General features: G+C 56.8%; 52 protein-coding genes and 2 pseudogenes (1 of these 54 running past the window's edge). 19 read left to right on the top strand and 35 right to left on the bottom strand.

From position 1 onward, the window contains the following. On the bottom strand, positions 1-720 hold the 5' portion of the coding sequence (locus tag ACFFSY_RS17290) for a copper amine oxidase N-terminal domain-containing protein (RefSeq protein WP_377496247.1). The gene continues 660 nt to the left of window position 1, outside the view; 720 of the gene's 1,380 nt are visible here — the first part of the coding sequence; the start codon lies at positions 718-720; its stop codon lies beyond the left edge, outside the window. A gap of 662 nt (positions 721-1,382) precedes the next feature. On the opposite strand from ACFFSY_RS17290, the gene ACFFSY_RS17285 reads away from it, so the two are divergent. Continuing rightward, the gene (locus ACFFSY_RS17285) at positions 1,383-1,667 is read left to right on the top strand and encodes a hypothetical protein (protein ID WP_377496245.1); all 285 of its coding nucleotides are present in this window, start codon (positions 1,383-1,385) and stop codon (positions 1,665-1,667) included. A gap of 152 nt (positions 1,668-1,819) precedes the next feature. Here ACFFSY_RS17285 and cysC read toward each other — a convergent pair whose 3' ends face one another. After that, a complete protein-coding gene (gene cysC / locus ACFFSY_RS17280) occupies positions 1,820-2,461 on the bottom strand; it encodes an adenylyl-sulfate kinase (protein ID WP_377496243.1) in 642 nt (213 codons plus the stop codon). A 115-nt stretch (positions 2,462-2,576) separates the two neighbouring features. Next, on the bottom strand, positions 2,577-4,313 hold the full coding sequence (locus ACFFSY_RS17275; RefSeq protein WP_377496241.1) for an ABC transporter ATP-binding protein: 1,737 nt from the start codon (positions 4,311-4,313) through the stop codon (positions 2,577-2,579). A 222-nt stretch (positions 4,314-4,535) separates the two neighbouring features. Between ACFFSY_RS17275 and ACFFSY_RS17270 the strand changes: the two genes are divergently transcribed. The 4 genes from ACFFSY_RS17270 (at position 4,536) to ACFFSY_RS17255 (ending at position 9,987) form a co-directional block, all read left to right on the top strand. Further along, positions 4,536-5,981: an ABC transporter permease gene (locus ACFFSY_RS17270; protein WP_446686136.1), complete on the top strand. Its 1,446-nt coding sequence runs from the start codon at positions 4,536-4,538 to the stop codon at positions 5,979-5,981. 15 nt (positions 5,982-5,996) lie between these two features. Then, on the top strand, positions 5,997-7,502 hold the full coding sequence (locus ACFFSY_RS17265; RefSeq protein ID WP_377496237.1) for an ABC transporter permease: 1,506 nt from the start codon (positions 5,997-5,999) through the stop codon (positions 7,500-7,502). A 140-nt stretch (positions 7,503-7,642) separates the two neighbouring features. Further along, positions 7,643-9,493: an ABC transporter substrate-binding protein gene (locus ACFFSY_RS17260; protein WP_377496235.1), complete on the top strand. Its 1,851-nt coding sequence runs from the start codon at positions 7,643-7,645 to the stop codon at positions 9,491-9,493. A gap of 20 nt (positions 9,494-9,513) precedes the next feature. Next, positions 9,514-9,987: a hypothetical protein gene (locus ACFFSY_RS17255; RefSeq protein WP_377496233.1), complete on the top strand. Its 474-nt coding sequence runs from the start codon at positions 9,514-9,516 to the stop codon at positions 9,985-9,987. 88 nt (positions 9,988-10,075) lie between these two features. On the opposite strand, the gene ACFFSY_RS17250 is transcribed toward ACFFSY_RS17255, so the two are convergent. Then, entirely contained in the window at positions 10,076-10,603 is a 528-nt protein-coding gene (locus ACFFSY_RS17250) for a DUF5381 family protein (protein ID WP_377496231.1), read from the bottom strand. Positions 10,604-10,882: 279 nt separating this feature from the next. Further along, on the bottom strand, positions 10,883-11,809 hold the full coding sequence (locus ACFFSY_RS17245) for a hypothetical protein (protein ID WP_377496229.1): 927 nt from the start codon (positions 11,807-11,809) through the stop codon (positions 10,883-10,885). Between the two features lie 296 nt (positions 11,810-12,105). Here ACFFSY_RS17245 and ACFFSY_RS17240 point away from each other — a divergent pair, with 296 nt between their 5' ends. The 4 genes from ACFFSY_RS17240 (at position 12,106) to ric (ending at position 14,846) form a co-directional block, all read left to right on the top strand. Beyond that, complete coding sequence (locus ACFFSY_RS17240; RefSeq protein ID WP_377496227.1) at positions 12,106-12,447, top strand: PadR family transcriptional regulator; 342 nt, start codon at positions 12,106-12,108, stop codon at positions 12,445-12,447. Next, positions 12,444-13,379 carry a permease prefix domain 1-containing protein gene (locus ACFFSY_RS17235; protein WP_377496225.1) on the top strand — a complete coding sequence of 312 codons (936 nt, stop codon included), beginning with the start codon at positions 12,444-12,446 and terminating at the stop codon, positions 13,377-13,379. The genes ACFFSY_RS17240 and ACFFSY_RS17235 overlap by 4 nt, the downstream gene beginning before the upstream one ends. A 169-nt stretch (positions 13,380-13,548) precedes the next feature. Beyond that, positions 13,549-14,130, top strand: a complete 582-nt coding sequence (locus tag ACFFSY_RS17230) for a hemerythrin domain-containing protein (RefSeq protein WP_377496223.1) — start codon at positions 13,549-13,551, stop codon at positions 14,128-14,130. Continuing rightward, complete coding sequence (gene ric, locus ACFFSY_RS17225) at positions 14,127-14,846, top strand: iron-sulfur cluster repair di-iron protein (protein ID WP_377496220.1); 720 nt, start codon at positions 14,127-14,129, stop codon at positions 14,844-14,846. Before ACFFSY_RS17230 ends, ric begins: the two co-directional genes overlap by 4 nt. Before the next feature lie 58 nt (positions 14,847-14,904). Here the strand turns inward: ric and ACFFSY_RS17220 are convergent. From ACFFSY_RS17220 to ACFFSY_RS17205, 4 genes and pseudogenes are all read right to left on the bottom strand, one after another. Then, positions 14,905-17,263, bottom strand: a pseudogene (locus tag ACFFSY_RS17220) (ABC transporter permease). After that, positions 17,257-17,961, bottom strand: a complete 705-nt coding sequence (locus ACFFSY_RS17215) for an ABC transporter ATP-binding protein (RefSeq protein WP_377496218.1) — start codon at positions 17,959-17,961, stop codon at positions 17,257-17,259. The pseudogene ACFFSY_RS17220 and the gene ACFFSY_RS17215 overlap by 7 nt, the downstream one beginning before the upstream one ends. 318 nt (positions 17,962-18,279) lie before the next feature. Then, positions 18,280-19,788, bottom strand: coding sequence for an alpha-glucosidase/alpha-galactosidase (locus ACFFSY_RS17210; RefSeq protein ID WP_377496216.1), 1,509 nt, complete (start codon positions 19,786-19,788; stop codon positions 18,280-18,282). A gap of 127 nt (positions 19,789-19,915) precedes the next feature. After that, the gene (locus ACFFSY_RS17205; RefSeq protein ID WP_377496214.1) at positions 19,916-20,803 is read right to left on the bottom strand and encodes an AraC family transcriptional regulator; all 888 of its coding nucleotides are present in this window, start codon (positions 20,801-20,803) and stop codon (positions 19,916-19,918) included. Between the two features lie 146 nt (positions 20,804-20,949). Between ACFFSY_RS17205 and ACFFSY_RS17200 the strand changes: the two genes are divergently transcribed. Then, entirely contained in the window at positions 20,950-21,162 is a 213-nt protein-coding gene (locus ACFFSY_RS17200; protein WP_377496212.1) for an alpha/beta-type small acid-soluble spore protein, read from the top strand. Between the two features lie 240 nt (positions 21,163-21,402). Here the strand turns inward: ACFFSY_RS17200 and ACFFSY_RS17195 are convergent, their stop codons facing one another. Beyond that, positions 21,403-24,135 (bottom strand): glycoside hydrolase family 3 N-terminal domain-containing protein, encoded by a 2,733-nt coding sequence (locus ACFFSY_RS17195; RefSeq protein ID WP_377496293.1) that lies wholly within the window; start codon positions 24,133-24,135, stop codon positions 21,403-21,405. On the opposite strand from ACFFSY_RS17195, the pseudogene ACFFSY_RS17190 reads away from it, so the two are divergent. The 4 genes and pseudogenes from ACFFSY_RS17190 to ACFFSY_RS17175 form a co-directional block, all read left to right on the top strand. Further along, positions 24,129-24,347, top strand: a pseudogene (locus tag ACFFSY_RS17190) (helix-turn-helix transcriptional regulator); the annotation flags it as partial. The gene ACFFSY_RS17195 and the pseudogene ACFFSY_RS17190 overlap by 7 nt on opposite strands. Positions 24,348-24,392: 45 nt before the next feature. Continuing rightward, positions 24,393-25,907 (top strand): ABC transporter substrate-binding protein, encoded by a 1,515-nt coding sequence (locus ACFFSY_RS17185; RefSeq protein WP_377496210.1) that lies wholly within the window; start codon positions 24,393-24,395, stop codon positions 25,905-25,907. Between the two features lie 102 nt (positions 25,908-26,009). Further along, entirely contained in the window at positions 26,010-26,471 is a 462-nt protein-coding gene (gene lspA / locus ACFFSY_RS17180; protein WP_377496208.1) for a signal peptidase II, read from the top strand. A gap of 112 nt (positions 26,472-26,583) precedes the next feature. Continuing rightward, positions 26,584-26,946 (top strand): DUF1304 domain-containing protein, encoded by a 363-nt coding sequence (locus tag ACFFSY_RS17175; protein ID WP_377496206.1) that lies wholly within the window; start codon positions 26,584-26,586, stop codon positions 26,944-26,946. Between the two features lie 76 nt (positions 26,947-27,022). On the opposite strand, the gene ACFFSY_RS17170 is transcribed toward ACFFSY_RS17175, so the two are convergent. Beyond that, complete coding sequence (locus ACFFSY_RS17170) at positions 27,023-27,994, bottom strand: aldo/keto reductase family protein (protein WP_377496204.1); 972 nt, start codon at positions 27,992-27,994, stop codon at positions 27,023-27,025. A gap of 322 nt (positions 27,995-28,316) precedes the next feature. Between ACFFSY_RS17170 and ACFFSY_RS17165 the strand changes: the two genes are divergently transcribed. After that, complete coding sequence (locus ACFFSY_RS17165) at positions 28,317-28,691, top strand: MerR family transcriptional regulator (protein WP_377496202.1); 375 nt, start codon at positions 28,317-28,319, stop codon at positions 28,689-28,691. A 231-nt stretch (positions 28,692-28,922) separates the two neighbouring features. Here the strand turns inward: ACFFSY_RS17165 and ACFFSY_RS17160 are convergent, their stop codons facing one another. Beyond that, complete coding sequence (locus ACFFSY_RS17160) at positions 28,923-29,846, bottom strand: DMT family transporter (RefSeq protein ID WP_377496200.1); 924 nt, start codon at positions 29,844-29,846, stop codon at positions 28,923-28,925. 377 nt (positions 29,847-30,223) lie between these two features. After that, a complete protein-coding gene (locus ACFFSY_RS17155; RefSeq protein WP_377496198.1) occupies positions 30,224-31,594 on the bottom strand; it encodes a cytochrome P450 in 1,371 nt (456 codons plus the stop codon). Positions 31,595-31,895: 301 nt separating this feature from the next. On the opposite strand from ACFFSY_RS17155, the gene ACFFSY_RS17150 reads away from it, so the two are divergent. Continuing rightward, positions 31,896-32,078 (top strand): hypothetical protein, encoded by a 183-nt coding sequence (locus tag ACFFSY_RS17150; RefSeq protein ID WP_377496195.1) that lies wholly within the window; start codon positions 31,896-31,898, stop codon positions 32,076-32,078. A 60-nt stretch (positions 32,079-32,138) separates the two neighbouring features. On the opposite strand, the gene ACFFSY_RS17145 is transcribed toward ACFFSY_RS17150, so the two are convergent. The 4 genes from ACFFSY_RS17145 to ACFFSY_RS17130 all read right to left on the bottom strand — a co-directional run bounded on the left by ACFFSY_RS17145 (position 32,139) and on the right by ACFFSY_RS17130 (position 37,695). After that, positions 32,139-34,199: an AAA family ATPase gene (locus tag ACFFSY_RS17145; RefSeq protein WP_377496193.1), complete on the bottom strand. Its 2,061-nt coding sequence runs from the start codon at positions 34,197-34,199 to the stop codon at positions 32,139-32,141. Positions 34,200-34,371: 172 nt separating this feature from the next. Then, the gene (locus ACFFSY_RS17140; RefSeq protein ID WP_377496191.1) at positions 34,372-35,865 is read right to left on the bottom strand and encodes a glycoside hydrolase family 43 protein; all 1,494 of its coding nucleotides are present in this window, start codon (positions 35,863-35,865) and stop codon (positions 34,372-34,374) included. A 220-nt stretch (positions 35,866-36,085) separates the two neighbouring features. After that, entirely contained in the window at positions 36,086-36,907 is an 822-nt protein-coding gene (locus ACFFSY_RS17135) for an MbnB/TglH/ChrH family RiPP precursor modification enzyme (RefSeq protein ID WP_377496189.1), read from the bottom strand. Beyond that, the gene (locus ACFFSY_RS17130; RefSeq protein ID WP_377496187.1) at positions 36,907-37,695 is read right to left on the bottom strand and encodes a hypothetical protein; all 789 of its coding nucleotides are present in this window, start codon (positions 37,693-37,695) and stop codon (positions 36,907-36,909) included. The genes ACFFSY_RS17135 and ACFFSY_RS17130 overlap by 1 nt, the downstream gene beginning before the upstream one ends. A 143-nt stretch (positions 37,696-37,838) precedes the next feature. On the opposite strand from ACFFSY_RS17130, the gene ACFFSY_RS17125 reads away from it, so the two are divergent. Further along, positions 37,839-37,967 (top strand): hypothetical protein, encoded by a 129-nt coding sequence (locus tag ACFFSY_RS17125; protein ID WP_377496185.1) that lies wholly within the window; start codon positions 37,839-37,841, stop codon positions 37,965-37,967. 113 nt (positions 37,968-38,080) lie between these two features. Here the strand turns inward: ACFFSY_RS17125 and ACFFSY_RS17120 are convergent, their stop codons facing one another. From ACFFSY_RS17120 to ACFFSY_RS17045, 16 genes are all read right to left on the bottom strand, one after another. After that, positions 38,081-38,659: a response regulator gene (locus ACFFSY_RS17120; protein ID WP_377496183.1), complete on the bottom strand. Its 579-nt coding sequence runs from the start codon at positions 38,657-38,659 to the stop codon at positions 38,081-38,083. A gap of 235 nt (positions 38,660-38,894) precedes the next feature. Beyond that, positions 38,895-39,455, bottom strand: a complete 561-nt coding sequence (locus ACFFSY_RS17115) for a hypothetical protein (RefSeq protein ID WP_377496181.1) — start codon at positions 39,453-39,455, stop codon at positions 38,895-38,897. 13 nt (positions 39,456-39,468) lie between these two features. After that, the gene (locus tag ACFFSY_RS17110) at positions 39,469-41,445 is read right to left on the bottom strand and encodes a sensor histidine kinase (RefSeq protein WP_377496179.1); all 1,977 of its coding nucleotides are present in this window, start codon (positions 41,443-41,445) and stop codon (positions 39,469-39,471) included. Positions 41,446-41,586: 141 nt separating this feature from the next. After that, a complete protein-coding gene (locus ACFFSY_RS17105) occupies positions 41,587-42,285 on the bottom strand; it encodes an ABC transporter permease (protein WP_377496177.1) in 699 nt (232 codons plus the stop codon). Between the two features lies 1 nt (position 42,286). After that, complete coding sequence (locus ACFFSY_RS17100; RefSeq protein ID WP_377496174.1) at positions 42,287-43,201, bottom strand: ABC transporter ATP-binding protein; 915 nt, start codon at positions 43,199-43,201, stop codon at positions 42,287-42,289. Positions 43,202-43,823: 622 nt separating this feature from the next. Next, the gene (locus ACFFSY_RS17095) at positions 43,824-44,759 is read right to left on the bottom strand and encodes a sensor histidine kinase (protein ID WP_377496172.1); all 936 of its coding nucleotides are present in this window, start codon (positions 44,757-44,759) and stop codon (positions 43,824-43,826) included. A 3-nt stretch (positions 44,760-44,762) separates the two neighbouring features. After that, a complete protein-coding gene (locus tag ACFFSY_RS17090; protein ID WP_377496170.1) occupies positions 44,763-45,461 on the bottom strand; it encodes a response regulator transcription factor in 699 nt (232 codons plus the stop codon). Positions 45,462-45,605: 144 nt separating this feature from the next. Continuing rightward, positions 45,606-46,016 carry a DUF6157 family protein gene (locus ACFFSY_RS17085; protein WP_377496168.1) on the bottom strand — a complete coding sequence of 137 codons (411 nt, stop codon included), beginning with the start codon at positions 46,014-46,016 and terminating at the stop codon, positions 45,606-45,608. A gap of 92 nt (positions 46,017-46,108) precedes the next feature. Beyond that, a complete protein-coding gene (locus ACFFSY_RS17080) occupies positions 46,109-46,726 on the bottom strand; it encodes an ABC transporter ATP-binding protein (RefSeq protein ID WP_377496166.1) in 618 nt (205 codons plus the stop codon). Next, positions 46,716-47,639, bottom strand: a complete 924-nt coding sequence (locus ACFFSY_RS17075; protein ID WP_377496164.1) for an ATP-binding cassette domain-containing protein — start codon at positions 47,637-47,639, stop codon at positions 46,716-46,718. The genes ACFFSY_RS17080 and ACFFSY_RS17075 overlap by 11 nt, the downstream gene beginning before the upstream one ends. A gap of 22 nt (positions 47,640-47,661) precedes the next feature. Next, positions 47,662-48,477 carry an ABC transporter permease gene (locus ACFFSY_RS17070; RefSeq protein WP_377496162.1) on the bottom strand — a complete coding sequence of 272 codons (816 nt, stop codon included), beginning with the start codon at positions 48,475-48,477 and terminating at the stop codon, positions 47,662-47,664. Further along, positions 48,474-49,469 carry an ABC transporter permease gene (locus tag ACFFSY_RS17065; RefSeq protein ID WP_377496160.1) on the bottom strand — a complete coding sequence of 332 codons (996 nt, stop codon included), beginning with the start codon at positions 49,467-49,469 and terminating at the stop codon, positions 48,474-48,476. The genes ACFFSY_RS17070 and ACFFSY_RS17065 overlap by 4 nt, the downstream gene beginning before the upstream one ends. Further along, the gene (locus ACFFSY_RS17060) at positions 49,469-51,091 is read right to left on the bottom strand and encodes an ABC transporter substrate-binding protein (RefSeq protein ID WP_377496158.1); all 1,623 of its coding nucleotides are present in this window, start codon (positions 51,089-51,091) and stop codon (positions 49,469-49,471) included. Before ACFFSY_RS17060 ends, ACFFSY_RS17065 begins: the two co-directional genes overlap by 1 nt. 78 nt (positions 51,092-51,169) lie before the next feature. After that, a complete protein-coding gene (gene nikR, locus ACFFSY_RS17055) occupies positions 51,170-51,649 on the bottom strand; it encodes a nickel-responsive transcriptional regulator NikR (RefSeq protein WP_377496156.1) in 480 nt (159 codons plus the stop codon). Between the two features lie 202 nt (positions 51,650-51,851). After that, complete coding sequence (gene ytxJ / locus ACFFSY_RS17050) at positions 51,852-52,190, bottom strand: bacillithiol system redox-active protein YtxJ (protein ID WP_377496154.1); 339 nt, start codon at positions 52,188-52,190, stop codon at positions 51,852-51,854. Positions 52,191-52,221: 31 nt separating this feature from the next. Continuing rightward, positions 52,222-53,616 carry an MFS transporter gene (locus ACFFSY_RS17045; protein WP_377496152.1) on the bottom strand — a complete coding sequence of 465 codons (1,395 nt, stop codon included), beginning with the start codon at positions 53,614-53,616 and terminating at the stop codon, positions 52,222-52,224. Positions 53,617-53,735: 119 nt separating this feature from the next. Between ACFFSY_RS17045 and ACFFSY_RS17040 the strand changes: the two genes are divergently transcribed. Next, the gene (locus ACFFSY_RS17040; protein WP_377496150.1) at positions 53,736-54,620 is read left to right on the top strand and encodes a LysR family transcriptional regulator; all 885 of its coding nucleotides are present in this window, start codon (positions 53,736-53,738) and stop codon (positions 54,618-54,620) included. Positions 54,621-54,722: 102 nt separating this feature from the next. Here ACFFSY_RS17040 and ACFFSY_RS17035 read toward each other — a convergent pair whose 3' ends face one another. Beyond that, positions 54,723-55,337: a DedA family protein gene (locus ACFFSY_RS17035; RefSeq protein WP_377496148.1), complete on the bottom strand. Its 615-nt coding sequence runs from the start codon at positions 55,335-55,337 to the stop codon at positions 54,723-54,725. Positions 55,338-55,508: 171 nt separating this feature from the next. Then, complete coding sequence (locus ACFFSY_RS17030; RefSeq protein ID WP_377496146.1) at positions 55,509-56,645, bottom strand: DUF2264 domain-containing protein; 1,137 nt, start codon at positions 56,643-56,645, stop codon at positions 55,509-55,511. A gap of 124 nt (positions 56,646-56,769) precedes the next feature. Between ACFFSY_RS17030 and ACFFSY_RS17025 the strand changes: the two genes are divergently transcribed. Then, a complete protein-coding gene (locus ACFFSY_RS17025) occupies positions 56,770-57,552 on the top strand; it encodes a helix-turn-helix domain-containing protein (protein ID WP_377496144.1) in 783 nt (260 codons plus the stop codon). Positions 57,553-57,671 lie beyond the last annotated feature (119 nt).

The raw sequence follows: 57,671 nt of genomic DNA, 5'->3' as shown, positions 1-57,671 counted from the left end.
TTCCTTGCCGTCCTTATCCGTCGCGCGAAGAATGACGGAGAGCACTTTCGTCTTCTGAGCGAACGCCAGCTTCAGCTTAAAGGTGCCGTCCTCGCTCCCGTCCTCGCCGAACTTGGCGATCGAGATTTGGTCCTCCGTCAGGCCGCTCCCGCTGAACTCGCGGATGATGACCGGCGCGTACGACGAAGCAGCATCGGTGAACGGCGTGATGTCCGACTTGACGACGCCCGAGCTCGTCGTAATCTCCAGGTAGTAATATTCGCCGTCCTTCATGCTGTTGTTGTCCGAGGCGTACAGCTCGAATTGATTGATGCCTTTGAATTGGCCAAGCGATTCCTTGAATGTGCTGTTGAGCGTCTTACCGTCCTGTTCCACGGCTAGCAAATATTTGCCGATGTCGTTCGGCTCCTTCCACGTCGTCCAGATGCCGTGACCGGTATCGGTGCCCTTGCCGTCCGCAGTCTTCATGACGATCGACTTGATTTCGATGCCTTCGCCGGCATCGAACAGCAGGCTCAGATGGCCGTCGCGCGTCCCGTCGGGATCGCCCGTCTTCACCAGCGAGATTCGGTCCAGCTCTTTGTCGAGATACCGGAACTCCTTGACCTGCAGCGGCGATGCGACGATTTCGGCCCCGAATGCGGCCCCTCCCATAACCAAGCTTTGGATCGCGATGGCGCCGATCGCGGCGGATTGGATGGTTTTGCGTAAACGTTTCATAGTTTGTCCTCCTTCGATTTGAACAGCTTCTCTATCTCATGCAACCCATCTTGGCTGGTTAATAGCCCGGATAACGATAAGGTTATAGCGGGTTTCGAATAAACGCGGCGTGGAAAACCACATGCGCGAACGCAAAATGGCCGCCGATGCAGATCTTGGTACGCCTAAGATGGGAGATAAGCAAAATGGTGAGGTGGTTAGCGGTGAATCGGGAAAGTAAGGTTGCGGGTTCAAAAAACGCGCGGAATTGCCGGTGTGGTCCGCCTTCATGCGGGACAATTAAAACGGGTAAGATCATGTGCGTGTGGGTGCATACGAAAAGCAGAAAGGGATTAAAAAGGGGCAATTCATCCGGTCTGAATGGCAGTAGAAAAAGAAATGGAAACAAGGAGCTGAAAATGGTGATTGTATACGGAGATTGAGCACGGAAATTGAAACGGGAATTTATTGAATAGCGGGAAATAGAACGGAAATTTAAAAGAATGGAAACTCGAGGCGGTACAAACATCTTACGGTGTTATACTTCGTGTTAGCGGACGAATCGAGGGCAGTCGGTTCATGCACGTCGTTCCAAGGAGGGCTGGTAACGATACCCATGAATACAATAGCGAGTTTGGGATTCGTTGTAAAGCTTTTTCTGCAAAAAAACGAAATATCGTGCGTTGACATGGACGAAACTTCCGCAAACAAGCGCGTTTATCTGGTCCTTGCTCCCTTTCTGGCACGATGCCTTCCGCGACATCCGTGCGGACCGGTTCGCCTTCGCTGTCCTGCTGGAGTTCGTCGTGTTCATACCCATGACTTGGCTGGCCGTCGGATGCGGGCAATATGTCATGATCACGGGCGCGAACACGGAGCTGCTGCATGTGCTGTATGTGCAAACGCATCGTGGACAGAGCCTCTATAGGCGGCGATACACGCCTTGCGTCGCAACCGCCCGCTCGTGACGCTCCCTTACTCGTGTCCGACGCATGATGGGTACCGGACTCATCGATTGGAGCACGATTTGTCTCGGCTTGCCATTCTGGCTGATACATCTTCCGCTTATTACGCTCGGACGCAAGCTTGCCCCGGAAGTTCTGCCTTTACGTTCTCCTTCTCAGCGCCTGATCCAGCCGTTCGCGGCCAAATACGCCACAATTCGCGCCGCCGCTTCTTCCGGGCTCTCTGTTTCCGTATCCACGGTAAGCTCGGGAGTTAGCGGCGGCTCATACGGCGCGCTAATGCCCGTGAACTCCGGTATGACGCCGGCGCGGGCTTTCTTGTAATGACCCTTGGGATCCCGCCGCTCGCATTCCGCTGCGGCGCATATCACGTAGATCTCGACGAAGGCGCCTTCATCGATGATCGCGCGCGCTTTCTCCCTCTCCTCCCGGTAAGGCGAGACGCATGCGGTAAGGACAATGAGCCCTGCTTCCACCATCAGCTTCGCGGTCTCTCCGAGCCGCCGTACATTCTCCCGGCGATCCTCCCGGGTGAACCCGAGGTCTCCGTTCAGTCCGTGGCGGACATTATCGCCATCCAGGAGATAAACTTGCACGCCACGGTCGAACAAGCTGCGTTCCACCGCGGCAGCCAGGGTCGACTTGCCCGATCCCGGAAGTCCCGTAAACCAGAGAATCCCCCCGCGGTGACCGGCGCGCCGCGCGCGCTCTTCCTTGGAGACGGACGATTCGTGTCTGACGATATTAGAGCCGTAGGCTGCTTGGCGATCCTGACCGTTCGATTCCGAAGGCATCATGCCCCCCTCCTCCTTGATGGCGTTGCGATCTCTCTCCTATTTTAGGGAACATCGAGACGAGAATCTAGTAGAGATGCCCGTTTCTCCGGGAGAGAAAATGAGCATCTTCGATTGGCTATTCGGCCGTGACGGCCACCCAATGCCCCGGGCGGGCTTCAACGAATCGGGCATGTTCCAGCCCGTAAGGATCCGGGTCGTCCGTCTCCGCCCGCACGGGTGGCTTCTTCCGGTACTCCACCGAAGGATCCGGAACCGGAATCGCCGATAAGAGCGACTTCGTGTACGCATGCATCGGATTGGCGTACAACTCTTCGCTTTCCGCCAGCTCCACGATTCGGCCTCTATACATCACGGCGACGCGATCGCTGATATGCTTGACCATGGACAAATCATGCGCAATGAACAGGTAGGTCAAGCCCAGTTGCCGTTGAAGATCCTCCAGCAGCGTGACGATTTGCGCTTGAATGGATACGTCCAGCGCGGATAACGGCTCGTCGCATACGATGAATTCGGGCGATACCGCGAGCGTCCGGGCGATGCCGATCCGTTGACGCTGGCCGCCGGAAAATTCATGGGGGTAGCGCTGCGCGTGAGAAGCTTGAAGTCCCACCATCTCCAACAGCTCCTCGACCCGTCTTTGCCGCTCCTTCTTGCCTTTGGCCAACCCGTGCACATCAAGCGCCTCTCCGATCAGATCCGCCACGCGAAGTCTGGGATTCAAGGACGCGTACGGGTCTTGGAAAATAATCCCCATATGCCGCCGCATCGTCTTCAACTCCGCCCGATTCAGCCCTTGAAGCGGAATGCCCCGGAACAACACCTCACCGCCCGTCGCTTCGTGAAGACGGAGAATCGCTCGTCCCGTCGTCGACTTGCCGCTGCCCGATTCGCCGACGACGCCAAGCGTTTCGCCCGCGTCGATATGGAAGCTGATATCGTTGACCGCCTTGACCACCTGTCCTTTGCCCAGATCAAAATGCTGACGCAGCGAGCGCACTTGAAGCAGCGGCACATCATCGGCGGGATGGATGCGAGTTGACGCAGGCTTCGGCTTCTTCGGCGCATCCAGCCTTGGCAGCGCTTGAAGCAGCTTCCGCGTATAAGGATGCTGCGGATCGGCGAAAATTTGCCCGGTCGTACCGCTCTCCACGATCTCGCCATCCTTCATGACCGCGACGCGATCGCACATGCCCGCCACCACGCCCAAATCATGCGTAATCAGAATGACCGCGGTGCCGAGCTGCCGCTGAATCATCTTTAGTTCATGGAGAATTTGCGCTTGAATCGTTACGTCCAGCGAGGTGGTCGGTTCATCGGCAATGAGCAGCGACGGCCGGCAGGCGAGCGCGATGGCAATCATGACCCGCTGCCGCATGCCGCCCGAGAATTCGTGCGGGTATTGCCCGTAACGCGCCTCGCTATCCGGAATGCCGACCATGTCCAGCAGCGAGATAGCCTCCTCTCTCGCTTCGCGCCGGCTTAACCGCCGATGCTTGACCAGGCTCTCTTCGATCTGCGCGCCGATGCGCATCGTCGGATTGAGCGAAGACATTGGATCTTGGAAAATCATCCCGATCTCGCTTCCGCGTATGCGCTCCATCTCCGCATCCGTCTTCTCGGCCAAATCCTCCCCCTGAAACAGCACTTCGCCGTTCTTGACCATCGAAGGCGGGGACGGCAGAAGACGCATGATGGTACGGGCGGTTACACTCTTCCCGCTCCCGGATTCTCCCACGATGCCGAGCGTCTCGCCCCGGGCAACCTCGAAGCTGACGTTACGAACCGCCTCCACTTCCTGCCCGTGCGCATAGAACGAAACCGATAGATTGTTGACCTGCAATAGTTGGCTCATTATGTCACCTACACCTTTTTATAATTACCATTTTCTAGCACTAATTCTCTAATTAATCATGCTGAATTCAATTTTTTAGCCGTTATGATATAGGAATAATAACGAGTTCATTGCTAGTTCAAGCGCGGAAATCAAAAAATAAGAAAATATTGACTTTCTATTAATCTAAAATATACTATATCTATCGGAATAGTTCAAATTAAAGTCTGTGAAAGGGAGCGAATGCCCTTGATTGAGTATGTGACGGCAGCAAGCACCGGGATTTCCCGGCCGTTGACCGCCGTTCTTCGCAAGATGATGCGGCACCCGGTCTATCGGTATCTGCTGTTCCTCTCGGGCGCGCCGATTACACTCCTCGTTTTTGTCCGCTATCAAATTCGCCAATTCAAGCTCGGCTATCGGAAGATTGCCGCCGAGACCGCGAAGGAGCTTCGTCAAGAAGGCGTCTATGATGCCTTGGCTGCGGAAGTTCGCGACCAGCAGCTGCGCAAGCATCGTTTCTTCGGCAGAACCCCGGAAGCCGGACAACTCGAGAGAAACGTACGGCGTATTGCCGAGCAGCGGTTCCAAGCGCGCGTGAAGGAACGGCTGGAGCAGCGGCTGACGGAAAACGGCGGAGGAGCGTCGTTCGAGGAGACGTACCGCGAATGGATCGAAAATCCCGTCTTGTTCCTGCTCTCGCTCGTGCTCGGGTTCCCGATGTACGTGCTGTTGGGCATCTATGCCAATCCTTATTTGAAAACCATCGCGGAGCGGCTCGTCATGGCGGTCTTCGTCATCTTCGGGGTCGCCTTCCTAGTCTTCACGCTGCTCTACCTGTCGCCGATGAATCCGGCGGCCAACTTGCTTGGGGAGACGGCGACGAACGAGCAAATCGCGGCTTTCAATCGGCTGTACGGACTGGACCAGCCTTATTTAGCGCAGCTGTGGGATACCCTTCGTGGCATTTTGACCTTCGACCTGGGCAAATCGTTCAGCGGCAACGAGCAAGTTACCGCCGCCATCGCCGGCAAGTTTCCCGTCACGTTGACGTTGACCGTCGTCTCCACGCTGATTGCCGTGCTGATCGCGCTGCCGATCGGCATCGTCTCCGCGACGCGGCCGAATTCTTTCTTCGACTATACGTTCATGTTCATCGCGCTGCTCGGGCTGTCGATACCGAATTTCTGGCAAGGCCTTATTTTCATTCTTAATTTCTCGATCAAACAGTCCTGGCTTCCCGCTACCTACAACCCGGACGACTGGCTGTCCGCGATCATGCCGATCGTCGTGCTGGGTACGGGACTGACCGCCGCCGTGGCGCGCATGACGCGCTCCTCCATGCTTGAGGTTATCCATGAAGATTACATCACGACGGCGAGAGCGAAAGGACTGAACAGGCGAACCGTTCTGTGGCGACATGCGGTCGGCAACGCGCTCATTCCGATCGTGACGGTGATTGGTCTGCAATTCGGGGGAATGCTCGGAGGGGCCGCGGTAACGGAAAAGGTGTTCAACATTAGCGGCATCGGGAGCTATATCGTGGATAAACAATTCATTCCGGATATTCCGAGCATCATGGGCGGGGTCGTCTACACGGCCATTACGATATCCGTGGTTAACGTGCTGGTCGATTTGCTCTACGCGTTCCTCGACCCGAGAATCCGTTCCAAGATGAAACAATACTAGAGAAGGAGCGGTATTATGAAGCTTAATCTCACGATTTCGCACCGGCAGTTTCGGTTGAAATCCGCTCCGGAGTATGGACAGGCGAGCTTCGCTTGGATCGCCTCCCTTGCGTTGTCGCTGGCGCTGCTGCTGGGCAGCTATCAGTCCGGCACGGGGCGATTCGCGTCCATACCGTTGGTCTTCAGCGGCGCATACTTCGTTTTTTCCATGCTCCAACTGGCGGTATGGGCCCGCATTCGAAGCGATCTCCTCCGCTTCGGCTCGATCCGAACCGGGACGAGAGCGCTCGGCTACGGACTGATGCTCAGCCTGCTGAGCGGCAATATCTTCGTGACCACGGCCGCCTTTCAACTTGTGCGGTCGAAGAAGAATGCCGCTTACACATTGGCCGTGCATACGCTGATCACGACGCTAATGGTGATGGCCGTCTCGACGCTCCATCTCTTTAAGCCTTATGTATCGAATACCTTCCTGCCGGGCATGTTCGCACTCATGCTTGCAGCCGTTATACAGCTGGGAGCATTGCTCTACTTGGCCCGGTTCGCGGATCGGCCAGTTCTCCCACGCGCCGCGGCAGGGATCGCCATTCTCCTGATTGCGACGTCGGCGACCGGCAATTTATTCGCCCTGCTGCTGGGGGTGCTCCTGCTTGCAAGAATGCGGGATCGCGGCGGCACCGCCGGATCCAAGACCGGCCAAGTGATCGACCGCTTATCGAGAAGCTCGACGGCGATGCTCGGAATGCTGTTCATTATGTTCCTCTTCGCCTTGTCGGCGAGCAGCTATTGGACGTTCGATTACAGCCTAGCCATCGAGAACAATTACGGCGCGATTCTGCAGCCGCCGAGCTTGGTGTACCCGCTCGGTACCGACAATTTCGGCCGCGATCTGTTCTCGCGCATCGTCTTCGGCGCGCGCATCTCGCTGATCGTCGGCTTTCTCTCCACGATCATCCCCGTGCTGGTCGGCGGGCTGCTCGGCGCGCTGTCGGGGTATTACGGGCGGCATACCGACAACGTCGTCATGCGTGCGCTCGATATTCTTTATGCGATTCCCGGCATCCTGCTGGCCATCGCGATTATCGCCGCTTTCGGCGCGAGCACGACGAATTTGATCATAGCTTTAAGCGTCGGCGCGATTCCGACTTATGCCAGAACGATGCGCGCGAACGTCATGCTCGTCTCCACGCTCGAGTACGTGCAGGCGGCCCGGGCGCTCGGAGCCGACGATTGGGCCATACTTGCCAAGCACGTCGTGCCGAATTCGGTAGCGCCGATGATCGTCAAATCGACGCTCACGATCGGAACGGCCGTTATCTCCACCAGCAGTCTGAGTTATTTGGGATTGGGCGTCGAGCCGCATATTCCCGAGTGGGGCAACATTCTGAAGCTGGGGAGCGCTTATCTGGAGACGCATGCCTACACGGCGATCTATCCAGGCATCGCCATCATCGCCCTCGTGCTGTCCTTCAATTTCTTGGGCGACGGCCTGCGCGATGCCATGGATCCGAAATTGGATTAACGAAGAGCAATCTGCCAATTCGCTGCACAACCGCTGAAACCCATTCATCTTCTATCGGCCTTCTGACGTTTCGAAACAGGAATGAACGATTGATGCGTGTGAGTTTACATACTGATTTGATCTTTCAGGAGGGTATTGTCATGAAGAAGAGAGGAAAGTTAGCCGCGCTGCTGCTGTTAAGTTTGACGGTCGTGCTCGGCGGCTGCAAAGTCACAACCAAAAACGAGGCGACCGAAGCGCCCGCGAATACGTCCACCACGACGAACGCGCAGCAGACCGAATCCGCGAACGATAGCGCGCCCGTCGATATCGAGCTGCTCGGCATGAGCGCCAATGAAGCCGATCTGAACATTGTCCGCGACCAGCTCGCGAAAAACGGCTTCAACGTCAAACTCAACATCCAGGCGGACTACGGCAGCTTCAAATCGCAGCAGGACGCGGGAAATTACGACATCGCCCTGTCCAGCTGGACCACGGTTACCGGCAATCCCGATTACGCGGTTCGCTCCCTGTTCAAGACGGGCGGCGATTACAGCATTCTCGCCGATCCCGAGATCGACAAGCTGATCGACGCCGCATCGACGCAAACGCCCGAACAATACGTCGACACGTATAAACAGTTCGAGCAGCAGCTCGTTTTCGACAAAGCGTACATCGCCCCGCTCTATAACTCGCTTAAAGCGCAAGCGCTAAATCAGGACGTGCTGAAGAAGGACTCCGTCCGTCTGTCCAAGTCCCGCTCGCTTGTCTGGGAGGATATCGATTTCAACGACGAATCCAAGCGCGCCACGGATTCGCTCGTCCTGCAATCGACGATGCCGACGCTGACGTCCCTCGACCCGATCAAAGGCAACGACGGTTCGATCAATATGATCAACACGAACATGTACGTCCGTCTGCTGAATCTGACCGATGACGATAAATTGACGGCCGACGGCTCGCTGTCGCGCAATTTCGCGATCGAGGCCGGCAACTCGAACTATTATTTCATCCTTCGCGACGACATCCATTTCGCGCAGATCAAAGACAAGAAGGCCGTCGATACCGGCGAACGCGTCGGCGCCGAGGACGTCGTCTTCTCCCTGAACCGCGCCAAAGACAAAAACTCCGTGCCGGATCATCGCACCTTCACGCTACATGAGCATATCAAGAGCGTGGAAGCGGTCACTGATTTGACTGCGCTCGAATCGGCCAAACTGGCGAGCGGCGAGAGCGTGAAGGCAGCTCTGGAGAATGGACTCGACACGAAGATTGCCGGCTTAACCGCCGACAAAACGCAGGCCGACCATAAGTCGGGCAACTATCAGGTCATCAAACTGACGACCACCGAGCCATTCCCGCAAGTGCTGAACTATCTCGCGCACCAATCGGCCGGCATCGTCTCCAAGAAGCAGGTCGAGCGGATTAATACGTACGACGTCGCGACCTTCGACGTCAACAAAGACATCCCGTACGGCGATCAGAACACGGTCACGGAAGGCGCGCAATACAACAACACGCTGTATGCAAGCGGTCCATATATCCTGTCGCACAAGAACGATTACGAAGCGATTTTCTACAAAAACCCGGGTTACCTGAAAGGCACGAGCCACGAACCGAAGATCGAGAACATCAAGGTGCGCTTCATCAAGGACGCCGACAGCGCCCTGGCAGCGCTGCGTAGCGGCGAGATCCATGTCTACTATGGCGTCTCCGAGACCAAGTTCGACGTCGTCAAAGGCGATGCGAAGCTGTCGCTGCAGACGCTGCCAAGCAACGCGGTTGCCTACCTGCTCTTCAACACGAAGAACCGTCCGGTGGCGGAAAGCGCCGATCTGCGCAAAGCCGTTCTCTATTCGATCAATCAGGACGAGATTCTGGCGTACTACAACGGGAACAAGTTCAAAGCGATCTCGACGCTCAGTCCGCTCGTGCAAACCGGCCTGGAGCTGAAGAGCGACCCGGCGAAAGCGAAGGAATTCCTCGACGCCTTTAAAGCCGCCAAAAAATAAGGCGTAAAGGAGAAGGTAAGATGACAAGCACGTTCAATCCCAAGCCCGCCAAGCTGTCTCAATGGGATGCGCTCAGCTTAGAATCGCTGAGGCAATATGGCTGGACGGACGATGAGCTGATCCGCCGCGTTCTAGCCGACAGCCTGCCTAACGATGAGAGCAAATTCCGCTTTGATTACGCACAATTGGTTAATCTAGCGCGAGAACAAGGCGAATTGTTCTCGCAAGCGGTCAAGCTGGGTTACCAAGTCAAATACAGCACGCTGCGCGGCATCGAGAGCTGGCTGCTGCTCGCATTGAACCGCGAGGCGGAGCTCCACGCCGATCCCGGCCGCGAAGCGGTGACCGTCTCGCTTACGGAAGCCGAAGCGGCGCGGCTGGCTTCCATCCTGTCGTTCGGCTGGTCGATCGCGCCGCAAGACGAAACGCCAGAGGGCGGCGGAAGCGCCTTGTACCGCGTCGCTCCGATTGAACGCGGCCCCGTCATCGAATAGGTCCTCCGCGCCAAACCGCAAAACGCCGTCCGCTCCTGCATTTTGGAGCGGACGGCGTTTATAATTGTTGGCGGCGAATGAATTCGCCTCATGGCCCGGACCTTGGCGTCATGCCTCCCTGCCTCTCCCACTTCTCTCTGCACGCAGTCGTTGCATAAGGCAGAATATACGTCCGGACTAGCCGATCGATTTCCATCTCCGATACCATATTGTAAGTCGGGAAGAAGTAACGCTCATTCGTCACCGACCGCACGACGAGATCCGAGAAGACCATCCCTGTCGGCCGGTACGCATGCCAGCCGAAGGTGAGTTCGTCGATGTCGGCCAGCGCGATTTTCCCATTGATACTCTGCAGGTAACCTCCGTGAATTTCGAACAGCGGCCTCCTGCCTACCAGGATGGGCAGCGCCCTCAGAAGCGCCCCGCCGAAGACAGCCACGCCGCTTAAGCCCGCGACCGCCGCAAGAACCCCCTTCGCGATGCTCCAATGTCGCGCAACAAAGAGCAGGACGGTCGAGACAGCAAACATAAACCCCCCGCCCGCGATCAGACAGCCTGCCTCGTATCGAGATGGGACCACTTCAACCCCATGTTCGGTTTCACGCAAATTGCCCATACCTGATGTCCCCCCTTCAATCGGTTCAGCATGCTAGCCTAAGTTGACTGTGTCTACTCTTACATTCGTGACTAATGCTGGAATAAAGGGGGTTCGCACGGCAAATAGCGCCACCGGGACAAACCCAGTGACGCCACTTCGTACATTCTCCTGCCTCCATGCTGCTCCACGTCGCGATAGCCAGATTCGCGTAATGCTCGACTTGGCGATGGTTCTCGTCCAAGCGAGAAGCCAGCCGCAGCATGCCAGCCTGCCCGATCAACGGCATGCGTTACTTGCTTAGCTCGCCCCCTGATCCGTCGACCAATCATCCGCGATCCGAAGCTCTCCTCCAACCACCCACAGCACATGCGTATGCCCATCGTCGTCGCGCAGTTCGAATTGGAATTGATCCTTATGCTCATCGTATCCCTTCGAGACGACCTTCGTCGTCTTCAGATCGAACGAATCCGCATACTTCCGAAGCAACCGTTCCGCCGTTGCCTTCGTTTCGTCGTTCTCTTCGTACAATCCCAAATGTAACGGGATACTCGCCTTATCCTCTGCCTGCAGCGCCTGTACGTACCGCCCCACCTCGAGCTCCGCGTACGGATACCGTCCGATTAGCGGGGAGTCGAATAACGGCTCGCGGCGTGCGTCGTCTTGAATCGCGTTCATTCCCTGCGTTTTGACGTAGCTTACTTGGAAAGGCAGCTCCCGCGCTTTGCCATCCTTGGCGCCCGTAATCGCGTAATGCTCGATATAGCGTTCGTCACTCTGCTCGCTGGACTCGAAACGCAGCTGCAGCTCTTCCAGACGGTCAAAGTACATTTGGAAACCTTCCAAGACCTTCTCCATATCCGCCACGGTATACTCATTCTCGGCAGGCGTCATTAAGCTGGAAAGCGACTGCGTATCCTGCTGTTTCAAGGCCTCAAGGAACTTGCCGCCGTCTTTCGCCGACGCCTGTTCGAGCGATTGCGCTTCGTCTGTCGCCTTGCCTGCATCTTCATTCGGATTCCCTTCATCGGATACTGCCGGCTCGTTCGCGGCCGCGTTCCCTTCTTGTTCGGACGATCCGTTCTGCGCCTGCCCGTCTTCGGTAGCAGCAGGAGCGGGTTCGGGCGTCAGCGTCTCCTCTTTCCCGCATCCCGTAATCGCCATCATCAACACAAGCGTCATGGCGAGTGTCACTGTCGTCTGACGTAATCGTTTCGCGTAGGACATCTTATCCTCTCCCATCGGAACTTATCACCCATTAGACAACAGAGCTGCCGGAGAGGTTCCCTCTTTTCTGGAAAATAGACGCAACCGCTCACTTCACTTCCATTCACTTCACGGGCAATTCGATCTCCGCACCTTCGATGTAGCGCTTCTTAGCCGGTTGGCCGTTCTCGTAGGACCAAATGCGCGGCTTCAGGATTACTCGGTCCGGCATCTTGGGGAATGGTAAATATAGACAATCCAGAAACATCGCGTTATGATATACCTCATAATGCGAAGTATTAATTCGAGGTGCATCGATGGCGCTTGATAAAGAAATGCTGAAAGGCTACATGGACATCATCTTTCTTAGCTTGCTGCGAGAAAGTCCCATGTACGGATATGAATTGGCCAAAAAAGCGCGAGACATCAGCGGAGCGGTCTTCGACATCAAGGAGGCCACTCTTTATATGGCCTTGAAACGATTGGAAAAACAAGGTCTGTTGGCCGCTTACTGGGCTCCCCCGGACGAAGGCACCGCCGGCAGACGGAAGTACTATCGGCTGACCGAGGAAGGCTTGGCGCACTTGCTGCAGGGCAAAGCGGATTGGGAAGCCTTCAAGCAGGTCATCGATCAATTCATGGGAGGAATCCGTTTATGAGCGAACAACCGATCAGCCCGCAGACCAGCGCGCGAATAAGCGCATACGTTGAGCGTATTAGCCGCCGGATCAATGAACCTAAGGCCGTCGTCGCTGATTTCCGGGAAGAAATGACCACCAATTTAATGAGCAGCCTTCGGGAGCTAATCCGGGAAGGCTATCCGGAAAAGCAGGCGATCCGTCAAGCGATCGCCCGATTCGGAGACTCGCAGGACGTGACGAAGGAGCTGAAGCAGCATTATCGGCTCAAATGGCGCCATTCCGCCGCTGTGCTCGCCGTATGTTTTGCGGCATTGCTCGCCTCAACCGTCATTCTTGGCGGTTTGATCGGCTTTTGGAACGAGCGGATGGTGGACAAGTACACGCAAGAGTTCCATCATATCGCCGAGAAAGAATTTACGACGCCGCTGAACCTCTCTTTCTCCGCAGAGCTGAAGCGCGAGCTTGCCGAATGGGCTGACCGCCAATGGGGCGTTTATGGCGTTGCCATCACGAATGGCCCCGCTTTTACGAAGGAGCCCTATAATCCGATCCTTTACGTGCATGGCAAAGATACCGAAACAACGCGTTATTTAAACGACTTGCTGCGCGAATCCAGATTGAGCAGCACGCCCCATCGGACGTTTCTCGTCCATATGATCGTCAGTTCCTACTACAGCGGTCAAGAGACGGGCAAGGTTGATTTGAGCCGAGCCAATTATACCGTTCACGTCGCCATGAGATATTTTAACTATACGTTCTTCTACACGCTGGGCATTGTTCTGTTTCTCTGTTATTGGCTTGTCTTTGCCTTGTGGGCGAGCGCGAAGGCCTATGCCGACAAGCGGGGGAGCCTGTATATAATTCTTCTCTTCGCGGCGTTGAACGTCATTGGTTATAGCATCTACGCCTGCATTCTAAATCGGTCCTACCAGCGTCCATACAGCTCCTGAACGAACAAACGGCAGCCTCGCGGGGCTGCCGTTCTTGTTTGAAAGCTTACACAAAGCGTTCACGCTCAATTCACCACTTCTCCATCACTGCTGTGACTGTAATCACCTCTTATTCCCCACCTGCCAGATATGATGAGAATAGATCTCAATAAGGAGGTGATCCATCTATATGACCGACGAAGAATATGCTATCACCCAGGAATCCGCCTATGAGGCCGCGAACGCACGCCTGCCCGCACTCCAGCCGCCGCTTCGGCAGCTATTCGATGAACATGCGCCGCTGCGCCAGGAGATGGACGCTATTTTCGAGCTTGCCCATGACATCGAGCATCTCCCCCTCCGTCAGGCTACAGCTAGGCTTGCCGAACTTGTGGAACGGGTGGAACATTTCGATGCGAAGCTGCACCGCCATTCGAGTAAGGAAGAGGATCTGTTATTCCCCATGATGGCACGCTATATCGGCCGGGATAGCGGACCCATTGCCGTCATGGAGTATGAGCACGACCAAGCCAAGCGATGCTTATCTCTATTCTTGCAGCGGGGTACCGACGGTTCGCAGCTTGCGGAACCGACCACGATCGCGGAGATGGGCCGGCTCGCGGCCGATGCGGTTACGATCTTAATGGAGCACTTCTGCAAGGAAGAACATGCCCTCTTCCCGATGGCGAATACGATGCTGTCTCGGGAGGAATTGGATTGGCTGGAGAAGGAATTCGAACGAATCGATTCACAAGGGGGACACCGCGCATGACGCCAACCATTCAACGCAATCAGCTGGTAGGAGATATCGTATCCGTCTATTCCCAAGCGAGCAACGTCTTCAAGTCCTACGGCATCGACTTCTGCTGCGGAGGACAGCGCACGGTGGCGGAGGCGGCGGCCAAGCGGAAGCTGAACGAAGCCGAGCTGCTAGCCCGGCTCAATCAGGTGTGCACCGAAGCCCGGCCGACCTGGCCGCTCGACTGGCAGCAGGATGACCGCAAGCTGGCCAAATTAATGGCGCACATCACCCGGAATCACCACGATTTCCTTCGCGACGAGCTACCGGTACTGCGCGACTTCGTGGATAAGGTCGCCCGCGTGCATGGGGACGACCATCCGGAGCTGCTGCCGCTTCAGCGTCTTTATCACCAGCTAACCGAGGAGCTGCTAGCGCATATCGACAAAGAAGAGCAGCTGCTCTTCCCCGCTATTCAAAGCGCGGAAGCGGAAGGCACAGGGCAGGCGCTGAAACTGGCGATCGAGCTGCTCAGCGCGCTAGAGGCCGAGCATGATGGCGCAGGTGAGCTGCTTCGACGCATGCGCGAAGTGACCCGCGACTATACATTGCCTGCTGGTGCATGCCGCACCTATACGCTTGCCTTCCGGAAGCTCGAGGAGCTGGAAGCTGACATGTTCACGCATATTCATCTGGAGAATAACCTGCTGTTCCCGCAGATCACCCGCTGGCACGCCGTAATGGGTTAGTTCATTCATAGAGCGAACCTGAAACCGAGCGAACACGCAGTTGGTTTGGCGTCCGTGCTTATTCGATCGCTTTCAAGGCTTCGATCATCCGAATCCGGGACACCTTGCGCCGAAGCAGCAGGCTTGCGAGCATCGTAAGCAGGAAAGAAAGCGCGGCGGCCGCCACAATGACAATCACGCTTAATTGATCGGGTATTAGTTGATGCGTGCTCGACAGCGCCTTGATAATCAACGCGAACACATAGCCGCTAATCGGCAGCGCGACAATGACCGATAAGGCGGTGATCCAGCTATTCTCGACGAAGACGAGTCGGTTGATCTGGTTTCGTTGGTAACCTAACACTTTGAGGGTTGCCAACTCTCGCTGCCGTTCATAGATATTGATGGATGAGATCGTATAGATGGCGCCAAAGGAGAGGATCACCGCGCAGACGATGAACATGATGAATACAAAGCTATTTTGCCGCAAGATATACTGGGCGGACTCCATTAGATCCTGCCGGTCCGTAATAGCCTCTACCCGTTGGTCCTGTTCGAAGAACGCTCGGATGCCCGCTAGATCCGCAGCAGGCTCGGCTTCAATGAGCAGCGCGGTCGGGCTGTAGTCGATCCCTAATTGCGCTAGATAAGCCGGCGTGCAGTAGAAGGACGGATTCGAATATTGCGCGGAGATGCTCGCAACTTGCATCTCCGCGATTATCGGCTTGTTCTGCTCTGGCGACGCGAGCATGAGCAGGATGGTGTCCCCTTCCGCTATTCCATAATGGTCGGCATAGGATTGGGGCACCAGTACGCCGTTATTGACCAATGTAAGGCTGGTTCTGTTCGCGTCGACAAATTGCAGGAGCCCGTTCTCTTTCTCCGTCACCGTTAACGTCGCTTTTTCCTTCGTGTCCGCTTGCATGAATTCTACCGGCAGCTCGGATACGAGATAGCGGCTTTTTACACCTGCGGGTATAGGGAGTGGCTCTGTCATGGCGCCTTTCGCATAAACGACTTTCAAATCGTACTTATTCACGGTTTCGATTTGGTCCGCGACTTGAAGCAGTGCCGACTGCGTGCCGAAAGCCGTGATTAACAGTACCGTGCTCAGGACCACGCCTGCCGAGCTTGCCAGCGCTTTGTGCTTATGCTTTGTGCTTATGAAGAAACACGTTTCTCAGGATGAGCTTGTAACGATAAGGAAGATAGCTCCATAGCCCCGGAACGCGTTCGATGAGGGTCTTCTTCACCGTTCTCGGAGGTTTCGGCCGCATCGCTTGAGCCGCTCGTTCATGCAATACGGATCTTGCGCTCAGATAACAAGACAGCATGCCAAACGCGCTGGAGACAAGGGCAGGCAGTACAATCGTTAGCGGCGATAGCTCGAATGCAATACCCGGCAATGAGTAGGCTCTTGCGCTGGACGCCGATACGAATGGAACGAATATAGCCGCTGCCATCGCCCAGCCGATGATCGACCCGATGATCCCGACTAGCACGGGATATCCCATATAATGGAGTAGAATCGTTCGATTGCCGACGCCCAATGCTTTCATGATTCCGACTTGTTTGCGCTCGGCATCGAGTATCCGAGACATCGCCAGAAACAAAATGATCGCTTCGATGAGGAAAAGCACGAACGGAATGACCTTGCTCATCAGCTGGTTATTCTGGATCGTCTCCTTGATCTTCGCGTAGCTGAACATCCTCTCTTTCGGCTCCAGGGATGTAATAGGGAGCTGGTTCTTCTTAGACGCATCTTCAATGGATGCGGCCAAACGATCGAGATCATAACCGTCTTGCGCATCGACGATCAGTTCATTGTACACGATCCCGCCCGCGATCTCGGGAATGGACGCCTCCGCGAGGTAGGCCACGCCGAAGGCTCGATGGTCTTGGGTGTCATTCTTCTTGGCATGTTCGGCATTCTCGCCTAAGCCGCTAATAGTGAACGACAAGTCTTTCTCCCCGACGCGCGCCTGTAAGCGATCGCCTACCCGATACCGGTGTTCTTTCGCATAATGGGCATCCAGCAAGATCTCGCCCTTCTTCCTCGGGATGCCGCCCTCCAATACCGCAGACGTGTTGACGGCATTATTCGCAGGGATCGAGTGAATGGTGAGCAAAGCTTTATCGCCTTCGAACACTTGCACGGCATCGAACGTATATCGCCCCTCTGCATGGCGAACTCCTTCGAGCTTGCTTAGTTCCGCCACGTCGCGATCAGTGATTCGCGTGTAATCGACATTGAGGTCGCTTAGATTGTGTTCGTTGAAATAAGCCGTCGCGTAAGCGTTCAGCTTGCTGCTGTAGGTCACCAGTCCCGCGTAGAAGAAGGCGCCGACCGCCACGACGAGGACAAAGGCGATGAATTGGCCTATCGATTGCTTCACGTCCCGGATTAACTTCCGAATGAGCAGCGCCAGCATTACCATTCGATCCTTTCGACGCTTTGCTTGTCGCGATTCATCGCGATGCTTTCGATCCTGCCGCTCTTCACCTTGATAATCTTATCCGCCATCTGCGCGATCGCGGTATTGTGCGTGACCAGCACGATGCATGTTCCCGTCTCCCGGTTCAGATCCTCAAGCAGCTTTAAGACGGACTTCCCCGTCGCGTAGTCCAGAGCGCCGGTTGGTTCGTCGCAGAGCAGCAGCAGCGGATTTTTGGCGACGGCCCGCGCGATCGCGACGCGTTGTTGCTCACCCCCGGATAACTGGGACGGGAAGCTGCGGAGGCGGTGCTGCAGCCCGACTTTATGCAGAATATCCTCCGCGTCCAAATGGTTCTTGCACACTTCCGCGGCGAATTCCACGTTCTCGAGCGCGTTCAGATTCGGAATCAAATTATAGAATTGAAAGACGAAGCCCACTTTCTCGCCGCGGTAGGCGGTTAGCTGCTTCTCGTTCCAACCGGCAATGTCCTGATTCCCGACGATGATCTGCCCCGAAGTAGCGGTATCCATACCGCCGAGAATATTCAGAATGGTGCTTTTGCCGGCGCCGCTCGCGCCGAGCATGACGACGAACTCTCCTTCCTCGATCGTAAAATCAACCCCGTTCAGCGCCTTGATGCGGACCTCGCCAATCCGGTATTCTTTCGTGACGTGCCTGAATTCGATTAACGCGCGCACGGCTGCCATCCCCTCCTCGCCTATTCGAAATCTTTGCCCGATCCCGCTCTGTCTCGGATCAACCATTCCAGCATTTGTCAATCCGATTATAAAAAGCGAGAAGCCGCGGAACAACCAACTTCCGTCCCCGCCGCGGCTGGACCAAGGTCGGGCCGAATAAGGGAACCGGAGGCGGAGGCGAGTCGGGCTTAGAGCGGAGATGAATCATCGACTGGATGACTTGACGACTCGATGACTTGACGACGAAAAGGACCGCGTTAAACGCGACCCTTCGTGAAACGCTGTACCTATCGTTGAAACCGGAAACCATCCTAAGCCTCAATGAGCTGCCGCCGGTCTCTCCTTCGCCTTATCCGATTCCCCGGCATTGCGGTTGGCGGCGTCGCGGTCGAGCTGCATCTCTTCCACCGATTTGACGGCGAGACGCGCTGCGCCGGGATAATCCTTGCGCGTCGGCAGCAGCGGCTCGGTCGCCAGCTTGTGCTTCGCCGCCGCGATCGCCTCTTGGTATTGCGGCAGCCACTGCTCTTGCGCGACCAGCATCTCGTCGACCATCTGCCAAATCTCCTTCGGATTGCACACCGCGCCGACGAGCGGGTCCATCATCATCGCTTGACGCAGCAGCCGATCATCGCCGTGGATCGCGGCTTCGACGGCGAGCCGCTGGACCGAGATGCTGGCGTTGCATACGGCCGCGCAGCCAAGCGGCAGTGCTCCGACCTGCGGCATGTTAATGCCGTTGCGGTCGACGTAGCCTGGCGCTTCGATCACGGCGTCATCCGGCAAGTTGCTGATGATGCCGTTGTTCACGACGTTGAAATGGCCGCGATAGACGCGTCCGGTCTCCAGCCCTTCGATGATATACGAGCCGTGCTCTTCGCCGCGGTGCTCGGCCGCATAGACGAATGACGGCTCCTTCATCCAGTTCGGGAAATCCGTCTCGAACCAGCTTCGCCCTTCCGTGCAGACGCGAAGATAGCCGCCCGTCTCGCCGTTGATCCAGCTGCCGAGGTCGATCCAATCGTGGATTTCCTCCGGACGCTTGCGATACCACGCCACATATTCGCTTAAGTGGCCGTTCGACTCCGTCGAGTAATAGCCGAATCGGCGCAGCATGTCGATGCGCACCTTCTCGGTCTGGCTGTACTCCGGGTGACGCTCGAACGCCTCGAGCAGCTTGCCTGTCATATCCTCGCCGTTGTGCTTCACCTGCACGTACCACGTCTGATGGTTAATGCCGGCGCATACGATGTCGACCTCCGACTTGGTCAAGCCGAGCACTTTCGCGATCTGATGATGGCCGCCCTGAACGCCATGGCACAGACCGATCGTGCGGACGCCGCCGTACGTATTGCATGCCCACGTGAGCATCGCCATCGGATTCGCATAGTTAAGCAGCAAGGCGTTCGGCTCCGCCACTTCGCGAATGTCCCGGCATATATTCATCATCTCGGCGATACCGCGCTGACCGTACATAATGCCGCCGGCGCAGAGCGTGTCGCCGACGCATTGGTCGATGCCGTATTGAAGCGGAATATCCACGTCCGTCTTGAACGCCTCCAGACCGCCGATCCGGACGACGCAGAACACATAGCGGGCATCCCGCAGCGCCGTACGGCGATCTAACGAAGGCGCGATTCGAATCGAGAGCCCGTTCTCGTCAATGTCCCGCTGGCAAATCTGGGTCACCATCTCCAAGTTGTGCGCATTAATGTCGGTAAATGCAACTTCGATGTCCCGAAATTCCGGAACCGCCAGCAAATCACGCAGCAGCCCCCTTGTGAATCCGATACTGCCTGCTCCAATAAAAGCTACCTTGAATGACATCCCAAAACGCCTCCTCGTCGATACTCCGCTGCTAGCGGGAGTGATAGCCCCATTGTAGCAGAGCGGCGAGGAATACGTTTTCACTATTGAAACGACTTCGACCTCATGCTGTCAACTATTGCAACCTCTATTTCTTGTCCCAGCCGACCAGCTCCACCGACCTGCGGTAAGCGGCCGGCGTCTGGCCGATCGTCCGCTTGAACAATTCATTGAAGTATTGCCTGCTGTTAATGCCTACATAGTCTGCGATGTCGGCGATCGGTATCGCGGTTCGTCCGAGCAGCATTTTGGCTTTGTCCATCCGCACTTGAATGATGTAGCTCGCCATGCTGATGCCCATCTGCTTGCGGAAGATGCGCTGCAAGTATACGGGATGCAATTTGACATGCGCGGCAACATCCTTCGCCTGGCATTCGCAGTCGTAATGCTGAAGAATATACTGTACAGCCTGCCGGACGTACCGGTCTGTCTGCGGCGCAAGGCCGGAGCGCTGATGCTCCGCATAAAGCCGAGCAATCTGCAGCAGCAGCTGGCCGATCATCAGATGGCTGAGGATTTCCCTTTCGCCGCCGTGCCCATCCAATTCAAGCACCAGACTTCGCAAGGTGATCTGCACGTCGCTAGGGTCGGAGAGAACGAACCAAGGCTGTCGCCGCTCGAGCAGCATTCGGAGCGCCGGCGACGTCTCCGCGAGCTGGCGCATGGAAGGCGCGACCGCCCCGCTCGGCGCGAACGTAAATTCCACGTTAAGCATGCGGCAGGGCTCTGCCGGATTTACTACCAGCCGGTGCGGCACCCACGAATCGAGGACGATAAAATCGCCTCCCCCGAGCTCTACCGCCTGTTCGCGCGTCTCGACTATGCAGCGCCCCGAGATGACGTACATGATCTCGACTTGCGGATGCGCATGCTCGTTCATGTGGAAATCGATCCACTGCCGGTAATAATAAGCATCAAGCTGCGGCCGGTAGTCGCCTAGCCGCCACTTCTCGTCAAATAGACTGAACGATTCCAACTTGCCCTCTCCTTCCGCAGGATGTCGCGCCGAAATGACAACGTTTACTATGCCACAAATTGGATGCGGGTGCGGCGAATAATGTCGTATAGGGCCCCGAATCATTTGGCATATTATCAATAATCTTCTATCAAAGGAGTGGTTATATGTCAAGAAGAAGCAGCAACACCTTAGTCATACCGCAAGCGAAAAGCGCGCTGGAGCAAATGAAATACGAGGTGGCGCAAGAGCTCGGCATTCAAATTCCAGCCGACGGCTACTACGGGTATATGGCCACGCGCGACGCCGGCTCCTTGGGCGGTTATATTACGAGACGTTTGGTCCAAATCGCGGAGCAACAGCTCGGCGGTCGTTTCTAACAAGGCGAAAGGCTGATTCGGGACTATACCTGAATCAGCCTTTTTAGCAAGATCGCATCGGCGATCCGGAGCATTTACTCGTCATGATGCGTGGCAGGCGCTCATCCTTGTACTCGAGCAGGTGTCTAAAAATTACGACGCGCGGCTGCATTAATCTAGCCCGCTGAAGATAACTTTCACCGAAACGGCATAAGGAGAAGCCGCAGTCGCCTGCGGCATTCTCCGATTTCTATAACTCGATTACTTCCCGTACTTCGCCGTGCGCGCGTCTTGTATGACGCCCTTCCAGTTCAAGCCGAAGGCGAAGTCGTAAGCGTTGCCTTCGCTGTCGACGTGAACCTCCATGTCGTGCGGCACGTCTTCGAATTGCTTTTCGACCGTCTCCATGTCCTTCGGCATCTGCATCGGAAGCAGACCGGAAGGCTCAATTCGTCTAGACATAATGTCCATCAGCGCCTGATCCTGCACGCCGAAGTTGACGAGGATCGCGTCGGCCGCGCCTTCGAATTCTTTCATGACGAGCGGATTGTCGGTGAGCACCGAGACGATGACGGGCTTGCCGTTCATCGCTTTGCGCGTGTCCAGCACATTCTCCAGATCCTTGATGTTGCTCGCCGTGACGGACTTGCCTTTGTACGAGCGGTTCGTGAACTTCTCCAGCGGATCGCCGCCGGCAAGACTCGTCTCGCGCGCCTGATCGGCTTTGTAAGTGCCGTATTGCAAGCTGATCGGCATGTAACCGTTGCCGCCCGCGGCCAGATCCGCCTTGCTGTAGCCGACGTCGGTCTCCGGATTCGTGATGAAGACGAGGCCGTAATCCGCTTCCGCCGGGTTATCCGTCACGTTGAAATATTTGCGGACGACGTCCAGGTTCACCGGATTATCCGTCTTGGCCGGCGTCACGTTATTGAACCAGCCGACCGTCTCCGGATAGAACTTCTTCGGAATGTAGACCGTCGCTTTTTCCTTCAGCGGCAGCACGTTGTCCTTGTTCTTCAGCATAACAATCGACTTCAGCTGCGCCTCGTAGCCGGCGGTCATATAATCGGGATTGCCGACGACTTCTACCGTGTTCTCCACGTTCACGTAGGCATTCTCGAACAGGCCGGTGCGGAAAATGTTCTTCAGCAAGCGAACCGCCGACTGCTCGAACCGCTTGAGCATTAACGCTTCGCCGTGCTCCTTCACGCCAATCGCGTACGCCTCGATGATCGGTCCCGCCTCGTTGTTGCCCCCGAATTGGTCCACGCCGGCCATGATGACCTTGTAGTGGCGCTCGGCTTCCGACAATTGCTCGACCCCGTGAGGTTTGCCGGCGAACGTGTCCGGCGTCGGTCCGGCATCCTTCGTAATGCCCCAGTCCGTCGTGACGACGCCGTCGTAGCCGTATTTGGTCCGCAGCAGGTCGGTGATCAAATATTCGTTATACGAATTGCCGACGTTCTCCCCGTTCACCGTATCCTGGTTGTACGAGACCGTGTAGTACGGCATGACCGCGGACGCCATTCCCGTCTTGCCTTCGAGCTTGAAGGCGCCGTTCACGAACGGCAGCAGGTGCTCGGCGAAGTTATCGCCCGGATAGACCGCATATTTGCCATAAGAGAAGTGAGCATCGCGACCGCCTTCGCCGGAACCGCCGCCCGGCCAATGCTTGACCATCGCGTTCACGCTGCCGTAGCCCCAACCGCCGGCGATCTCGTCGCTGCCCGTCGAGGTTTGGAACCCATCCACATAAGCGCGTGCCATATCGGTCGCCAGCAGCGAGTCTTCGCCGAAGGTGCCGTTGAAGCGGCTCCAGCGCGGGTCGGTCGCCATGTCGATCTGCGGCGACAAGGCGGTGGTGATGCCGAGCGCCCTGTATTCCTTGGCCGCGATCTCGCCGAATTGCTGCGTCAGCTCGGAGTCGAACGTCGCGGCAAGGCCAAGCGTCTCGGGCCACATCGAAATTTTGCCGCCCGCCCCGGCGTTGTACTCGGTGCTCGGCACCGTCGTGTGCCTCGGGTCGGAGCTGTTGTTGGCCGGAATGCCCAAGCCTTCCCCTTCCACGAGCGCCTGCACGTTATTGTTCCAGCGAGCCGCCACCTCGGGGCTCTCGACCGTGGTGATCAGCACGTGGCGCAGGTTGTCCTGGATGAGGAACTTCTTCTGATCGTCCGTCAAATCCGAAGACTTCGCGCCGCTATCGGCCAGCGACTTGCCGTTATACTTGGCGGTCGCGCCGCCCGGGATGGATTGATGCGCGCTGTACAGCATGAGGCCCGCGATTTGCTCCACCGTCATCTGGGAGGCGAGATCGACGGCGCGCTTGTCCGCTTCCAAGCGCCAATCCTCGTAGCCGTCCAACTTACCGTTCCGGTTCAAATCCTTGAACGCCTGCCCGTCCGCTTGGATCACGCTGACGCCGGACGCCGAGGAATAGCCTAACGTCGCGCCGCCTTTATTGATCACGCGACGGATGCCGCTGCCATCCGCCGCGGTCTCCAACCACTTCGCTCCGTACCCGGCGACGAGCTTGTCGAGGATCGCGAAGACCTCGGCGCGCGTCAGCGTATGGTTCGCGCTCGCCGCGGCCAGCGTCGGCATGCCGTCCATCTGCGCCGTCACGTCCGTCGTCGCGATGCCGAACGCTCTCGCCAGCATCGCGACTGCGGCCTGTTTGTTCAGCCCTTCCTTCGGCTTCGCGCCTTGACCCTCGTCCTCCAGATACCCCGCTTCCTTCGCCTTCAGCATCTCATTCGCGTACCAAGCGCCCGCCGCCACGTCGGAGAAGTTGACGCTTGCTTTCTTCTCGAAGCCGAGCACGCGGTTGACCACGGCGGCGAACTCCGCGCGGCTCATCGGCTTATCCGGCCCGAAGTTGCCGTCCGTCAATCCCGCGATGACGCCTCGGGCCATCCACGTCTCGATGCTGGCCGAAGCCCAGTGCCCGCTTACGTCGGAAAAATTCCGCGCGCCAGCTTGCGAATCACGTATACCTGAATCCCGATTATTTGGCCCGCCTCTTCAAGCGCGAGACCGGTCTGTCGATCACCGATTACTTGACCGAAGCGCGCATGCAGCTCGCGCAGAAGCTGCTCGTGCAGACCGAGCTTCCCGTCAGTAACATCGCCGAGCGATCCGGGATTCCGAATTTCTCGTATTTCTCGAAGCAGTTCAAGCGCAACACGCAGATGAGTCCGCTTTAATACCGTCAGCTCAGACGCAACGGTTATCGAAAGGAGTGATCCGACTTGAACGTCGCCATGAACCGGGCGCTGAAGCTCGCCCTGCTGACGGGAATGGCCGTCATCGCGCTGTCCGGATGCCTGAACGGCAATTCCGCTCCATCAAAGGCGAAGGAAGCCTCCAGCCCGGATCCCGCCACGATTCCGGAGCTATCCTTCGTCTTCAGCCAAATGCAGCGCAGCGCCGATCTCCTGGACGTCCAAGAGCGGATGAACCGGATTCTCGTCGATAAGATCGGCGCCAAGATCAAGCTCGTTCCCATCCCGTCGGACGATTACAGCCAGCAGCTGAACCTGATGATGCTGAAGAAAGAGCCGCTGGACCTGTTCGTCTCGATCAACTCGCGGGAATTCAAGAATATGATTATCAATGAGCATATTCGCCCGCTGCGCGACTTGGTGGAGCGGTACGGACCGGATATTAAGCAGACGATCGGCGACTCGATGCTGGACAACCTGACGATCGGTTCCGATCTGTATGCGATTCCGAGCATGCGGGACTGGGCATCGAGCCACGGCATCATGATTCGGAAGGATTTGGCGGAGAAGCACGGCATCGCCCCCGCTTCCATCCGAACGATTGACGATGTGGAGCGGATGCTTGCGATCATCAAAGCGCATGAGCCCGGCTTGACGCCGATCGCCGCTTTTAACACCCAATCCATCTACACGGGGCTAAGCAACGGCATCTATGACGCGATGGAGGACCGCTTAGGCGTCCTGCCGGATTTCGACCATGATTTGCAGTTGGTGAATCTGTATGAGACCGAGCAGTATGCGGAGGATCTTCGGCGGATACGCCGCTGGTATTTGAAAGGATATGTCTCGGAGGATGCCGCCGTCAGCGAGGATACCGGCAGGGAGCTGGTGCGCGCGGGAGCCGCCTTCGCGTATTTCTCCTCGCTGAAGCCCGGCGTGGAGGAGCAGGAATCCCGGCTCACCGGACGGCCGATGATCGCGGTGCCTCTGACCGAGGCCACGATGACGACGAGCACGATCAAGGTGTTCGGCATGAGCATGACGGCGCGCACGCCGCATCCGAAGAAGGCGATGGAGCTGCTGAATTTGCTGTACGCCGACCGCGAGCTGCTCAATCTGCTCAATTATGGGATCGAAGGCAAGCATTACGTGAAGTCGACAGATCAATCCATTGCTTACCCTCCGGGGATCAACGCGTCGAATGTCGGCTATTCGTTCAACAACTACGAGGCGGGCAATCAATTCATCTCCTACACATGGGACTCCGACAGTTCCGAGTTATGGGAGCGGACCGTTCAGTTTAACCAATCCGCCCGTCAATCGCGCGCGCTCGGCTTCTCCTTCAATCCCGAACCGGTCAAGAATGAACTGTCCGCCATTGAGGCGGTGCTGATGAAATATGTATCCGGCTTGGAGACGGGAACGCTTGATCCGGATGTAACGCTACCCGAGTTTCGGTCCGCGCTCCGCACCGCCGGCATCGACCGGGTCATTGCCGAGAAACAGAAACAGCTGAACGACTGGTCAAGGCGAAACGGATAATTTCGTCTTCGCCCTGTTATCTAGCTCCCCAACCGCCGATGGCATTGTCCGCCCGTTCATTTCTCGTTATAATCAACTTACGAAAAGAAAGCGGGTGATGCGATGTTTTATTGGCTCAGTATGCTGCTAACGGCTGTCGACCTGATCTCGAAATTGTTCGTGCGCTATCATATGGACGTCGGCGACACCAGGATTTTCCGCGAAGGTCTCCTGCATTTCACTTACTATCAGAACTCCGGTGCGGCAGGCAGCTCGTTCCAAGGCTATGGCCGATTGTTCGGCGTCATCGCGGTGCTGTTCATCGCATTCGTCGTCATCTACAGGAAGCGGAGATCGGACGTAACCAGAATTGGCGTGCAGGATACCGGCTTCGCATTCCTCGTCGCCGGCGCCGCGGGCAATGGCATCGAGCGGCTCCTCCAAGGGAAGGTGACGGACTTCCTGCAATTCAGCCCGGACGGCGGGATCCTGAATATGGCCGATCTCTTCATTAACGTCGGCGTCGTGATTCTTGTCGGTCAACTGATTTTCGACTCCATCCGGGCAAGAGTAAGAACCACTTAGCTCATACCCGACCGAACATTCGGTTGCCCCTCTCCACTCGCCGTAGTACAATCGGTAGATTATAATCATCTGAACATGACAATCAGTTGTGAATCGGGAAGGTGGACATGGAATGATCGCCGTCTATATTGGGGCTGGACTGATCGGATTGCTGCACGTGTATATTTTATACTTGGAGATGTTCCAGTGGACGAAGCCGCGAGGAATTCGAGCATTCGGCTTGACGCAGGAAACCGCGAATGCCTCCCGATCCTTGGCCGCGAATCAGGGCTTATACAATGGTTTTCTGGCCGCGGGGATGTTCTGGGGAATGTTGTATCCGGATCATACGGTAAGCAAGCATATCTTGACCTTCTTCTTGCTGTGCGTGCTCACGGCCGGCATTTATGGGAGCTTAACGGCCAAACGATCGATTCTGTTCGTGCAGGCGGTTCCGGCGGTCGTCGCGCTCGCTGTTGTTTGGTTCGTCATGTAACGTGCATACAAAAACGAAGCCGGCGATTCGCGGCTTCGTTTTTTTGTGTTTTCGCGGAGAAGACGACGGCGAACCGCTACCGTAGAGGCGCGAAGCCGCTCACCTCGGCTAAGATGTCTTCCACGCGCGCAAGCACGTCGCCGGATAGCGACAATTCGATTGCTTTGATATTCTCCTCGATCTGCGCCGGACGGCTGGAACCGATGATCGCCGAACTGACTTGAGGCTGACGCAGCACCCAAGCGAGGGCGAATTGCGACAGCGTATACCCGAGCTCTCCCGCCAGATCGGCAAGCTTGGCGGTGCAAGCGAGCACATCCTCGCGAAGATAGCTGTTAATAACGAAATTCGTCTGATCGTTAGCCGCCCGGCTGCCTTGCGGAATAGTTTGCCCCGGCTTGTATTTGCCGGTCAGCACGCCTTGGGCAAGCGGCGAGAAGACGACCAAGCCCATCCCTGCCGATTCGCACTGCAAGATGAGGTCCTCCCGCTCGATATATCGCTCGAACAGATTATAGATCGGCTGATTGGAGATCAGCGGGCGCAAATTCAAGATATTACCGATCGCGGTTGCCTCCGCGATTTGCGCCGCCGACCATTCGCTTACGCCCGCATACAGGATTTTGCCCTGCGCCGTCAGATCGTCAAGCGCCCGGAGCGTCTCATCGATCGGCGTGTCCGCATCGAATCGATGACACTGGTACAAGTCGATATAATCCGTTCCAAGCCGCTTCAGGCTCGCTTCGCATTGCTCCACGATATGTTTGCGCGACAATCCGCGATCGTTCGGTCCCGGCCCTTGCGGGAAGAACAGCTTCGTTGCCAGCACATAGCTGCTGCGCGGATATGCCTTCAATGCGCGGCCCAGCACGTCCTCTGCGCCCGGATAGGAATTGGACGTATCGAAGAAGTTAATCCCGAGCTCGTATGCTTGATGGATACAAGCCTGCGCCGTCTCCTCGGCAGTCGACGAGCCGTAGGTCAGCCAGCTCCCCAGCCCGATCTCGCTTACTTTCAGTCCGCTTCTGCCTAGTCTTCTGTATTGCAATGTGATCACTCCTTCTCGTTCTTGTTATTGACCTTTCCATCATAAAAGTTAAACTTAACTTTAAGTCTAGAGGGCTGATTGGTTTGCGTTCACAATCCGAAGATTGGGAATGCAGCATTCAGCCAAAGAGGGCTGATTGGTTTGCGTTCACAATCCGAAGATTGGGAATGCAGCATTCAGCCAAAGAGGGCTGATTGGTTTGCGTTCACAATCCGAAGATTGGGAATGCAGCATTCAGCCAAACAGGGCTGATTGATTTGCGTTCACAATCCGAAGATTGGGAATGCAGCATTCAGCCAAAATGGACAGATAGGAGCCTAGCATGGACTATACCATCAAGCAGGTATCGGAACGGCTGCAGCTGCCCCCGTCAACGCTGCGTTATTATGACAAAGAAGGTCTGATGCCTTTATTGAAGAAGACGGATTACGGGACAAGGCGCTATTCCGAGATGGATGTATGCTGGCTGGAACTGGTGTGCTGTCTCAAGCACAGCGGCATGCCGCTCGAGGAGATCAAACGATTCATGTTGTTATGCTTGGAGGGTTCGTCGACCTGCGAGCAGCGCAAGGAATTGCTGGAGCGGCATAAAGCCAACATTCTCCGTCAGATGGAGATGCTTAGCCGCAGCTTGAACACGATTAATTTCAAGCTGGACCATTACGATGAGATTGGCATTTTCCATATTGACGGATAGCGGGCGCAGAAGATGACTGGCAGACGTGCATGCCTTCCTTCGGCTTAAGCAATGCCATAGCGGCGCACAACGCGCAATCACACCGGCCGTCAAACCCGTGCCGCTTGTACTACGACCCAGTCAAATTTCTTCCCACTCGCCATATGTATTCGCACGCAAATAAGCACGCCGTCATCCGGCGTGCTTGCTGTTTCGTTCTCTGCTTATCCGCCTGCGCGCGCATCAGCTGGCTTACGCAACCTCCGGCTTCGCCGCTTCCGCGCTTCCTTTGCGCTTCTCCAAGCTAATCCAGACCAGCCCGGCCGCCATGAACAGCGCGCCGAGGAGCTGGGACCCCGCGATCCCCTCGTCGAACCACAGGTAGCCTGCGACCATCGCGGACGCGGGGACGACGTAGCGGAAGAAATTCGCCCGCGTCGCCCCGATTTTGTACATGCTTGCGTTCCAGACGACAAAAGCGAATACGGTGCTGACGAGCACGTTGAATAGAATTGCGCCGTAACCCGCCGTGCCGAGCTCCCCCCATTCCACCTTCCCCCACGAACCGATCGTGAACGGGAGCATGAACAAGCTGCCGAATAAAATCATCCATGCACTGACCCGAAGCGCCGAATATTGCTTCATAAGCGGCATGCACACCACGTTATACAGCGCGCCGATAATGCTGACCCCAAGCGCCAGCAAGTTGCCCACCATATTGTCGGACCCCAAGCTCAAGCCTTCTTCGCCGCCGAGAATGATGAGGCACACGCCGGCCATCGACACGATCCCGCCGACGACAAGCCGCGACGAGATGCGTTCCCGGATGAACAACGTCCCGAACACCGCGGCGAATATCGGCCACGGCGCCACGTTCAGCAGCGAAGCATTGGCGAGCGTCGTATATTTGATCGAGTACATGACGCTGATCTCCAGCGTTGTGATGCCGACTAACCCGATGGCCGCCAGCTGCAGCGCCGCCTTCACTGGAATGCCGATACTCCCCTCCGTCAACTTCAGCAGCACGAAGAAGAACGGAACTGCCAGTCCGAACCGTAAGAAGGTGAACAGAATCGGATCGAACATATCCATCGCATACCGGGAGATGCCGAAATTCGCTCCCCATATCGCGGCAACCGCCACAAGCCCCGCATAACTCCATATTTTCTTGTCCATTACCCATCCCGTCCCATCCCAGTTTCTCTCTCATGTTCGTCTCGACATGCTTTGCAACATCATATCACGGAAACTGACGCCTACAAGTAAAACATTTGCGAATGCGCATGTAATATTCGGGCACGTGACGGCCGTGGAGCATTAAGGAAGAAGCTGCCAACGAATCTCACCCTATGCGAATGAATTCGCGACGTGTTGCAAGCTGTCCGAGGTACGGAGCCTCGGTCGCGTACGAGAGCCCTCATGCCAAAAAAACGCCTTGCGCGAAGGCGTTTCTAGCTCATGCTATGCGTTACTCCCCTGCCGTCGGCTTCCTGATGCGGCTATAGCGAACTCCGCCAGCGTGACGATCAACCGGCATAGATGAATGTGCAGAATTAAGACTGGCTTCTGCTCTTGACTCTCACGCGAATGCCGTTCTTCGGCCGTAACGTGATCGACGGTTCAGGAATGACCACATGATCCGGATCCAGCTCGAACTCGAATCGCTGCGCGATGGAAGCCAGGATAAGCGAAGCCTCCATCATGGCGAAATTGTTGCCGATGCAGACGCGCGGTCCGGCGCCGAAAGGAAAATACACGTAAGCCGGCAGGCTCTTCTCATATTCAGGCGACCACCGTTCAGGAAGGAAGCGATCCGGTTCCGGGAAATACTCGGCATGGCGGTGCATAATCCATTGACTCATGGCCACCTCGCACCCCGCGGGCAAACAATAGCCGTCGATCCACACGTCTTCGATCGGCTCTCTCGATATAAACCACGCCGGCGGATACAATCGCATCGATTCGTTGATGACCGCCCGCGTATAGGGCAGATTCGCCAGATCGGACAAGGTGGGAACGCTTCCCTTCAGCTTCTCGTCCAGCTCGGCCGCAAGCGCGCGCGACGCCTCCTTATGCTGGGCGAGCAAGTAGAACGTCCAGGACATGACGTTCGCCGTCGTCTCATGGCCGGCCAGGAATAACGTCATCACTTCGTCGCGCAGCTGCTTCGGCGTCATCCGGCCGCCGTCGTCATCCTGCGCCGCGAGCAGCATCGAGAGCAGATCTCCGCGGTCCCGATCCTCTCCCTTCCGCTCCTCGATGATGTCGTAGATCAGCCGATCGAGCCGATCGACGCTGTCCTTTAGCCGTTTGCTGCCGGGCAGCGGAATCGATATCGGCAGCGATTCGAGCAGCATGCGGGCGACGCTGGTGAATTGCTCCACGTAGCCATGGAGCACTTGATCGAGCGCCTCTCCGACTTGATTGGACCCTTGATAGCGCGGTTCCTTCAGATCGATGTCGAACAGCGTCTTGGCGACGATCTCCATCGTGCATCGCATCATCTCTTTATGGATATCCAGCAGCTGGCCATCCTCCCAATCCTCGAGCAGACGGCCCGTATAGGCGGTCATCGTGTCCGCATAGCTCTCGATGCGATGCTTGTGAAAGGCAGGCTGCACCAGACGCCTCTGCCGAAGCCAGAAATCCGATTCGCTCGTGAGCAGGCCGTTGCCGAGCACGAGGCTTAGGATACGATCGCGGTGATAGCCTTTCGCGAACAGCCGCTGCGAGTTCGTCAGGACGTACTGGATATCTTGCGGACGGCTGAGCAAATAGATTTCGCGATGCTGCTCCAAGCGCATGCGTACGACGGGGCCGTATTTCTCCGCGCAGACCCGAAAAAATTCATGCGGTTTCGAGCCGACCGCGAGCAAATTCCCGAACAGCGGAATTTGTTTGGGCCCGGGAACCTTCTTCATCATCCCATCTCCTCTCGTTCGTGCCGAGTATCGTTCGTACATGCGGGTGCCTCTATCGTCATGATCTCTGTTTCTATTGAATTCCGCATGCGCTAGGATTATGCCTGCTCGCCGGCAGTCTCTACCGATTCGTGAGAGTATGTTGACATTGAACATGAGAGTTTTTTCGTCTTATTGTGAATACAGAAAGAACGGCATGACGGAACGAGAGAGCAATGCGTCCCCGTCAGACTCGTTCTTCACCCATCGGATAGCCGAGGCGGTCGCCTTGTCTATACCATTCGAGAAGAAGGAGGAGAATCCAATGAAATTACTGCGCAGTCCTAAATTATTGGCTACGTTCGCGCTCATGCTCACGATCAGCACCGTATCGGCAGGCGTCTCCAGCGCCCAGCCCCGGCAGCCTCAAACGTCGTCGGAATATTATCAGTGCTCGAGCTTCGGGGAGTGTCTGGAGTTCGCGTACTGGGGTTATTTTCTAAGATAAGCATCAGGCAGGGGGCTGCTTCCGGTCGTAGACGCCATCTACAACGGGGGCGGCCCTTTTCTATTCGCGCATCAAGGCTTGGGCGACGCGTTCGAAGCCCTTCTTGAGATACCGGTAATAGGTGCTTTGGGAAAGCCGCAGCCGGGCAGCGACCACTTCATGCGTCCCGATGCGCTGAATATAGGAGAGCCGTATCGCCTGCGCCTGCAGCTGTTCTTCCTCGGACCCTTCGCCAAGCTTCGCCAGGCATTCCGATACGGCCAGCCGAATCGAGGCAACCGGGGAAGCATCCAGCATCGCCGGCTGCTTGAACATGCCCGATTCACGCAGCGCGCGGAGCAAATGAGCGTCGTGTTCGAGCGCAGGCGATCCGCTCAACGCTTTCTTTAGCAGCGACGCGGCTTCTTGGACAGAGACGGACTCTTGCGGGGCATTCGGGAATAGCCGAACGGTAAGCGGTTCGGAGAGGTCCTTATTGCGCAAATCAAGCCTGTATGCCTCCATCAGCGTTCCTTCCGTATAACGGGAATCTGCCCATGGAAGGCGCTTAAAGCCAATCGACGCGTACATATCCGCGAAGTAAGGGAGAGGGGTGAGCGTTACGACGAGTTTGCCGGCCAGTTCCGAGAACAAGCGGCGCAGGAGATACCCGAACGCGGAGGGGTCGAAATCCGGGAGCGTGCAGCCGAGCCAGATGAGGTATTCATCGTCTTGCGGCGGGGACGCCTTGACATAGGCGCTTAATACGGGGTTGTCTTCGAAAACCGATCGTGCTCTCGGGGTTAGCGGGACCAAGGCATAGAAGGCTGCCAGCCTTCCTTCCGCTTCAAACACGGTAAAGGAAGAAGGTTCTGCTTCCCATACCTTGCGAATATAAGCTTCCTGATGCGTATCGTCCGGCAAATATGGCGGAATGGTGCAGGTCCACTCCCGATACATGTTCTCCAAGACCGGAATATCGGCCTCTCTCGCCTGCCGAACCTCCGCCTTGAAGCGTTCGCCTTGTCCGCGAAAACCATAACTGCGCAGCAGCTCGTTCTCGTGGAGGTCGAGCAGCTCGACGATCAGCCTTCGCTTCTGATCCGCAGGCGCCGCAGCCAGCCTCCCTTGCAGAATGAGCAGCGCTCTGCGCCGGAACAGCTCGTAAGCGTCCGGGGTGCGGTTGCGCAAATCCGTCCGAATCCATTCCCGCATGGCATCGACGACGCTCCAGCCCCCTTCATCCGATAGAACGATGAACGGCAGGCCACACAACTTTCGGAACGATTCGTCGGTCACGGCCTGCCCCGTCGCCTTTTCCAGCAGCTCCTGATCGAAGCGCCAGAAGACGGAAGCCGCATCCAACAGCTGACGTTCGAAGGGACCCTCGATGTCTTGCAGGAGCATCACGCACAAGGAGTGAATCATCTGTCTGTGCACGGAGCCTTCTCGCAGCACACCCGGACCGTATTGCAGCATGGCGTCGCACGCCAGCGTCATCGCCAGCGGCATCCCCTTGGCGAACCGATCGATCGCGTCGCGCGCGCCGCGATCCGCGATACCGCGCACTTCCGCATAGCGGTCGACGGCGCGCCTGCTTAGAGAACCGAGCCGAAGGTGATATACAAGTCCGGTCCAGCCCGGCGCCAGCAGCCAAGAATCGCCCAGCGGATAACGGCTTGCCGTGCAGACCCTTACGTGTACGGCGAGCATCGGGAACCACTGATCGCGCAGCCAAGACTCGATCGGACGGCATGCTTCAAAGTCGTCCACGATTACGACAAGTCCTTGCCGGGATGCGGCCTCCTCGTTCAAATAATCAGCCATAGCGGCTGCCTCGTCTGCCGCTGGAGACGGAGGTGGCGCCCATCCTTGTTCAATTAACCTCGCGCGTAAGCGCGACAGGAATTGCTCAAGCGATCGGCAATCCTCCCCATTCAACGTAACCGACGCGACGTTCATGTCGCGAACCAGCCTCCGCAGCAGACTCGTCTTCCCGATACCGCCTAGTCCATATAGATGCACAAGCCGCCAGTTGTCATTATCCTCTGCCAGCTCTCTGCGCAGAATCGCCAGCTCGCGAGATCTCCCCACGAACCCCTCTTCTTCTTGCTTCCTCAATAGATCTTGAATCCGAACCATGATGTGCCCTCCCAAGATAGACTTCTCTAAGAGGATGATACCACGTGCGATCATCGCCTGTTGTAACGGGAGTTGTCATGGAATTTGTCATCGGCTAGGCGTACATGGCAAATTCGGACATGGCAAAAAAGCCCCCGAACGGGGGCCTTGCGGATCGCGTGTTAGACGACGATCAAGCATACTCGCAGCTGAAATTCGAGAATTCTGCACGAACGCCTTCGCCGCTCGCATATAAGCCGATGATCACGCCCGTGAACCCGCCCGCAACTTCGGAGGAGAGGTATTTCGTTTGGGCGGTGCCCAGGCGAATGTCTTCCCCGTTCGCGCGAAGCATGAACGTATAGCGGGTGGGGCTCGCTTCGATCACCAAGGTGGCCGACGATGCCTGCCCGATTCCGACCGTGTTCTCGACGCTCTTCAGATCGCCGACGTTCAAGCGCTCGATGACTTCATAATCTTGATCCCCTTGGCGAATGGCGAGCTCATAATGATGGTGCTCGTCCATGTAGATCGTTATGCCCGCCTCGCCGGCGGTCGTCAACGACACGTCGCAGGCCATAACCGCGTGGAAATCGCGCTGGCGCAAGCCAAGGAACGTGGGCGATTCCGGCTGATCGAGCGTAATCGCCGTTCCCGTTAAGGTTAACTTGTCGTTCTCCAGCGCGTAGTTATCCCGATGGGGATGGCGAAGATAGCACCAATCCAGGTTCCAGTCCGTATTCGCGAATGTATAGCGCTTCTTCTCCTGCTGTACGATGCCGTCCGGAATCCGGTCGGTCTCGAAGCTCGACAGCGTAGTGCCTTGATGCCCGGCCGTGAACCAGCCGTCTTCCCCGAAGGTGACCGGCGTGAGGAACACCTCGCGTCCCAGATGATGGTAAGCAATCCACTGTCCGATCTGGCGGAAGCCGAGATGGAGCAGCCACCAATGGCCGCCTTCGTCTTGAATCAAGTCGCCGTGACCGACGGCCTGCACTTCGTAGCCGCCCAGATTCCGGTTGGTCAAGACCGGGTTATGCGGATACGCTTCGAACGGCCCCTCGGGCGAAGCGCTGCGGGCGTAAGTGGCCATATGGCCGAATTCGGTTCCGCCCTCCGCCGCCAGCAAATAATACCAGCCATTGATGTTGTACAGATGCGGCGCTTCAAGATAACGTCCGCCCGTCCCCTGCCAAATCGATCGGCTCGGCGTCAGCTTCCGTCCGGTCTCGATGTCGATTCGGCACTGCACGATCCCGCCGATGCCTTCATCGTCCGTCCCGTTGCTCATGAAATACGCGCTGCCGCCTTCGAAGAATAAGTCGGGATCGATGCCGCCCTGGTCCACATAGACCGGCTCGGACCACTCGCCATAAACATCATCGGTCCAGACGTAGAAATTTTGCCGCGTCGCATCGTTGGTGGTCGTCATGTAGAACCGGCCGTCATGATGGCGGATCGTCGGGGCGAATACGCCGCCCGAGCTGTTCACGCCTTCCAGCTGAATCTGGCTAGCCCGAGTCAGGCAATGACCGATCTGCGTCCAATTGATCAGATCCTTGCTCTCGAATAGGGGCACGCCCGGGAAATACTGCATGGAGCTGCAGACCAAGTAATAGGTGTCCTTCACCTTGCATACGCTGGGGTCCGGATAGAAGCCTTTAATAACCGGGTTGACGTATTTCATCTCTTCACCTCTGAATGATTAGCCGATAATCGCGTAGCGTATCATGCCGTATGCTTCCCATGTTATCCGACTTCTCTCGGCCGTAACACCACCATAATTAGCAAAGAAATCATGGCTAGATTTCGCAAAATGCATCTCTCCGGCGCCGCCGAGTCGTTCAATTGACGCCGACTCCGCCTTGAGCCAAAAAGAAAACCCGTGCGCCGGGCAGGCGAACGGGTTAGATGGCCGGAGCGGAAGCGTTCCGGTATTTGTTGTATATGGCTCGGCACAGATTCAAGTCCTGCAGGACGTCCTCGAAGCTCTCCATGTCGGTGTCGCGCTCGATCGTGATCGCGTCGCACGATGTGTTATTCATGACCCATTCGGTCAACGCGAGCACCTTCGGATCGATACCGCCCACATGGGAGTCGTACAGCTCGCCGTTCTGCTCGGTATGGCCGGCCACGTGCAGCTGCAGGACGCGGTCCTTCGGCAGCGCGTTCAGAAAGGCAAGCGGGTCATAACCGATCGTCTCCGCGTTCAGGAACAGGTTCGTCACGTCGAGCAGCAGACCACAGTCGGCTTTCTCGAGGACGCGCCGGATGAATTCGCCTTCGGTATAGACGCTGCCCGGCCATACGAACGAATGCGTCACGTTCTCAAGCAAAATCGGCCGCCCGAGCGTTCGCTTCAGCGCGACGATATGGCCGGTGACGATCTCGATCGCTTCATCCGTGTACGGAAGGGCGATGAAGTTGTCGATCTCCATGTCGCCGGACCGGCTGTACGACAGGTGCTCGCTCACCCAGGGAGCATCGACGAGATCCGCCGTCTGCTTGAGCGCCTCCACCCGGTAATCGGCAGGCGCTTCGATCGAGCCGAGCGACAGGTTCAAGCTGTGCACCACGATCGGAATTTGGCCGATGAACGGTCCGAGCTCCTGCTTCACCGCTTCGAGCGCCCGCTTCTGGCTGTATTCAAGAAAATCGACATGCTGGCGCACCAGCTCCTCTTGGCCGACGAAATCCAAACGAAAGCCGACGCCGACTCCTTTTACCATTATTCATCCTCTCCTTCGGTCGATACGATGATATTCATCTCAAGCAGTTCGCTAATAAGCTCTTGCGGTTCTTTATCCATCGCGTAGGCGCGGACGATCCGATCCGCGGTCGCGGACAGCGCCTCCATCGGTACCGGCTCGCGGCACGACAATAGCAATTCGAAACAGGCTTGGTCGATTTCGTAGAGGTCGATTTTGCCGCTGTCGGGACAACATAGCACGTAACCGGTCTGACCGCAATGCTGCTCCAGCAGCTCCGGATCGAGGCGTTCTTCGATGATGAGCTCCGAGGGGTAAGGGAAAGCGCGAAAGTGAACGTGCGGGGCAACGCTGTAGCCTGCCTGATTAGACTGCGGAGGTGCGGGGGAAGTCGCGCAGGTATACATCCATTTCTCGAAGGAGGTAATATCGGCGAAGAGACGCGCGCGCGCCGGCTCCGCTTGAGCGGCCGCGAAATCGAGGAAAGCCGTAAGCTGCCCAGCCCATTCATTCTGGTGCATGTCGCGCCCGCGCAGGAAATCCCGCGTCAGCCGCTTCGTCTGCTCATACGTTAGCAGCGATAGCGTCCGCCGGACGAACGGGAGCGCGGATTTGCTCAGCCGCTTGTGCGCGACGGCATATTGGAACGATTCAATAACCTTGCGGGGCAACTGACGGGCGGCGCGAAGCTCCTCCTCTTCCAGTCCGAACCGCTCTCCCGCTGCTTCGGGACGGACGAATAGCTCGTCAGACAGATCGGGGGAGATGGTCACCTTCAGCATCATGCGTTGAATTTCTGCCAAAGACATCGGATTCGATCACCTGGCCTTATGCGTTTAATTGGGGGGAAGTTCGTTGTTGGAGCCTTGCACGGCATTCAAACCTGGCAAGGCTCCCGGGCCAATCGTTCATGAAGGTTCGTGATGCGGATGATTACGGGGAGTGTAGATTAGTGGCAATAGCAGCAGGAGCAGCAGCAGACAACGATTTCGCGTTTCACGCTTTTCACTTTTTTGATCATGATGGCTTCACCTCCTTTAGCAAGGTTGGCGTGGCTCATCAACCACAATTCGGATTATAATGACGATTTGGCGTGCAGGGTAGGATGAACTTTCTTCACCCCTATCGGGCGGCGGTCGCTTGCAAGCGATGCGAAGACTTCGGCGGGTTATGCCGGGGATGCGCAGGAGGAGGTTAGTTCGGGTCGAAGAGCTTCTGCTTGATGCTTTTCCATTGCGATTTGATCGTGTTCACCGACTTGTTCAGCTTGCCGGAAATTTGGGTCTTGCTCAGCCCCTGTTCGCGTAGGTCATACAACTCCCGCTCGGAGGGGGTCAGCGCCATGAGCCGGAGTTCCCGGCGGATCGACGCGGCGGCATCGGGATGAATCCCGCTTCGGTTCGCACGCGCGTCCCGGATCGCCTGGGCGATATCCCTGTAGCTGGTCTTGCTAATGAAATTCGCGGCCCCGCTCTGGAACGATTGAAGCACAAGCCCCTTCTCTTCCAGCGAGGTGACCATGATCACGCTCGTGGTTCGTCCTTCGACGCGCAATATCTCTTTGGCCGCCTCCAGACCGTCCAACCGGTTATCCGACAGGTTAATGTCCATGAGAACGACATCCGGCCCGGCGGACCGGAACCGTTCGAGCGCCTCCTCCTTCGTGCCGGCCACGGCCACAACCTCAATGTCGGGCTCGGCGTTCAGGAACGCCGACAGCCCCTGCTGCCAGACCAGATCGTCCTCCACCAACAATACACGTATTTTGCTCAACCATAACGCCTACTTTCCCTAAAATAAACATTCCCAGTATACGAGAATACGCGGTCCATGAAGAGGCCTAACTCTGTCGGGGGCTAACTCATGACCAAGGTCCTGTGCGAAACGGCGGCAGGCATACGTATTATCGAATATGAACTGTAGTTCCGGTTTCCTATGGGATAGGGGTGCTTTTGTCGAATAAATAAAAAACGAAGCCCGCATCCACGCATGGCTTCGTTTACTTTGCTTATACCGCATCAAACCGGCTAGTTCGTAAAGCAAATCTAATGATACGCCCCAAATTGCGATCGAGGATATACAGACCAATCAACCAAAACACAGGCAGCAGCAGCACGAGAACTTCTACGAACTCCATTTCGCTGCTCACATATCGTATTGCCATTAGCAAGACAGACGTAAGCGTCAAACCGATGAAATGGGCCGCCCAGGTCATTAGATAGAATCGCGCGACGGCAAGGACAATCGACTGCAGCTCCGAAGCTTGGAATTGAATGAATCGCGATCTATCCGGTGCAATCCAGCCAGCTAACTTACCGGCATATGCAAATAGCGCAATCCCGATAATCGAATCAAATGTGCCATCCAGATTATCCTTATTGAGCAGCCAAAACACCGCGTCATAGTCACCAAGAAATTCGCCTAGTACCCCCTCTCGGATACTGCCTAGAGAAACGATGAAGCCCAATAAATCGCCAATCCCAAAGAACACATAAAAGACGCCATATAAGCGAACCAACACCCGGATGAGCGAATAATAAGTCAAATTTTGTTCAGATCCTTCAAGCATATCGAATCCCCTCCTATAAATCTCCTCGGGTTGACGCCAGCGGCAGCTGAACCCGAAGCTCGCAGCCCCACTCCTCGCTCTGGGAGACATGCAGCGAGCCGCCCGCGAGCTGTACCCGTTCGTTCATGGCCGTCAAGCCGAATCCATAAGAGGCATTGTCGTACGGCAAGCCGTTGTTCTGAAGCAGCAAGGTCAGCGCGTCTTCGCCGACGGTCAGCTCGCAGTTGAACCGCGTGCCGCGCCCATGGCGCATGCCGTTCGTCAGCCCTTCAAGCAGCGCGTAGTACAGCACCTTGCCGAAGATGGGCGGAAGCTGGGGCAGCGGATCAATACGATACTGGATGTCGACCTGCGTCGCCTGGGTCGTATTCCTCATAAGTACGATCATGGCGTCGCGCAGATCATGCGCGGGCGCTTCGTCTTTCATGAGGCGAACGGAGGAGCGAACCTGATCCAGTCCGCTGCGAACCAGATCCTGCGCCGCCGCGAGCCGCTGCATGGCCGCGTCCCGGTCGGTGTGGAACAACTTCTTGGTTACTTCCATCTGCATGATGGTCGCCGGCAGCGTATGACCGACGGTATCGTGCATCTCGTCCGCGATCCGATTGCGCTCTTCTAAGGCGACGATCTCTTCCACCGTATCGAGCGCGACTTGAATCGCCTCCTGCAGCTCCTCCGTCCGCTGTCGGAGCTCTTCCGCCCGCTGCGCGTTGATCGTCTCCAGTTGGTCGTTCTTCAAGGCGAGCTCGATTGCATATCGCCTGACTTGCCGGTGCGTCTTCGCGTACCGGACGAACAGAACCGCCGCAAGGCATAGGACGAAGCCGAGAACGGCCAGCTGCACGAACGCTTCCTTGAAGAGGCCGGCAAAGACCGGATAAGGCTCGAACAGCCGCGAAGTAATCGAATAATAGTTCAATTCGATATCGTGCACGGCCATAAAAATGCCAAGCAGCCAGATGCCAGTCATAACGAGCCGCGTCTCCAGCCTATTCTCTTGAAGACCGGATCGGACGAGCCCCAGCAGGATGAACAGAACGAGCGGAACGGCCGTCAAGGCGAAGAGCTGCTCGACCAGCCTATGGTAAAGCCCATCGTCGGTGAACGCAGCGGCTATTACGATAACAGTAAAGCCATAATAGGCGGCCGACAGACGTCGGAACCATGTCCGCCATCCGCCAGCGACGGTCTCGCCGAGGAAGCCGAGCAAAGCGCCCGTACCCGCGGGAAGCGCGGCATTCTGAATATAGACCAGCGGCGGGATATCGGCGAACAGCTGCAAGGACGCGGCGCGGATGATGCTGCCATAGGCGGCGCACACGGTGAACAACGCGAAATGCAGGTAGATCGGATCCTTCCTGTTCAGGGCGTACAGCACGAATGCCATCATCCCCGCCACGAGTCCGACGATGCAGGACATGAAGCGAAACGAATCGTTCAGCAGCATCTGCGTTAAAAAGCTCTCCGTCCGCCCAACGCGATAGAAGCCGTCGGCGGGGGTGCCGCCAGCTTGGTAGACGCGCGTGTAGAGATAATGGCCATAGTCTTCCGGCTTCAAATCGGCGATCCCCCAACGAAGCTCCTTGGTTATCAGGCTGATGCCGCGGTCCATATTGTAACCATAGATCTGTCCAGACCAGGCGTATAGCTCCACGTGCTTGAACCCTTGCACATAAAGATTCGGCTCGTCTCGCAGCTGCTCAGGCAGCCGGAAGCGAAGCCAGTAATAGCCCTGGTATCCATCCAGCATGGAATCGCCGCCGCGGAAGGCTGCCCAGTCTTCCGACGATGCCAATACGCTTGCCGAAGGCTCCAGATCGCCAACATGTATTTGCCAGCCGCCCATCTGATGGAGCAAATGAGATTCGTCCGTCCCTGCGTACTCGTCGCCGAGCTTATTCCACGTCATTAGCAGACATAGGATCGCGAAGAGCAGCAGCGAGAGAGAGGCGAGGCTTATCGTATAAATCCGGTTCCGGGTGCGGGTCATGACAATATACATTCCCCCTGTGACCATCCTGCCGGCAGCGCTGCACGCTTCCATGCTTGCCGGCAGCAAGGTTGCTCTCTCTATTAAAGCAGATATACAACCGGGGGCTGTATAAAGAATGTTTAAAAATCCGCCCCCCGTCTACAGATCCCCTACCTTGTTCACAAATCTCACGGATAAATAGACGCTCGCAAGACCTACGAGACTTAGGACCGCATAGAGCAAATCGGGATTAAACGCGATACCGAACATAGCGAGGACATTAGGCAGCTGCATGAGGGAAATTGCGCAGACGACCGTCATGATAACCGCCCGCCTCCACAGCCCGAAGAAGAAGAGCGGGATCAGCGAGGCAAGCGCGACTTCGGCGGAATGGATGATCGTCCGGACGGCATAATTCGCGAAATCCGCCGCCGTCGGCGTCCCTTCAATAATATCGAGCGCCAGATCGAAGCCATAGGTCGTAATGCCTGCCAGTACGAAAGACACGATCGTGCAGAAGAACACCGCCAGCGCGATAAACAGCACCTTCGCCACTACCAGCTTGCGACGGCTGAGCGGATAGCCGAAGGACAGCGCCATCGTCCGATTTTTGTACTCCTCGATGAACACATGGTTGATCAGCGACGCCCCGAACAACAGGAACCCCATCTGGATCGGCAGCATGAGATCCATCGCCGATGCGTAACTTTCGCCGATGGAGACGCCTGTCGCGCTGGCAAAATCGGATCGGAGGAAGACCACCGGCAAAAACATCAGAATGACCCAATACACGACCGCCTCGCCTATCACTTTTTTCGTCTGCAGCTTTCTCCACTCGAGTTCAATCCATTTCGCCATCCTATTCTCCCCCTTGCATTTGGTGGTAGAAGTAATCTTCCAGCGTGCTGGTATGCTTCTGGATCTCTTCGATGTCAATATCTTGCGAGATCAACAGTTTCGATATTTGGCCGGTCGATACTTCCGCATCGTAGACACGAATTTTCTTGTCCCCGATGATTTTGAGATTGGCGATATGAAGTTCATGCTCGAGCAGAAAGGCGGAGCGCTGTAGGTTCGACGTCACCAGCTCAATGTAATCGGTCCGCTGCTGCCGGATGTCCGCCAAGGATACTTCGTCGACCAGTCGCCCCTGCCGAACGACGCCGATTCGGTCCGCCACCTGCTCGATCTCCCCCAATATATGGCTGGAGATGAGAAACGTAATGCCGTATTCCTTGTTGAGCGTCCGGATCAAATCCCGCATATCCTTGATCCCGATCGGATCCAAGCCGTTGGTCGGTTCATCCAGCACGATCAGCTCCGGCTTCGTAATCGCGGCCCGCGCGATCCCGAGGCGCTGCTTCATGCCGAGCGAGAACTCCTTCACCCGCTTATTCTCGATGCCTCGGAGCTGGACCAGATCCAGCGCTTGATGAATGGCCCGCTTGTCATAGAAGCCCAAGTATTCGCAGTGGATGCTCAAATTCTCCATCGCCGTGAGCTGTTCGAAGAAGATCGGATACTCGATAATGCTCCCGACGCGCTTCAAGCCCTCCTTGGAGGTTTCGGCGAGCTTCTTGCCGAACAGCGCAATCTCGCCCGAGGTCGGGATGATCAGACCGGTGAGCATTTTCATGATCGTCGTTTTCCCCGCGCCGTTCGGTCCGAGCAGGCCGTAGATTTCTCCTTTCTTAACGCTTAGATTGACGTTCGATACGATGGTTCTTCCTTTAGCCGTTTTGGTCAAATCGTGCGTTCGAATGATCGCATGCATTATAGCTTACCTCCTCGCGATTCGCGTCGCTTGTTTTGTTACTTTTATCATAGACCGGAGAATCGAGTTTTTTCTTTCTCGTTCCTTACTTGTTTCTTAAGTTTAATCCCCTCGCCCCTTCCCCCTCCTTAGGAGGGGAACCAGAGGGTTAGCACCCTCTGGACACCGCTAAGTAGCGTCACTCGATTCACGGTCGTCTTCGATGTGTCCTTTCGGGGTGAGCCCGCTAGTCCTTTGGACTGGCTATTTTTCGAGCTTCGTTCGTTACGATTTGCCTTGGGTGGTATCCTGATGGCGGTGTGCGCTTGATGCTGCTGCGTGCTGACCTTCGCTTTCGTCCGCTCGGCGGACACGCTTTACGTTTATAGATTAACGTGACTCGATTCGCGGCCGTCTTCGATGTGTCCTTTCGGGGTGAGCCGCATTTGTCCGTTGGACCAGGCTTTCGTTCGAGCTTCGTTAGTTACGTTTTGCCTTGGGTGGTATCCTGATGGCGTCGTGCGCTTGATGCTGCTGCGTGCTGACCTTCGCTTTCGTCCGATCGGCGGACACGCTTTACGTTGCTTTTACAAAGCAATAAAAAAGACGATCAGCAGAAGCCGAACGTCTCTTGAGGGCAAATCTAGTAGGTTATAGGCTTGAACCTGCAGGTGAAGGTCGTTCTCTCGTACGGCGAGCTGCTCAGATGAATCGTCCCTTTCATCTCCTCCGTCAGCCGCTTGGTGATACTGAGACCCAGCCCGCTACCTTGGAAATGCGGGTTCCGGGCATCGTCCAACGTATAGAGCCGCTCGAATACGCGTTCCTGATGGATCTCCGCAATCCCTTTGCCCCGGTCCCATACGTCCACCGCGACGGCATCCCCTTCTTCCCGCACCGTTAGTCCGAATACGCCGCCGTCGCTTCCGTACCGGACGGAATTGGAAATCAAATTGCTTAAGACGCGATGAAGCGCCTGCTCGTTCCCGAGTATGTAGAAGGGGCGCTCGGGAATGTCCAGCTCCACCCGCACGTTGCGGGACGATAGCAACTCATAGAATTCAAGCACGCTTTGCCGGCACACCTCGCTAAGCGATACTTTGCCAAGCGGAATGTCGTAATCCTCCGACTCGAGTTTGACCAGGTCGAAAAACTGGTTGAGCAGGGCGATCAAGCCGTTCACCTTGTCGTTCAACCGCTGCATGACCTGCTTCTCCTCTTCCCCGTTCAGCGCCTGCTCCCGCATTAATTTCTCCGCATAGCCCAGAATGACGGTCAGCGGCGTCTTCAAGTCATGGGACATGTTAGCGATCATCTTGCGCTGGCTATCCTTCGCTTTGGCATAATCGGCAATGACCTTCTGATTGTAGTCCAGCAGGCGGTTAACTTGCACAAGCAGCTCTCTGACGGCCTCTTCGCCCGTTGGCACGAGCACCTTCTCGGCCGTCTCGTGCGCGATGATGTCGGCGATCTTCGCCGTAATCTCGTGTATATTCCGGGCAATTCTCTGCTTCGAGTAGAGCTGCCAGCCAATTATAACCGCCATAACGCCAATGATTATCGATAAAATTAGGACCATGGCCTACTCACCCATCTTATAGCCTATTCCCCATATCGTGCGAATGTACTGCGGGCTGGACGGATCGTCCTCGATCTTCTCCCGCAGTCTCCGGATATGGACATTGATGACGTTCTCGTTCCCGTAATAGTCGTCTTCCCAGACCAGCTGGTAGATTTGTTCCTTCGTGAACACCCGATTCCGATGACTGAGAAACAGCTTCAGAATATGAAATTCCTTGGCGGTGAGCTGTACGCGCTTGCCTTTGACGTTCGCGGAGAAGGTATGTAGATCCAGGGTGAGGTCCTTGAAGGACATGACGGGCGGAGCAGCCGGACTGCTCTCCGGTTGGATATATTGCGTCGCTCTTCGAATGGCCGCCTGCACTCTGGCCGTTAATTCGATCATCGAGAACGGCTTGCTTACATAATCATCCGCGCCGAAGCCAAGGCCTAGCGCCTTATCGAGATCGCTGCCTTTCGCCGAAATGACCAAGACGGGGACGACGCTCGTCTCCCGGATTCGCTTGAGCAGCTCCATGCCGCTCAGCTTGGGGAGCATTAGATCGAGCAAAATCAAATCGAACGGCTCCCGCTCGAATAACGCCGCAGCTTCCTCGCCGTCGTGCGCGGCATATACCGTGTAATTCTCCTGCCTCAGATGACTCTCGATCAATTGGCTGATTTCGTGGTCATCCTCCGCGAGCAATATTCGCTTCGACATCTTCGATATCCCCCTAAGCCTCTGCAACGGCCGGTGTTCGATCGTATCGCTACATTGTAACACGCCGCGGAACTATACAACTCCGATCGGACGAAAAAAAGAACAGCCGCGATTCGCATGCTGCTCCTAGAGGCGCCCGCTCCTTCAGACTCGCTTGGAACGCATGGCCTTGACTTTCTTGATCGCGTCGTCGGCAAGGAAGGCCTGATAATCTGCCGACTCGACGGCATAAAGAGCCATCTTGCCCTCGGCATCGTGATGGATGCCCCATCCGTAACGCTTGCCGAGCGAAGAGGCGCGAAGACACGGCTGCCCTTTGGAGAAGAACTTCTCGCGCGCGGCTTGTCTTTGATCTTCGGGAATCTCGCTCCGATCGGCGAACACTTCGAATAGCACGTCTTCCTGCGTATACCGGTAGGGATGATTCGCGATCATCTCATACTGCATCAACGGCACCGTCTTCGATTCCCCTTTGGAAGCAGGTATCTCGGCAGCCGCTACGGGGCAGTCCTCGGCTACTTCGATGAACGTGCCATAGTAGTTATTGTCTTTCATAATGTCCCCTCCTCGCCGGCGTCCACTGGCCTAATTTGGTAAGCTAGCGGGACGCTATACAAGCCTAATAATACCATAACTTTACAGCGCCTTCATCGTTCTGGCCCGAGTTGTTGACGAAAATCGATTACGCGCGTGCAGATCCGATCGATCAGATGGCGGTCATGGCTGACGACCAACAACCCCATTTGCCTCTCGGCCGCCAGGTCAAGCACCGTCCGCCATATTCTCGCCTGCGTGATCGCATCCAGCATCGCGGTCATCTCGTCGGCGAGCAGGAACCGGGTCTGCGGCGCTAGCGCGCGGGCGATGCACAAGCGCTGCAGCTCGCCGCCCGACAGCTCGGACGGCCAGCGATTCAGCCATTCGCGCCTAATCTCGAGCGACTCCAGCATCGCTTCGTCCGGCCGCCAGCCCTCGCTCACGATGGCGTCGGCCTTCCAGCGCGGGTTGACGGCCCGCTCCGGATGCTGGAAGATGAGCTGGACCGGCCGGTAACCGGACTTCGGCAGCGGCGCGCCGCCCAGCAGCACCTCGCCTTCGGCGCCTTGATCGTAGCCGGCCATAATGCGGCAGAAGGTCGACTTGCCGCAACCGCTCGGCCCGAGCAAGCCGACGACTTCTCCCGCGTTCACGGATGCGCTCGCCTGCCGGAACAGCCAGGATTCCCGGCCGTAGCGCTTGCTTACGTTACGCGCTTCAAGTCGCATGATAGCACCTCACCATTCCATCGCGTAATACGCGCGGCTTCGGCGCGGCCTTGCTGCATTCAACAGCAGCCATGGCGCAGTGACTCGCGTGAAGACAGCCATCGGCCGCCACGGGAAGATCGCTCGGTTCCCCGGCCGGGACAACGAATCCATTCTGGGGAAGCGCAAGCCACAACGCCCGCGAGTAAGGGTGGCGCAACCGCTCGCCTGCTCCCTCGAAGTCCGCCGCCCGAGCCACCTCCAGCGACGACCCTGCATGAAAGACCGCCACCTTGTCGGCAATCGACAGCGCAGCTTCCAGATCATGCGTGATGAAGACGATGGCCGTGCCGCTCTCCGCGAACGACTTGAACGCCCGCAGCGTCTCTTGCACCACCAACGGGTCCATGCCGGGCGTCGGTTCGTCCGCGATGAGCAGCTCCGCGCCGCTCACCGTCGCGATGGAGACAAGGACGCGTCTGGCCATTCCGCCCGACAGCTGGAACGGATATCGCTTCGCCGTCTGCGGCGCGAGACCGTACCGCGCGAACGCTTGCCGCTGCTCCTCGGCCGGATCGCCTGCTCTTACCGCCTGCTGCACCTGCCGACCGACGCGCATAAGCGGATCGAGCGACTGTACGGATTGCGGAACGAAGGCGATCCGTCTGCCTCTGAGCTTGCGGATCGTCGATGCCGTAAGCGGCTGCCCGTCGAATTCCATATAGCCTTCGACCGCCGCGTTGCGCGGCAGGATGCCGAGAATGGCGTGGGCGAGCAGGCTTTTGCCCGATCCGCTGGCGCCGACCACCGCGACGATCTCCCCCCTCTCCACAGATAGAGAGAGGTCCCGGATCACCGGCACCTTCTTCCGGCGAAGCCCTCTGTCGTATTGCGTGAACGTCACGGATAGTTCTCTTACTTCCAACAATGCCATCGTGTGGCGCACCTCCTTTTTTCTACTCCTGCGAACGGCCAGGATCAATGAGCGCGTGCAAGCTTCTCGCCAGCACGTCGAACGAACGGACAAGCATGACCAAACATAGACCAGGGAAGAAGGCCAGCCACCACATCCCGGTTGACAAATACCGCATCGACTCCGACAGTATAATGCCGATCGCTGGCTGGTGAGGAGATAGTCCCATGCCAAGAAACGTAATCGCGGCCTCATGCAGAATGGCGTGCGGAAACAGCAGCAGCGTGCCAACGATAAATTGCGGCCACAGATGCGGCAGCAAATGCCGGGTGGCGATCCACATCCGAGACCTCCCCATATGCTTGGAGATCAGGACGAATTCGCTGTGCTTCAGCTGCAGGATCTCCGCCCGGATCAGCCTCGCCAGGCTAGGCCAGTGCGTGAGACCGACGGCAAGGATGACGCCCTTCGCGCCCCCGCCCGTCACGAAGGCGATCAGGAGCAGCAGCACGAGATGCGGCACGCTTAGGAACAAGTCGATCAGCCAGGTGATGAACCGGTCTGCGGCCTTGCCCATCGTGGCGGCCATCAGGCCCAGCGCCCCCGCGATAAATCCGCTTGCCAGCGCGGCGGTAAGACCGACGCCAAGGCTCAGCGTCAGCCCCTTCATCGACCGCGCGAACATGTCTCGCCCGAGCCAATCGGTCCCGAACGGATGACGCCAGGAAGGCGGTTCGTTCCGATCAATCAAGTGCGTAGCCAGCCTATCGCCGCCAAGCACAGGCGATAGCGCCAAGGGGAGCAGCAGCAGGACGAGCGCCATCGCCGCATAGATAAGCGTTCTTGTTCGCAGATTCATTCGGAGCGCCCCTCTCTAATGCGTGGATCTACCCGCCGATAGATGAGCTCCGCCAGCAAATTGCCGGCAAAGACGAACATCGCGCTGAACAGCACGATTCCAAGGAGGAGCGGGACATCGCCTCTTGTGCTCGCCTCTACCGTCGCCTTGCCCAGTCCGGGATAAGAGAAAATCTGCTCGACCAGCACGGCGCCGCCGAACAGCTCGCTGAACGAGGCGAACTGCAGCGTGATCGCGGGAAGCAAAATGTTTCGCAGCCCATGACGGCGAAACAGAAGGAACCCCTCTTCCCCTTTGGCTCTGGCGAACAAGACGTATTCGCTGCCGAGCACGTCGATCAGCTTCGCTCTCGTATGGAGCGCAATATTCGATAAGCCCGTGACGGATAGCGTTATAGCCGGCAGAATCATATGGCGCGCACGGTCCAGCCAGGTCACGTCCTCGACCAATACGCCGGCCGGCGCTCCTAATCCGACCGGTAAGATCGGGAGCCATACCGTAAAGACGATAAGCAGCAGCAAACCTGCCCAGAAGGTAGGCGTGGACGATAACATGTAGCAGTACCACCTAATCGCACGGTCCAGCCACGTCTCTCTGTGCATCGCGGCGACGACCCCGGCGGCGAAGCCAAACAGGCCGGAGAGGATCCAGGCGATCATCATCAAGGCGATGGAGCTTAGGAAGCGATCGGCGATCACCTCGCTGACCGGCGTCCGATGAATCATCGAGGTGCCGAAGTCGCCATGCAGCAGCGAAGCCAGCCAGGCCAGATACCGTTGAAGCGGCGGATCGTCAAGCCCCCAATACGAGGCGATTGCAGCCCGCTGCTCGGCGCCTACTCGCAGCAGGTCGGCGCCGATATAAGCTTGCGTCGGGTCGATCGGCGAGTAGCTGATTAACGCGAACGTGATCGCGCTTGCGGCGGCAAGCAGCAGCGCGAGTTTGCCCGCTTGGCGAAGGAAGAATCGGCCAATGCCGGATCGAGCTGCCATTACTCCGTCCACGCCCACTGCTCGATATTGCTCGTGATCGGCCATCCATGTCCATGCGGATGGATTGGCTGCTTGCCAATGTCGAGCTTCTCGTCGACTAGATACAGATGATTCACGTTCACCAGCCACGCCCAAGGCGCATCGCCGGCTCCGCTCATACCAGTCGCGCCATCCCACTGCGCCTTCTTCCAGAAGGCGTTCGCCTGATCTTCGTCGACTGCCGCCAGTGCTTGCTCCATATAGCCGTCCACCTTCGCGCTGCCGTAATAACCTGGATTGAAGTAGTCGACGCCGGCGTATTGGCTGCTGTACACATTGTACATCTCAAGCGGATCGAGGCTGCCCCATCCGAACAGCACCGCGTTCGAATACATCAGCTTGCCGATCTCGTCCCAGCTCTTGCCTTCCACCATAACGTCGATGCCGAGCTGAAGCGTCATATCGGCCGAAGCGATGGCCAGCGACTGCCGCGTGACGTCGCCGGCAGGATATAGAAGCGTAAATTGCGCCTTCGTTCCATTCTTCTCCACGATGCCGTCCCCGTCCTCATCCTTCCAGCCTCCGTCAGCCAGAATCCGCTTCGCCTTGGCCGTATCGCCGTCTGCAATAGCGGTATCCGGATTCCACCACGGCAGCTTGTCGCCGATCGTATAAGCCGGCGTGCCCTGACCTTCCAGAATACCTTCGACCAGCGCATCTCGGTCAATGCCGACATTGATCGCCTGGCGAATGGCGAGATCGGCCGTGACGTCATTCCCGATCGGGTAACCGTCCTTGGTCGCGCCACCTGCCGGAACGTAAGGGAACATAATGCCGCGGTTGTCGACGGATTGCAGCGATTCGAGCCGCATGCCGGCGACTTGCTCCTTGCTGAATGCGGAAGGGATGTAAGCGACGTCGACGCTGCCGGCCTTTGCCGCCGCGAAGGCGGCGTCTTCGCCCAGGAAGAGGAAGGTCAGCTTCGCGAATTTCGGCTGCTCTCCGTAGTATTTCGCGTTCCGCTCCACGATCAGCTGCTGCCCCTTATCCCATTGGAGAAGCATATACGGGCCAGATCCGATCGGATGCTCCGCATAATCGCTTCCATGCGCGTGCTTCGGCACGATGCCGAGCGTCGCCAGAACATCGACGAACGTCGATTGCGGCTGGGCCAGCTTCAATTCGACCGTATCGGCGTCCACCGCCTCGGCCGCTTGCAGATTGGTCAGATCGACGACGGAGCTGCTCGCCTTCGCCGTCTCGAACGTATAGACGACATCCGCCGAAGTTAGCGGCTCGCCGTCGCTGAAGCGGACATCGCCGCGCAGATCTACCGTCCATATGCGGCCATCGCCGCTTACGGCGTATTTCGTTGCGAGGTCGTTTACGATCGCCATGCCGCTATCGCGCTTCAGCAGCGTGCTCTGAAATAGCGGCGACCCGTAACGCCCCCAGCCCGTCGTCGGATCGAAGCCGCCCTCCGGCTCGCCCCCGACCGCGAGAATGAGTTCGTCCTGGGGCTTGGCGGCTTCGGCGGCGGCTCCATCTTCATTATGGGTCCCCGCTGAGCAGGCCGGAAGCAGGAGGAGCAGCGCCGTCAGGAGGATCTGTCTAGGTATGCTTTTTGTCGGTACGATTGTCATCTCTACACTCCTACGTCTTCATTGTCGTTGACACCGAATGGTTAAGTTGGGCTGAATCCTCGATGTAAGCTCGAGCGATTAGGTGAGATCGCGTCCGTTGTCGTGATGATGATCATGATCGTTCTGTCGTTGCGCATAGCGCTCCGAGTCGATATGCGTGACCGCCAATTCCGCGTACAACACACCCTTTAGCACGCGAATACGGTTCCCAAGCTCACGCAGCCGCCCCACCTCGCCCCGGACAACGAGAATTTCCAAACACTGCTCATGATTCAGGTGAATGTGCATGGTAGATATAATGTCATGGTGATGCTCATGCTGCAGCTCGATCAGCGACAAGGGCAGCTCGCTTACATGATGGTCATAGACCATCGCGATCGTGCCTGCCACGCATTGGGATGCCGGATATTGCTCTGGCAGCAGCAGCGACTTGCGGATTAAATCCCGGATTGCCTCCGACCGATTGCCGTAACCTTGGTTTTTGATCTGTGCGTCGAATTGCTGCAGCAGGTCGTTCGGGATCGAGACGCCGAACCTGCTCAGCTCGTGATGCTGCATCGTAGTCCCTCCTTTCGCGAATTCGTGTCACGATTTTCTGTAATCGTAACACATTGATTAGAGGAGTTGTAGTAAAATATAACAGTATGAGTTCGATTTTATTTCACATAACGTTATTTTACCTACCACAATAAACTCATAAGAAACAAAAAAGGCCATTCCAATGATGGAATGACCTTGAATTATAATCATCGCGACGCGCTTAACTCAGTACTGCCGTCATATGCTCGGTCGTGATTGACCAATGCGAGGCAGTCCAATAGGTCATTTTATTCTTGACGTAGATAATTTGCGGCGATTCGTGCTTGACGCCTAAATCTTCGACGATCCGGTTGGACACCGCCCGGGACTCGATCACCTTCACAAGCATGTAATCGACCTCGCTATTCGGCTCGTCCCGCAAGTACAGCTCGAATTCCCCTAACGCGTTCGCGCTAACCGGACAAAGCGTGCTATGTTTCAGGACCACCTGACCACGCTCGCCCGAACGTTCCCGTATTGCCTCCCATTCCTCAATCGTCGTGATTTCGTTCCAATCCATGTCTATCCATCCCCTCTTGCTTCGATTTCGATCAAACGCTTTGCGCCTTGTCCAATTGCGCCATATTCCGGCGTCGCCTGCTCATCCACATCAAGATCAGCGCCGTCAGCGTCAAGATGATGGCGACCGCTCGGAAGCCGGCGAAGCTGAACTGGCCGTCCATGACGAGCCCGATTACGAAGGAGGACAGAATCGTCCCCAGATATCGCGACGTATTGAATAGGCCGGATGCGACGCCGATGATCGCCTTGGGCGAACTGGCGAACAAAGCCGCCTGCATGCCGACGCTGTTCAGGCCGTTACTAATCCCGAAAGCCGCCAAGGCGATACACACGCTAATGACAGGCGAATTCGGATTCAAGGTCACGAGCCAGACGGAGCCGAATGTCATGAGGATCGCCGATAACAGCAAAGCTGGGCGCGGCCCCTTGCGATCGATCCAACGTCCCGCAATCGGAGATGCGACAAGCGAGCACAGGCCGAGACTTAACATGAGAAGGCCCGTGTGCAATTCGCTGACGTGACGTACCGTTTGCAAGTAAGACGGCAGGCCGAAGAATATCGAGTAGAACAGAAAGTTAACGAGCAAGAACTCGACATTGACTCTTGTCATGGCCGGATAATTCGCGAACGCCCGAAGCGGAATGAAAGGCGAAGCCGTTCGAAGCTCATGCCGTACGAATACCGCAAGCAGCACGAGGCCGATCAGGCCGGCGCCGGCATGCCAGACGGAGATGTGGCCGGATGACTTGGCGGACAGCACGCCGACGAGCAGCGCGACCAGCCCCGCGGCGAAGAGCGCAATGCCCGCCGCGTCGATCAGATCCAGCCACTGACGAAGCGTCTTGCCCCGAACGGCTGATGCCGGAACCTCATCCTTCGGAATATAGCGTCTCGCCAGGAAGAAGCTTGCCGCCGCGAATGGTAGATTGACGGCGAAGATCGCCTGCCAATCCCAGATATACAGCAGCATCCCGCCGAAGAACGGCCCGATCGCCGCCGCACCGGATAAGAAGACGGATAAGACGGACAACGCGGTCGCCTGCTTCTCCGTAATATGGATGCGCACAAGCGCCATGCCAACTGCCACCATCATGCTCGTGCCGATCGACTGTACGATCCGCAGCGAAATTAGCGACCCGAAGTTCGGAGACATCGGCGCCAATAACGACGCGATGAACGCCACGACAAGCCCGATCAGAAAAATCCGGCGACGGCCGAATAAATCGCTGGCTTTGCCCATGACCGGCTGCGCGATGGCGCTTGCGATGTAGAACGAGAATATGACCCAGGACACGACGGCATAATCGAGCCGATACGCCTGCTGAAGCCGCGCGATCGCCACCGACACCATCGACGAATTCAACGGGTTGAGCAGGATTCCCAGTCCGACGGCTATCATCAACCCCCTGCTGCTTGCATTCATAGATAAGTCCCCCTCCAATCGGTGTTGATGTCATCTTAAGGGAACTCCGTTATTTATTCCAACGCATTCTATGTTATGATTTGATGGATCAAAAGGAATAAGCAAGAGGAGGGATCTATATGGAGCTGCTGCAGCTGCACTATTTTCTCGCGGTCGCGCGATCGGAGCATGTGACCGAAGCGGCGCGAATTCTGCACGTGACGCAATCGTCGTTGAGCAAAACGATTCAGCGCCTGGAAGAGGATCTGGGGGTCCCGTTGTTCGACCGTATCGGGCGGAAGCTGCGCCTGAACGAATTCGGCACGCGGTTCCTTCGCCGCGCCGAACGGGCGTTGTTCGAACTGGAACAGGGCAAGCAGGAGATTCGCGACTTCGCAAGTCCGGAGCACGGCACGCTCAAATTGGCCGCGACCGCCGCAAGCACGCTGCCCCCGATTTTGCGGGCTTTTCGCCAACATCGTCCCCACGTCCACTTTCACGTGCAAATGCTGACGACGCAGGAAATGGTTGCGCTGCTTCATCGGGGCGAGGTGGACTTCTGTCTCTCTTCCCCTGCTATCCAAGGCGAGGACATCGATTGCCAAATCGTGTTCCTCGATCCGATCCTCGTGGCCGTGCCGAATGGACACCGGCTGGCAAACCGCAGCAGCGTTACATTGATGGAGCTGAAGGACGAATGGTTCGTCGGGGTCAAAAGAGGCTTCGGAACTCGCGATCTCGTGGACGCCATGTGCGCCGCGGCGGGATTCGCACCGAACTATGTATACGAAGGAGACGAGCCCGCCAGGTTAACCGCACTGGTCGAAGCCGAGATCGGCATCGCTTTTATCCCCAGCACGGCTCGGAACGCGCGCGAACAGATCCACTATCTACAGGTAGAGGATTGCGACTTAGTACGGGAGATCGCCTTGCTGTCCCACAGGAGCCGTTACCTTTCGCAAGCTGCGCGGGAATTTCGCGAGGTTGTGATGGAATATTTCAGAAGCGTCGATCCTCGCGCGTGAACCTAGTGGTAACCGGCGAACAACGCAATGGCCAAAGAAAAGAGATGTCCCCGCAGTCATCCTAGATAGATGACGCGGGACACCTCAGATCCTCGCGGACGGTTACCTTTCCTTCGCTGCCTTCCGACGAATCATCAGATAGACGACCGCCATGCCTAGAATCGCAACGCCCGAATATACGAACGTCGAGTAGGTATCCATATAAGCCACGATCGTTTCCCATTGCGCCCCGACCGCTGCCCCAATACCGATAAGCGCGGCGTTCCAGATCAACGATCCTAGAGCGGTCAATAGGAGGAACTTCCCCATGTTCATGCGCGCGCTGCCGGCCGGAATCGAAATCAAGCTGCGGAGCAAAGGCACGAACCGGCACAGAAATACTGCCCACGTCTCGTATTTCGAGAACCACCCATAAGCCTTCCGGACGTCGGAAGCGGTTAGCCGCAGGAAGCGCCCCCATCGTTCGACGAACCGTTCCACCTTGGACGCTTCCATCCAATAGCCGAAATAGTACAACACGATCGCCCCGATGATGGACCCCATAGTGGAAGCGGCGACCACCCCGGCGAACCGAAGATCGGTGCTCGTCGTCATGAACCCGCCGAAGGTCAGAATGACTTCGGACGGAATGGGCGGAAATACATTCTCGAGCGCAATCATCAAAAAAATGCCGGCATAACCAAATTCGCTTACGACGTGCTGTATCGTCTCTTCCATTCTCCACGCTCTCCCTCTTCGCCCTCAATCGACGCCGCGGCTCCCTGTGGCGAATCCGTCGTCGTCTCTTGCCAGGCTTGATTCTCTCTCAATCCCCCTCTCAGTACGTGCGTACAGCTGGTTTCGATTCATCGATTGGAACGTATTTTCACTATTTCTAATGGCGATGAATTATCCCGATATCGCCTTATCGATCGGGAAGATAGCCCCGGACCATGCTTGTCGCGCGGTCCAATCGGCTTCCCCTTGCCAGAATGCGGCATCTTCGGGGAGCCCCAGCGCCAGAAAAACCGTCGTGCACAGGTATAAGCTCCCCGTCGACACATAGGCTTCGCCGATCTCCTTCTGGCTGCCGGCGAATCCGATGCGAAGCCAGCCGTCTTCGTCGAAGGTGCCCGTCATCTCGATCTGCCGACGGATAACGGCCGTCAGCGCACAGCGAACTTGAGCCGGTACAAGCTCCTCCGGGAGCTGCTCCCTCATCGCCATCAAGGACAAATGCTGGAACGCGCCGAACCGGTACGCCAGCGAACGGCCGATCGGCGGGTAGGTCCCTTCCGGCGAAATCAGCCGCTCCAGCACGGCCGCATAACGGACGGCCCGCTTGTTCGCGCCAGCACGAAGCGCCGCCCAGTCCTCGAATTGATCGCCTACCGCATCCAAGAGCTCGACGAGCATCGGTTGTATGACGAAGCTGTTGTAATAATCCCAATGGAAGGAGGGGCCGTCTCCGTAAGCCCCATCGCCCGCATACCACTGTTCATGCTGCCGTAGCGCGTAATCCACGCGCATGCGGTCCCAGTTCTCACCCATGCGATACAAGGCGGCTTCGATCATGGCGCTGAAGAGCAGCCAATTGCTGAATACCGGGCGGATTACCCGCGTCGCGAGCAGCGCCGCGGTCAAATTAGCTTTCACCTGCGGCTCGAGCCGCTCGAACAGCTCGTGCGGCGCGCGCAGCACAGCGTTCGCGAGAAAAGCCGCGTCGACCAGCGGTTGGGCGCCGTGGACGAAATTCAAGAAATCGGGCGAATCCGGGTCCGTTGCCGCATCAATGGCCCCCCTCGCCATGTTCGCCATCCGCAACCGCCGCTCCCCTTCGTCTCCCGACCGAGGTCCATTCTCCAGCCACGGCGCTATGCCGGCCAAGGTTCGACCCATCGCTTCCAAGTGCGAGTACGCCGCGCGATCGGCAGCCCCCGCCTCGACAGGCATAGCCAGACGAAGCCGTCGCTTCGATAATGCGTCAAGCACCGGATGCGCAATGCGAATCATCGTATCGATCCAATAAGCTCTATCCGCCGTCATCTACAGTTCCCCCTATCGCAATGGCAATCGTTTCTCTCCAAAGTATAGTTGGTTGAGCCTGCCGGTCCAATACACTATAATGGTCAAAAACTGACTTATCGTGCTTTATCGGCGGAGGGTACTTATGCTGACAATGACTTCTTGCGGATATCATGGCGTCCATCACGACGGCATCATTCGGAACCGGCCTGCCGGCTCGGGAAGCTACACGTTTGTTTTCTTCAAGAGCCGCGCGGAAGTGACGTTGAACGGACGCGCGTTCGCCACTCCGAACAACACGTACATCTTGTTCCAACCCGCGACGCCCCATGCTTACCGCGAGCTGGAAAGCCCCTTTATCAACGACTGGTTTCATGGCAATGGCGACGATATGCCACAGTTCCTGCAGGAGCTGAAATTCCCTCTAGACACGCCGGTTGCCGTCTCTGACCCGATGCTCGTCTCCCGGTGCATCATGGACCTGCAGCATACCTTTCGTCTTGGCGGGCCGCTGCGAGAGAGCATCATCGATTGCGATCTGCGTTCCTTCTTCATGAAGCTGAGCGACCTGCGGGTGCGCACCGCTCCGGACAAACTAGCCCGCTATTACCTCCCCTTCTCCGAACTGCGAGCAGGAATCTATCGAACACCGCAGCAGAATATTTCCGTGACGGAGCTTGCTTCAAGCTTGAACATGAGCAAGTCTTACTTCCAACATATCTACAAGGAGCTGTTCCAGTGTTCCGTCATGATGGACATCATCAACGCCAGACTCGAACATGCCAAGTATTTATTGGATCATAGCGAAATGTCCGTTACCCGCATCGCCGGCTCGTGCGGGTACGACAACGATACCCACTTCATGCGCCAGTTCAAGAAGTTCGTCGGCGTCTCGCCTAGACAATACAAGTATAGGAGCGATGGATAGACGCGCCTCGGATCGGACTGGATTCTTCTTGCTATCCGGTGAATAGCCGCCCAGCACCAGAGGCCGTCTCAAAAGGGTTTAGTAATTGTCTTCTAACTCCGAAGCCCCCCTAATTGAAC

The organism is Paenibacillus aurantiacus (genome assembly GCF_042431225.1).
In the GTDB taxonomy this organism is placed as follows: Bacteria; Bacillota; Bacilli; order Paenibacillales; family Paenibacillaceae; genus Paenibacillus_Z; species Paenibacillus_Z aurantiacus.
Note: the sequence above shows the minus strand (reverse complement) of the source record. Positions and strands in the feature narration are given on the sequence as shown.

What these genes read in the sequence shown, in the direction of transcription:
- cysC (WP_377496243.1), bottom strand. Translation starts at nt 2,461, where the DNA reads ATGATGCCTTCGGAATCGAACGGTCAGGATCGCCAAGCAGCCTACGGC.
- ACFFSY_RS17275 (WP_377496241.1), bottom strand. Translation starts at nt 4,313, where the DNA reads ATGAGCCAACTATTGCAGGTCAACAATCTATCGGTTTCGTTCTATGCG.
- ACFFSY_RS17270 (WP_446686136.1), top strand. Translation starts at nt 4,536, where the DNA reads ATGCCCTTGATTGAGTATGTGACGGCAGCAAGCACCGGGATTTCCCGG.
- ACFFSY_RS17265 (WP_377496237.1), top strand. Translation starts at nt 5,997, where the DNA reads ATGAAGCTTAATCTCACGATTTCGCACCGGCAGTTTCGGTTGAAATCC.
- ACFFSY_RS17260 (WP_377496235.1), top strand. Translation starts at nt 7,643, where the DNA reads ATGAAGAAGAGAGGAAAGTTAGCCGCGCTGCTGCTGTTAAGTTTGACG.
- ACFFSY_RS17255 (WP_377496233.1), top strand. Translation starts at nt 9,514, where the DNA reads ATGACAAGCACGTTCAATCCCAAGCCCGCCAAGCTGTCTCAATGGGAT.
- ACFFSY_RS17250 (WP_377496231.1), bottom strand. Translation starts at nt 10,603, where the DNA reads ATGGGCAATTTGCGTGAAACCGAACATGGGGTTGAAGTGGTCCCATCT.
- ACFFSY_RS17245 (WP_377496229.1), bottom strand. Translation starts at nt 11,809, where the DNA reads ATGTCCTACGCGAAACGATTACGTCAGACGACAGTGACACTCGCCATG.
- ACFFSY_RS17240 (WP_377496227.1), top strand. Translation starts at nt 12,106, where the DNA reads ATGGCGCTTGATAAAGAAATGCTGAAAGGCTACATGGACATCATCTTT.
- ACFFSY_RS17235 (WP_377496225.1), top strand. Translation starts at nt 12,444, where the DNA reads ATGAGCGAACAACCGATCAGCCCGCAGACCAGCGCGCGAATAAGCGCA.
- ACFFSY_RS17230 (WP_377496223.1), top strand. Translation starts at nt 13,549, where the DNA reads ATGACCGACGAAGAATATGCTATCACCCAGGAATCCGCCTATGAGGCC.
- ric (WP_377496220.1), top strand. Translation starts at nt 14,127, where the DNA reads ATGACGCCAACCATTCAACGCAATCAGCTGGTAGGAGATATCGTATCC.
- ACFFSY_RS17210 (WP_377496216.1), bottom strand. Translation starts at nt 19,788, where the DNA reads ATGTCATTCAAGGTAGCTTTTATTGGAGCAGGCAGTATCGGATTCACA.
- ACFFSY_RS17200 (WP_377496212.1), top strand. Translation starts at nt 20,950, where the DNA reads ATGTCAAGAAGAAGCAGCAACACCTTAGTCATACCGCAAGCGAAAAGC.
- lspA (WP_377496208.1), top strand. Translation starts at nt 26,010, where the DNA reads ATGTTTTATTGGCTCAGTATGCTGCTAACGGCTGTCGACCTGATCTCG.
- ACFFSY_RS17175 (WP_377496206.1), top strand. Translation starts at nt 26,584, where the DNA reads ATGATCGCCGTCTATATTGGGGCTGGACTGATCGGATTGCTGCACGTG.
- ACFFSY_RS17165 (WP_377496202.1), top strand. Translation starts at nt 28,317, where the DNA reads ATGGACTATACCATCAAGCAGGTATCGGAACGGCTGCAGCTGCCCCCG.
- ACFFSY_RS17160 (WP_377496200.1), bottom strand. Translation starts at nt 29,846, where the DNA reads ATGGACAAGAAAATATGGAGTTATGCGGGGCTTGTGGCGGTTGCCGCG.
- ACFFSY_RS17155 (WP_377496198.1), bottom strand. Translation starts at nt 31,594, where the DNA reads ATGATGAAGAAGGTTCCCGGGCCCAAACAAATTCCGCTGTTCGGGAAT.
- ACFFSY_RS17150 (WP_377496195.1), top strand. Translation starts at nt 31,896, where the DNA reads ATGAAATTACTGCGCAGTCCTAAATTATTGGCTACGTTCGCGCTCATG.
- ACFFSY_RS17145 (WP_377496193.1), bottom strand. Translation starts at nt 34,199, where the DNA reads ATGGTTCGGATTCAAGATCTATTGAGGAAGCAAGAAGAAGAGGGGTTC.
- ACFFSY_RS17140 (WP_377496191.1), bottom strand. Translation starts at nt 35,865, where the DNA reads ATGAAATACGTCAACCCGGTTATTAAAGGCTTCTATCCGGACCCCAGC.
- ACFFSY_RS17135 (WP_377496189.1), bottom strand. Translation starts at nt 36,907, where the DNA reads ATGGTAAAAGGAGTCGGCGTCGGCTTTCGTTTGGATTTCGTCGGCCAA.
- ACFFSY_RS17130 (WP_377496187.1), bottom strand. Translation starts at nt 37,695, where the DNA reads ATGTCTTTGGCAGAAATTCAACGCATGATGCTGAAGGTGACCATCTCC.
- ACFFSY_RS17115 (WP_377496181.1), bottom strand. Translation starts at nt 39,455, where the DNA reads ATGCTTGAAGGATCTGAACAAAATTTGACTTATTATTCGCTCATCCGG.
- ACFFSY_RS17110 (WP_377496179.1), bottom strand. Translation starts at nt 41,445, where the DNA reads ATGACCCGCACCCGGAACCGGATTTATACGATAAGCCTCGCCTCTCTC.
- ACFFSY_RS17105 (WP_377496177.1), bottom strand. Translation starts at nt 42,285, where the DNA reads ATGGCGAAATGGATTGAACTCGAGTGGAGAAAGCTGCAGACGAAAAAA.
- ACFFSY_RS17100 (WP_377496174.1), bottom strand. Translation starts at nt 43,201, where the DNA reads ATGCATGCGATCATTCGAACGCACGATTTGACCAAAACGGCTAAAGGA.
- ACFFSY_RS17095 (WP_377496172.1), bottom strand. Translation starts at nt 44,759, where the DNA reads ATGGTCCTAATTTTATCGATAATCATTGGCGTTATGGCGGTTATAATT.
- ACFFSY_RS17090 (WP_377496170.1), bottom strand. Translation starts at nt 45,461, where the DNA reads ATGTCGAAGCGAATATTGCTCGCGGAGGATGACCACGAAATCAGCCAA.
- ACFFSY_RS17085 (WP_377496168.1), bottom strand. Translation starts at nt 46,016, where the DNA reads ATGAAAGACAATAACTACTATGGCACGTTCATCGAAGTAGCCGAGGAC.
- ACFFSY_RS17080 (WP_377496166.1), bottom strand. Translation starts at nt 46,726, where the DNA reads ATGCGACTTGAAGCGCGTAACGTAAGCAAGCGCTACGGCCGGGAATCC.
- ACFFSY_RS17075 (WP_377496164.1), bottom strand. Translation starts at nt 47,639, where the DNA reads ATGGCATTGTTGGAAGTAAGAGAACTATCCGTGACGTTCACGCAATAC.
- ACFFSY_RS17070 (WP_377496162.1), bottom strand. Translation starts at nt 48,477, where the DNA reads ATGAATCTGCGAACAAGAACGCTTATCTATGCGGCGATGGCGCTCGTC.
- ACFFSY_RS17065 (WP_377496160.1), bottom strand. Translation starts at nt 49,469, where the DNA reads ATGGCAGCTCGATCCGGCATTGGCCGATTCTTCCTTCGCCAAGCGGGC.
- ACFFSY_RS17060 (WP_377496158.1), bottom strand. Translation starts at nt 51,091, where the DNA reads ATGACAATCGTACCGACAAAAAGCATACCTAGACAGATCCTCCTGACG.
- nikR (WP_377496156.1), bottom strand. Translation starts at nt 51,649, where the DNA reads ATGCAGCATCACGAGCTGAGCAGGTTCGGCGTCTCGATCCCGAACGAC.
- ytxJ (WP_377496154.1), bottom strand. Translation starts at nt 52,190, where the DNA reads ATGGATTGGAACGAAATCACGACGATTGAGGAATGGGAGGCAATACGG.
- ACFFSY_RS17045 (WP_377496152.1), bottom strand. Translation starts at nt 53,616, where the DNA reads ATGAATGCAAGCAGCAGGGGGTTGATGATAGCCGTCGGACTGGGAATC.
- ACFFSY_RS17040 (WP_377496150.1), top strand. Translation starts at nt 53,736, where the DNA reads ATGGAGCTGCTGCAGCTGCACTATTTTCTCGCGGTCGCGCGATCGGAG.
- ACFFSY_RS17035 (WP_377496148.1), bottom strand. Translation starts at nt 55,337, where the DNA reads ATGGAAGAGACGATACAGCACGTCGTAAGCGAATTTGGTTATGCCGGC.
- ACFFSY_RS17030 (WP_377496146.1), bottom strand. Translation starts at nt 56,645, where the DNA reads ATGACGGCGGATAGAGCTTATTGGATCGATACGATGATTCGCATTGCG.
- ACFFSY_RS17025 (WP_377496144.1), top strand. Translation starts at nt 56,770, where the DNA reads ATGCTGACAATGACTTCTTGCGGATATCATGGCGTCCATCACGACGGC.